A 57,671-nucleotide genomic window follows, 5' to 3' on the forward strand; every position below is an offset into this window, starting at 1 on the left:
TATAAAAGCAGCCACAAGTAGCTGACCTACATTGTGAAAAACAGATCCACAAACACTTATTGAAGGTATACTTAAGTGATTCTTAAGATACTTGTAAAGCAATACCATTACTATATTACTTAGCAATCCGCCTGCAATGCTAAACATAAAGGCTGACATGCTTCCACCAAAAATAGAACCTAATAAGGTTCTTAAAATCATTATTAAAAATGCTTCTTTCCACCCTAGTATTATTAATGCAACTAACGATATAGAATTAGCAAGCCCTAATTTTATTCCTGGAAATAGCACTGGAATCTGAGTCTCAATTAAATAAATAACTAATGCTATTGCAACTAACATACTGAGTAAAACCATTCTTTTAGTCTTTCCCATATTTTCACCTACATTTTTTTAATTTAAAAAGTCCCACCATCAATACCTTTATTTGCTTCGCCTTCAATACTAATCATAAGTTTATTAGGTAAACATACAATCATCCCACCTGGCTCTGATATACTTCCACTTTTAACACACTCTTTATGTGCACAATCAGAATCTTTTACCTTAACACCATCATGAGTAACTAGTATGGTATTATAATGGCCATCTTTTGTTTTTATAGTAAACTCTTGTGGCTCTTTTACCTTATTTAAATCAATAGTTCTAATCACTGTACCGGCGCTTTTAATAACTGCAATATTTTCTGACCCCTTGATTGCGATTTTGTATATTAAAGCTACACTAAAAGATATTACTACAATAATTAAAAGTATTATGAAAACTATTTTATCGCCCTTTTTCATAAATAAACTCCTTGTTCGTTAGGTTAAAACTATCTTTAAGGCCTGATGTAACATATATTTTTTTATCCGAGGTAACAAAAATAGCATCTACACCTTTAATAGACTCTATCAATTTAATCCCTTTTTCAAGTCCCATGATATAAGTACTTGTAGATAGTGCATCTCCATCAATTGATTTATCCGATACTATAGTTGTACTTATGATACCTTTATCTGCTGGATACCCAGTTTTAGGATCAAATATATGATGATACCGCACACCATCCTTTATAAAATATCTCTCATAATTGCCTGATGTAACCACGGATTTATCAGTAAAACTAACAGTTCCTAAGTATTCTCCACGCGTATCTAATGGATTTTGTATTCCTATATTCCAGCTAGTTCCGTCTGGTTTGCTTCCTACAGCATAAACATTACCACCTAAATTTATAAGCGCACTGCTAATCTTATTATCTATTAAAACCTTCTTTATTTCATCAGCCGTATATCCCTTTGCTATAGCGCCCAAATCTATAGCTTGGCTCGCTCGCCTTAACTTGATAGTTGAATTTTTTTCATCCAGAATAATATCATTATAATCAACTAGCTTTAATTTTTCATCAATTTCATTTTTTGTTGGAACTCTCTCCTTGTCAGTACCTATACCCCATAGCTTTACAATTGGTTCTATAGTTACATCAAGAGCACCTCCAGTTAATCTACCATATTTAACAGCTTCTTTTATTACGTAATATGTATCGGCGCTAAGTTTCTCACCTGAAATTCCAGATTTAGCATTTAATTTTGTAATTTCAGAAGTTTCAATATTAACAGACATTTTATCTTCTATATCATTTACCCTCTTTAATGCTTTCTCGGTTGCTTTTTCTGCGTTTCCACCATATACCTTTAATTGAACAATTGTGCCCATTAGGTAGGTCTCTTTTTCAACAGGTTTTGTATTACCTTTGCAAGATGTTAAAAGTATTGAAATAGACAATAATAACAGTATACGACATGTTTTACGTGAACCTTTTATGGTACATCACCACCCCTAGATTGTTTTTAAATACAATATATATTATAGCATATATGTATTTAAAATAACCTCCCTATATTACTTGAAATATCCATAAAAACACGTAAAAAGTTCTTTATGTCTTTGTAATTTTACAAACACTATTACAGATATAATAATATCAGACTTTTCAGAAAGCTACAATCATTTTTCAACTTTATCAATTTAAACTGCATTATAAAGAATAAAGGTATAGAATTAAAACTCTATACCCATTTTTGAATAATATTAAATTTATTTAATTCTAATAATCCCTTTGATCCCCATTTAAAATATTCTCTATTTCTACTGCTATTTCACGACCTTTTTTGTAAGAATTAAGCCTATCCTGTGGGATAGAGTCTTTATATCTGTCCTCACCTGAAAGAAAATCTACGATTCCTTTCTTTGCACTTGGCACATCTCCAACGTGGTCTATTCCATTAACTTCTCTTATTTTTGAATTGTCCATGAATATTCCTCCTTATATTTCTTAAAGATACCTAGTATTTTTTAATACTCCTGCATCTTTAATATTATAATTATAGACTTCCCAATTTATAATTTTTAATGTATTAATGCATTACTTGAGACTTATGGAAGTGTTATTTTGCTTAAGATTGGTTATCTAAAATAATATAAACTTATATATAATTCTATAAATTGCATATATGATAAACATATGTTATACTAATTTAAATTTTATAGTATAATATTTAAATAATTTCTAGGGGAGGGTACTTATGGAAGATAATCTTAAAGATACTTTAAGAAAAAATATGCTACATCAAAGAAAAAGTATGAAGATTCAAGATGTAAGTAATTTTAGCAATAAAATTATAGGCACAATTATGGAGTTACCTGAATTTATAAATTGCAAAAATATCATGTTATACCTAAGTTTCAATAAAGAAGTTGATACATATCCTCTTGCCAAGTGGTGTTTGGATAACGGTAAAACAGTAATTGCACCCTATTGCATACAATCTAAGCGAGAAATAATACCTTTTAAAATAAATAATCTTACTACTGATCTTTCTAAATCTAGTATTGGTGTTATGGAGCCAAAACATGACTCATTAGATAAAGTTAATATTGAGGATATAGATTTAATAATAGTTCCCGGCGTAGTATTTGATAAACATTGCAATAGGATAGGTTTTGGTGCTGGTTATTATGATAGATTTTTACCTAAAAAGACGAAACTTACTCCTACTATAGGCATGGCCTATGACTATCAAATAGTTGATAAAGTGCCCACTGATGAATATGATGTGCCATTGGATTTCATAATCACTGAAAAAAGAATAATATTTCCCGAATAGCTAGTTTTAAATTTCTTAAAATAATTATATTATACCGATGTTGGAGGTGATCACTTTGAAAAAAAGAATAGCTGCTTTCTTTGATATTGATGGTACTCTCTATAGAGATAGTTTAATTAGTGAGGTATTCAAAAAATTGATTAAAAGCGAAATAATAGAAAATGATAAATGGTACAAAGAAGTAAAACCCTATTATGTTAAATGGGATAAGCGAATAGGAAATTATGATAATTACCTGCTTAAAATGGCTGATATTTATACCGAGGCCATAATTGGACTTCATAAGTGTCAAATCGAGTTTATTGCTAAGCAAATTGTAAAGCAAAAAGGGGATAGGGTTTATACCTACACCCGTGATAGAATTAAATGGCATAAGAGCCAGGGTCATATCATTATCACTGTATCAGGCAGTCCAATAGAACTTGTACGCGAAATGTCTATAAAATACGGGTTTGATGATTATATAGGAACAAAGTATCAATTGAATAAAGATAATATTTACACTGGTGCTATTATTCCTATGTGGGATAGTGTTAGTAAGCATGCCGCCATAGAACATTTTGTTTGTAAATATAATATTGATTTGGATCAAAGTTATGCTTATGGAGATACTTCCGGAGATTACTCTATGTTAAAGTTAATTAGTAACCCTACAGTAATAAACCCTACTAAAGAACTACTCCTAAAAATTCTAGACGATGATGCATTAAAAGAAAAAATTAATATAATGCTAGAAAGAAAAGATGTGGTTTACAAGCTAAAACCAGAGCACATTGAAATATAATATTTTAATCTAAAAAATTAAAAACAGAATGGAAGTCCGCAACCTTCCATTCTGTTTATTATTTTTTGGTTGAAAATTTCTTTTTGGATACTATCGAATAAACAATCCATATGAGAAATAAACCTCCAATTGTTATATTTGTTATTACATTTTTTAATAAAGGTAACCCTTGTCCGAGGAAAGTACCAATTAGAATCATTCCTCCCATTGAAATTAAAACAAGCTTATTTAGTTTTATATATTCATCTAAATTTTCGCCCTTATATTTTTTCCCCTGCTTCTTATCAAAATTCAAACCAGAAACAACAGCCGATGCACCCATCATAATAAATATAATAGTAAATACACTATCGCCTATACCCATTTGGACTACCCCCATTCTACTTATCTTTAAGAATAGTATATCATAAGTATACAGGAAAGCGAAAAAAGTCTAGGGGTGCAGAACAGTTAATAATTGTTATGCACCCCTACTGAATACCCAAAGTAGTACTTAAAAATCAGCTGAATAGTAAGTATGGTATTTATCCGAAGTGACTCGCAATAAGAAACGTATAAACTATTAAATTTGATTTAGAATTTCTTAATCGAATTTCCAGTTTTAAGTTCATTTGCAATTCACGCAGGAGAATTTTTTTACTCTATTATTTTAAATTTCTTTTAATAAATTTGCCATTTCTATTGCAGTTACTGCAGCATCATACCCTTTATTACCTGCTTTTGTACCCGCTCTTTCAATAGCTTGCTCGATATTCTCAGTAGTAAGAATTCCAAAAATAATTGGAACTCCTGTTTCGAGTGATACAGATGCAATTCCCTTAGTTACCTCACCAGATACATATTCATAATGAGATGTAGCGCCTCTTATTACTGCTCCTAAACATATCACACCATCATACTTACCAGACTTAGCCATTTTTTTTGCAACTAGAGGTATTTCAAATGCACCAGGCACCCATGCAATTTCAACATTTTCTTCTGTAACTCCGTGACGTTTTAAACCATCTAGTGCTCCCGTTAATAATTTTCCACCTATAAATTCATTAAATCTTGCTACTATAATCCCAAATTTTAAACCTTCTGCTATTAATTTACCTTCATACGTTATCATTTCTATTCCTCCTATTAATTTAATATCATATTGTTTACTTGAATGTGCTTAACACTTATACTCGTTCAGGGTCAAGTAAATGTCCCATTTTTTCTCTTTTAGTTTGCAAATAAAACTTATCTTTTTCATTGTGATTCATAACTATTGGCACTCTATCAACTATGTCAATACCATAGCCTGAAATTCCTGTTATTTTTTTAGGATTGTTAGTCATGAGTCTTATTTTTGTAGCACCTAATAGTTCCAATATCTGAGCTCCAATGCCATAATCTCTCATGTCTACAGGGAAACCTAAAGCTACATTTGCTTCTGCGGTATCCATTCCTTTATCTTGAAGATTGTATGCCTTTAGCTTATTAATTAACCCTATTCCACGTCCTTCCTGCCTCATATAAAGCAATATTCCATTTTTCTCTTTTGCTATTGCTTTCATGGCCGCATCATATTGTTCTCCACAATCACATCTCATAGAGCCTAGTGCATCTCCAGTAAGACACTCAGAGTGCACCCTAACAAGTACAGATTCACTACTTCTTACATCACCTTTGACTAATGCTACATGATGCTCTCCATTTATCTTATTAACAAATCCATAGATAGTAAATTCACCATATCTAGTTGGCATTTGTGCCTCCGTAACCATTTCTACAAGGCATTCAGTTTTTCTCCTGTAAGCAATTAAATCTACTATGGTAATCATTTTTAAATCATGTTTTTTCACATAATCCATAAGCTCTGGCACCCTAGACATTGATCCATCTTCATTCATAATTTCACAAATCACACCTGCAGGATATAACCCTGCAAGTCTTGCTAAATCAACAGCAGCCTCTGTATGACCGCCCCTATTTAATACGCCACCCTCTCTTGCTGCTAGAGGAAATACATGGCCTGGTCTATTGAAATCTTTTGATGAAGCCTCCGAATCTATCACCTTTAATATAGTAGTTGCCCTCTCTGCAGCTGATATTCCTGTAGTGGTAGTTACAGCATCAATAGAAACAGAAAATGCTGTTCCATGCACATCAGTATTATTTACCACCATCTGATTTATATTTAACTTATCTAATCTATCTTTAACTATAGGCATGCATATAAGTCCACGTGCATACTTAGCCATAAAATTTATGTTTTCCTGAGTAGCTTTCTCAGCTGCTATAATTAAATCTCCTTCATTTTCCCTATCTTCATCATCTACCACAACAACCATTTTTCCATTTTTAATATCTTCTAAAGCTTCTTCAATAGTATTAAATTTATACATTTTTCCACCCCTTAATTATCACTTTGTGCTGTAATCATCACTTTTGGTGATGTAATATTATTTGCTGTGTCTACAACTGATTGCTTATACAAATCCATTTTTTTCGAGAAAATCCATACCAATAGATTTCTTTTTTTCTGGAGCTTCACCATGTTTAAGCAGTTTTTCAATATACTTCGCCATCATATCACTTTCAAGGTTAACCTCGTCACCTACCTTTTTATTAATTAAAGTAGTTTCCCCTTTTGTATGAGGTATAATTGATACTTTGAAAATGTTTTCATCAACATATGCTACAGTTAAACTAATACCGTCAATCGCTATTGATCCTTTATGTACAATATACTTTAATATATCCACTGTAGTTTCTACAGACACCCAGGTGGCATTTTCTTCGATGCACAAATCTACAATAGTTCCTATTCCGTCAATATGTCCACTTACTATATGCCCTCCTAACCTATCACTAGCCATTAATGCCCTTTCCAAATTTACATGAGAACCAGATTTCAATTCCCCTAAATTACTACTTCTTATAGTCTCCGCCATTACATCTACACTGAAGCTATTTTTATAAAATTCTGTTACAGTAAGGCACACTCCATTGGTGCTAATACTGTCACCAATCTTTATTCCACACATAACCTTTGCAGCTTTTATGGTAATTCTCGCAGACCTCGCACCTTTTTCTATAGACTTTATTTCTCCAATTTCCTCAATTAACCCTGTAAACATCTATTCACGTACCCTTCTATCATAATGTCCTCGTTAAATCTAGTTACTTCAGTATCCGTAAGCAATATAGCATCACTTACATGTTCTATTCCCTGTCCTCCTACTGGAGTCTTACCTGTTGTTCCGCCGAATATTTTCGGGGAAATAAAAGTAATAACCTTATCAACGATGCCTTCTTCTAATGCAGCATAATTTAGAGTACTGCCACCCTCAATCAAAATACTATCTATCCCCATATCACCTAGTACTCTCATTAAATAGTTTAAATTCACTCGGTTATTTTTACTTGGCGTTATAATAACTTGTGCGCCTTTTTGTTTAATAGCTTCAATTTTTGTCTCTTTCGCAAATTTTGTTGTAACGACAATAGTTTTTGTTTTTTCATCACATTTTAACACCTTTGCATCTATTGGTATTTTTGCTGTGCTATCTATAATTATCCTTATTGGGTTTTTGCTAATTATGCATTCTCTTCTTGTAGTAAGTTCTGGATCATCACTTAGGACAGTTCCAATTCCCACCATAATTCCAGTTACCATATGCCTTAATTCATGCACATACGCTCTAGATTTTTCATTACTTATCCACTTTGACTCACCAATAGAAGTTGCTATTTTTCCGTCTATTGTCATAGCAGTTTTCATGATGCAAAATGGCTTTTTATGAGTTATGTATTTTACAAATATTTCATTTGTTTTCTTTATTTCAGTTTCCATTATGCCCGTAGTTACTTCTATGCCACTACTTCTTAGAATTTCTATTCCCTTCCCTGCAACTAATGGGTTAGGGTCTATCATTCCAATTACCACTTTAGATATTTTATTTTGCACTATAGCATCAGCGCAAGGTGGCGTTTTACCATAGTGTGCGCAAGGCTCTAAAGTTACATACATTGTTGCACCTTCTACATTTTCTTTGGCATTTTTAAAAGCATTTACTTCTGCATGTGGTCCACCAAAATATTCATGATACCCCTCACCGATTATCCTATTATCTTTTACAATAACAGCGCCAACCAATGGATTAGGATTTACAAACCCCACCGCTTTTTTAGATAATTCAAGTGCTCTTCTCATATAATAATTATCCAATTTATCACCCCTAATTCTATAATTCTGGTGCCAATCTTCATAAATATTTCTCTCTTAGTATGCATAACTTTGATCAAATAAAATCATATATGTGGCTAAAATAATAAAAGCCCTGAAAACAAAGTTTTCAGGGCTCAATAAGCTAATTATATATCTAGTCAAATCATCACCTATCGGTGCTGTTAAATCATCACCTATCGGTGCTGTTCACTAAATATATTCACAATAAAATATAAAAGCAGTATTAACTATTTTTCATAGTTAATAAATGAAAATCTCCTATATTTATCATTATTCTCCTTCTCTCATCCAGACTTTACTGTCGGCTCTGGAATTAAACCAGATCTACCTTTCGGCTCGCGGGCTATACCGCCGGTTGGGAATTTAACCCTACCCTGAAGGATCTATTAAATTTTCAACTTAAGAATACCACTTTGTTATTTTAATGTCAAGCGAATCTTATAAATATAAACAATTAATCAAAATATTAGCTATAAACACTTTTAAATGATTTATTTGTTTTTTTTATTTCTTGTTTCATTATTTTTAATATTTACATCATTCGTATGCATATCTTTGTCATTATCAGTTCTCTTAATTCCTACTGAAGATAATTGCTCATTAGTAAGTTTCTGCTTTATACTCATTTAAAACACTCCCCTTTCTTCATTTATATTTTCCACTGGAAGAGAGATTTATACTACTATGATTTTCCCATCTATTCTAAAAAATTTATAAATTTTTATCTTGTAATAATTTTATATTTATATATAAGTTAATTAATCTTTAATTTACCGCTTTACATAACTAACGTAATAAAGTAATATTGTATTTATAGAATTCATAAAGGAGTGTTAATAATGAAAATTAAATTTAACTTACTAATTGTGGCAATACTTTCAACCGCTATTTTATCTGGCTGCGGAAACACCCCCACAGCTGATAATTCTTTAAAAGATATACAAGACAAAAAAGAACTAATAATTGGTCTTGATGATAACTTTCCACCAATGGGATTTAGAGATAAAAGTGGTGAAATTGTAGGCTTTGACATTGATATGGCAAAAGAAGTAGGCAAGCGAATGGGCGTAAAAGTAACCTTTAAACCAGTAGAATGGGACGGAATTATATTAAGTCTAAACAATAAAGATATTGATGCCATATGGAATGGATTAACAATAACAGATAAGAGAAAAGAACAAATTGCTTTTTCTAAAGTATACCTTCAAAATAAGCAAACAATTATTGTAAAAAACAAGTCAACTATTTCTAAAAAAAGTGATTTAACTGATAAAATTGTAGGTTTGCAAATGGGTAGCAGCAGTGAAGCTGCACTTGCTAAAGATTCACTACTTACTAACTCACTAAAGGAGGCCAAGAAATATTCAAACAATACAGAAGCGCTACTCGATTTAAACGCTGGTCGTATTGATGCTGTTATAGTGGATGAGGTAGTTGGAAGATACTATGCTAGTAAAAAACCTGGTGATTATAAAGTTATTAATGAAAATCTAGGAGTAGAAGATTATGGCGTAGGTATAAGAAAAACTGATACACGCCTTACTGCAGAAATAAATAAGCAACTAGATGAAATACAAAATGATGGAACTGCCAATACTATATCAAAGAAATGGTTCGGCAAAGATATAATCAAATAATAATTATGAATTTTTTCTGAAGGAGTGTTAGATTTGGCTAATTTTATAGACATTACAACTTATATTTTAAAAGGGAGCCTCTTTACAATTGAATTGTATTTTGCAACAATAATCTTTTGTTTGCCTCTTGGAATAATAGGCGCACTAATCAAAGTTTCAAATTTAAAAATACTTAGTAAGATTGTGGACCTCTATACTTGGTTATTTCGCGGAACACCCTTACTTCTCCAACTGTTTTTTACATATTTCGGGTTACCTATTATAGGCATTAAATTTTCTCCTTTTACTGCAGCCGTTCTTACCTTTTCTTTGAATTACGGAGCTTATTTTACAGAAATATTCAGATCCGGTATTCAATCTATAGATAAAGGCCAATACGAGGCCGCTAAAGTCTTAGGCATGAATTATAGACAAACTATGTCAAAAATAATACTACCCCAAGCCTTTAAACGGATAATTCCACCAACTTGTAATGAGGCGATTACTCTAATAAAAGATACCGCTTTAGTAGCTGCAATTGGATTACAAGATTTACTAAGAGCTGCTAGGGAAATTGTAACTAGAGATTTTACAATCGCTCCTTTTTTTATTGCCGCAATAATATATTTAATCTTTACTTCTCTTATTGTGTTGGCTTTTAAAAAGCTTGAAAAAAAATATTCAATTTACGAATAAAGAACAATGTGATAAATAAAGGATGGTGCTACTATGGATTTACTCAAGATATGTAAAATAAATAAAAGTTATGATAAAACCCAGGTTTTAAAGAATGTATCTTTAAGTTTGAAAAAAGGCGAGGTAATATCAATTATCGGTCCTTCTGGCTCTGGGAAAAGCACTCTGCTTAGGTGCATAAGTGGTCTTGAGCATATGGATAATGGACTCATTGAATTTAATGGCGTAACTATTGCAGAATCTAAAAAGAAAATTAATAATATTGAATCAATTAATGCTGCTAAAAAAATAGGTATGGTTTTTCAAAACTTCAATCTATTCCCTCATAAAACCGTTCTTGAGAATATAATTGAAGCTCCTATTATAGTAAATAATATAGATAAGAAAGATGCTATAGACATTGCAGAAAAATTACTTTTAAAAGTGGATTTAATAGATAAAATAAATTCTTATCCTTGTACTCTCTCTGGTGGACAAAAGCAAAGAATTGCAATTGCTAGATGTCTTGCAATGAATCCAGAATTAATTCTTTTTGATGAACCAACTTCTGCATTAGACCCTGAACTAGTCAGCGAAGTGTTGAAGGTCATTAAATCTCTTGCCATTGATAAAATATCACTCATAGTAGTTACCCATGAAATGCAATTTGCAAGAGAAATATCAGATAGAATTATTTTCATGGAAAATGGAGAAATACTATCGAACTCCACTCCTGAATTACTATTTTCTAATTCTAACCATGCCAGGGTAAAACAATTTTTAAACCTTGCATAGCTATGAAATCAAACCTTTATAAAAATTATAAAAAATTCAACTATAGGAATGACACTTTTTCCATGGCTTCTATGTCTTAATTCACAAATCAATTAATTATTAAATCACATTTTTCTAACATGTATTATATAATATTTAGAATTAATATATAAAAAGGAGCATTACTGATCACAATTTCAATTAAATCTAAATACAATAAATTTTTGGCATCTTGGGGAATAATAAATTTTTATGGCCCCCTAACTTCAAGAAAATCAACATTTAAGGAAATTAATAACCACAATAACAAACAAAAACACCCAATCAAAATATCCGATATAAGCATGATTAGAGGGTTTAATTAATATAAGATAGAAATGAAGATACTGATGTTATATGGAATGGATTAACAATAACAGATAATAGAAAATAAAAAAACAGGAATTATTATCTACGTGGTAACATGTGAGATAATAATTCCTATTTTCACTTATTTACTATACTAATTACTATTTAATAATTAAATTAAGAGCTTGGTCTAGATCGGCAATAATATCCTCAACATTTTCAAGACCTACTGCCAATCTTATTAAACCATCACTTATACCAGCTTCTAATCTTTCCTCTGGTGAATATGGTGAATGAGTCATTGAAGCAGGATGTTCAATTAAAGTTTCAGCATCTCCTAAACTAACAGCTATACTACAAAGCTTAGTGGAATTTATAACCTTTTTACCTTCTTCAATTCCACCCTTTATTACAAAAGCAATAATCCCGCCTGGAAGATCCATTTGTTTTTTTGCTAATTCATATTGAGGAAAACTTTTAAGTCCTGGGTAATATACGTTTTCTACTGCTGGATGGGCTTCTAAAAATTCAGCTACAGCCATTGCATTTTTGCAATGTCTTTCCATTCTTATTTCTAGTGTTTTCATTCCTCTTATAATCAAAAATGCATCAAAAGGACTTAAACTAGCTCCAGTCATATCCTTAACACCAAATAATCTAACTCCGTCAATAAATTCTTTAGATCCAACAGCAAAACCAGAAATTACGTCTCCATGCCCATTTATAAATTTAGTTCCAGAGTGTACTACAACGTCTGCACCTAGTTCTAATGGTCTTTGTATGTATGGAGTGCTAAATGTATTATCCACTATAACCATACAATTTTCTTGTGCGTGGGCAATCTTTGATATTTCCTCAATATCTGTTATAAGCAATGTTGGATTTGCAGGTGTTTCTAAGAAAATAACTTTTGTATTTTCTTTCATAGCATTTCTAACATTTTCTGGATTTGAAACATCAACAAAAGTAACTTCAACACCATATCTAGAAATACCATGAGCCAAAAATGCATGAGTACAGCCATAAAGCGTTTGTGCTGCAACTATATGATCTCCAGCCTTTAACGCTGTCCACATAGTTGAAGATATAGCTCCTATGCCTGATGCCATAGACATACAAGCTTCTCCACCTTCAAGCATGGCCAATTTTTCTTCTAAAACTGTATTAGTAGGGTTCCCAAGTCTTGTATAAATATAGCCATCTTCCGTTCCTGCAAATCTATTTCCACCTTGCTGTGCTGAATCAAAAACAAAAGTAGCTGTTTGATGTATTGGAGTAGCCAATGCACCATATTGATCTTTCTTATTGCCTCCATGTATAGCTTTAGTTGCAAATCCACTATTACGTAAATGTTCTCTATCCATTACAATTCCCCCCAAAGTAATTTTTTCTTGGTTTATAAATATATAAGCAACTATCCTGCTATTTATTACTAAAATATTCTTTTAATTATTATATTAAATTTTTACTATAGCCATCAAAAACATACCAACATAAACATAACTGAATTATACTAAAAAGCATAAATCCAACAGTTGCCAAGTACGTCTCTCCTAAAATTAATACTTGAGCAATAAGGCTCATAATTAATATCCCACCTATTACAGCAGACACAACCCATGACCTACTATTTCCTTTTCTAAAACTAAAGATTGCTGCTATAATATTTCCGAGTCCAAATACTAGGATTGCAATAATACCAGGAGTAACCCAGCTATCAAATGGAACTTTTGATAGCCATTCTTTTGGATACTCAATAAATATTCCATCACTTGAACTTACCATCATTACTCCAATGCAAATAGCGCCCACTGCTAACATCAAGTCGTAAACCCCTAATAAATTTTCTCTTATTTTTTTCAATTTACATTACCACCTTTTACTCTATAACCTTTCTAGCTCTATATTTAGAATAATTAAATTCATACCAGGAATCGCCTTCTAATAACTCTTTCTTCATATTGTTTATATAAGTATTTATCTCACTAGAAATGAAAGCGTTAGAATCATCTTTTAGTCTTAATATCTCTGGAATAGCATCATATGATAAAGTTTTTAGATATTGTACATCCATTTTCTGAGTTTTATAATATATGTCTATATTTTTTTCAGCAATTATTCTATCTACATTAATATAGTTCACTAATATAAACATACTCAAAACAATTACTATTAAAATCTTATTAAGTGGTATTCTTCTATTCCAAATGCCAATTACCGCTACTATAAATAACATAAATAACATCAGCATAAATATATGAACGAAAATCCTTAAATAGGTAAATCCATAAGTTTGCTCATATAAAGACATCTTATAATGAGCTGAAACTAGCATGTTTAATGTAAATGCTACAAGCACGGTTAAAAATACATCGGATATTATATTTATTGTCTTATTGTCCTTTTTAATAAATTTCATACTGCTTAGTAATATTGTAAAATTAATTATTGTAACAGCCACAAGCTCAAAGAACCCTTTTCTTGCATATTCTGAATAAGTAAATTCGTGAGGAAGAAAATTATCCCCTCCACCATAAAGATAAGAAAACTGTACTATTGAAAATAAAAGATATACTATATTTATCATAAAAATGATTGTTAAAACAGTAACTGGCTCCCATTGTATATCCTTATTTTTAGTTCTGCCCCCATCACAGCTATATTTAAAGCTCCATATATATGAAAATATAATTATGAAAGTTATGATAATAACTAATAAACTGCCTATGATTTTACCTACGTCTATATCCTTAATTCCAATTGAAAAATTGGTTACATAGTCCTTGAATACCATATCTGCTGATGTTAATAAAACTAAAATAACAATTAATAATGGGATAGAAATAATTACTCCTCTTAATATATTTTTCTTCGTAGAACTTATTTCTTTTTTATTTCTCGTAGTTATACTACATTTACTAAATGTAAAAGGCTTACAAGCATTCTCTACAATAGCTTTAATGCCTATGCTAATCACTTTCTTTATTACATCTGCACTATCCCATTTTATATTCTCATACCTAATTAATACTGTACTTACTCCAGCAAGTACCAATATCATAATCCCGTTAAACAAGTTCAAAACATTATTAGAGTGAATAGAATAATTTAATGCTATTAGCAATGTAGGAATAATGGTAATATATCCAATACTATTTTTAATCCTAATCTTTTCTCTTACACTCCATAAAAAAAATCCCATGAACATAATATAAAAAATAGGAATAGAAACACCAATTTGTTTACCATTAAAAAATCTTTCACAAATTATTGATAAAATAAGTGCAATGCCCATAGTATATATTTTTTCATGTATACCAATTTGGGAATCTATGTTTTTTATTTCCTTCATACGTTTTTTCTTTAATAGTTGCATATTATTATACTTATAATCTGGATAAGAAAACAACAAGTCTTCCACTGATTTTAACCAACTTTCACTATAATCTTGCTCTATACATTCTTCCAATAAAATTCTCAAATAATTTATATCACTTCTACGAAATTCTTCTTTTTCAGATAAAGAAATCCATTTTAGACCATCCATATCTAAATTACCTACAGATTTTTCAATTTTTTTTGTTGAAAAATCAAAATTATCACTTACACTTTCTATATTAACTAAATAAGTTTCTGTATATAAACAAGACTGTGTATTAAGTTTAAAAACAACTTTATAAGGCATATTTATTTCCTCTGTAATCACGCGTCCAATTGCATTATCAGCACTTTCCCATCCATTAATTTCTCCTTTTACAAAAAAATTAATATCTTCTTTATTTTCTTTATGACCATATGCCATAAGAACCCTATTATCTTTTATAATAATAGCTTGCACAAACCTCTTCTCCATTATAAGTACCCCCCGCAATTTTAATGTTCTATCCTGCATTCAAACATATTCCCTGATATGCATTTCAACTCTCTACAAATTCTATATTACTACTATACGAGTTATTTATCAATATATTTTTATTGTTTTTCAATAAAAATATATTGATTTGCGTTTATATTCAATTTTACAATTCTATAATTGTAAAATATGAACCTCAATTGCAAAGCGATATGCCACTTTGTAAATTGAAATGCAACGTTTGTAATTGACAATTGAATATTTGTAAATGAAATGCAACCTTTGTATCTGAAAAGCCAGTTTTGAAACCCAAAAGCCACATTTGTAATCCAAATGCAGTTTGATTTTTCGGTTTTTTGATGTATGATAATAGAAAATATGCATGCCGAATAGAGGTCAACTCACTCTCGATTTTTTTGTAATCGGAGAATCCACCCCTATTTTAGGATTGTATGGATAGCTGGCGGCACTGTTTTATATTTTTATTTTTTGAGAAGAATTGGTTTTAACATGATGTCGCTGGCTGCTACCGGTGTACACCCTAGGTTTTGTAAAATCTCTTCTCCATGGTAAAAGCTGAACGTTTCGTATGGGCTACGGTTGTTCAGTTTTTTTCTTTTATAGGAATCAATGTGATTCATCATTAGGCTGATATTTTCCTGTGTCAGATGATCGAAGCTGTTTCCCTTCGGAAGAATCCGCCTAATCATCTCATGGTTAACCTCAATGGCTCCCTTTTGATAGGGACTTCCAGCATCACAATAAAATACATTGGTACGATGTCCTGAGAATTTTTCAGTACCATATTCAATTGCCTTTGGATTCGAAAATTCGCTCCCGTTGTCTGTAAGAATTACAGGGAAAAGGGCTGTAAAAACCTCCTTCCCAAGGGTTTCATAAAGTGTTTCATAAATATCCGTTACTGATTTTGAAGTATTTGCATCTCTAAGAAATGCTAACATCAAGCTGGTATCTACAAAGTGAATCGTTAAAAGGCATTTGCCACCCTTACTTCCAATCACAGAATCCATCTGTACAACAGTGGTATCCTGATTTTTAGCAAGGAATGCCTGAAAGTCATTATAGTTGCGCCCAATGCGGCAGCCTTTATCTACCTTGAATTCCGGTTTTTTATACCTTTCGCGGAACTTGACTTTTCTCGGAAGATCAATATTTCGCACATCGAAAAGGCAGGCATCTATGTAGTTGTAAATAGTCTTTTCACTACACATAATTTCATCTTCATGCGTAACATATATCTGATGAACAGATTGACCGTTTTGAACTAGTGGAGAAATTATTTTATTGAGTCTGGCTACTTCATCTTCCGATACACACAATCCACTTCTGGACTGTGAAATGGCTTCGTGAGCTTTCATATGGGCATGCTCCGCATTGTATATATTTTTTAATAAAGAGCATTTTCCAAGCGTTTCACAACCATTACAGACATAGGGAACCCTAAAGCGGGCAGTACAGATTTCCAAAATGAAATCAGGACAGTTATCATTACAGGATTGACAAAGCTTACAGTAGATGGTTGTTTTTCTTGTGCAGTTTTTACCGCATACATCCTTATACCTGCAGTTAAAACGATTTTTACAGGCATTGTACGGATATCCCGAATAACCTGTTGCAACCTCTGAACTGTGCTTACGTATTTCTCTGGAGATGGTGGTTGGATTCTTTTCCAATCTTCGGCTGATTTCTTTAAAGGAAAGACTTTCTTTTAAGAATTTTTGTATCTCGAGCCTTTCTTCATAGGTGAAAAACGTTGACATATATCCTCCATTCTGCCGCCAACTCTTTTAGGATATGTAATTTTGAATGTTAGTAAAACAAAAGACTGACACATACCAATATTTTTGTATACCGAGATGCAACCTCTTGGCATATATATTTTATTTAAGAATTATACCTCAATTGTAAATAGAACAGGTTGCTTTTAGATTTACAATTGAGTTGTAAAATATGAATAATATCTTACTCCTGTGTTAACAAATAATATAAATGTAGCTTTTAATTGTAGATTTTGATATAATATTAGCTGATGCTTATGACTTAATTGGAATTTTATACATTAACTATCGAATGAATATTAATGTTCAATGTAATATAGAAAGGATGATTAAATTAACATGCTTTATTATTTAGCAACTTCTATGAATTTGGGATGGAATCAATTTTATATTGCTGTTTCAAAATCTTCTGACCCTGAATTACAGATTTTAATAACCCTATTGGTTTTTATTATATTATATCTTTGGAACAACAAATTGGAAGCCATTTGCTGTGTATTTAATATTGGAATTACTGGCTTTACCAATTTGATGCTTAAAAACACTGTACAACGATCTAGACCCCTGGGAGTAAGATTAGTTGAAGCTGATGGCTATAGTTTCCCTAGCGGCCATTCTTCGATTTCTACAGCTATTGGTATTGTTCTTATTTACTTTATACTTAAGCGAATGAAGAATAAAAAAATTGCCTATCTACTTAGCTGTTTTATATTCGCATATTTAATTCTTGTAGGAGTTAGTAGGGTTTATGTGGGTGTTCACTATCCAACAGATGTGCTTGGTGGATGGGTTATCGCTATACTATGGTCTTTCATTAGTCTTGCAGCTTATAGGTTTTGTATGAACAAAGGACTAAACGAGTATTTAGATAAACATTTCACTATTAAACTTAATATTTTTAAACATAAACCAAAATCTAAATAGTTTTACTATACTATAAAGCCCTAATTATTCATAATTGAATAATTAGGGCTTTACCTTTAAATATTTTTTTTATTATTCTTTACAACTTTACCATATTTTTTTATAAATAAAAATCTTCAAATTAGTATTCTCGCAGGCTCTAGTGCATGGATCTCATATGTGGTTTTATATTCAAGATTTATTGGTGAATGCTTAATCTATAATAAAACTATATTTTCCATTAATTTGAGCTTAATGATACTAGCCTTAATATTAATATATTATCTATTAATAAACACTAGAAAGCAATACAGTTCAGTATAAGCATAAAAAAACATTAGATAAGTATATTACTTATCTAATGTTTTTTGTGTTAAAATTTATTTTTAATTGAAGTTATAATATTATTTATCTAAACCCTTAGCTATAACCTCTTTAACCTCTGTTTTTATATGCTCTGCTCTTGTTCCAAATATTGCTTGAATGCTGTCACCAACTTCAAGAACTCCCGCAGCTCCTAATTTCTTAAGTTCTGCCTTATCAACATTTTTAGCATCTACAACACTTACACGTAAGCGAGTAATGCAAGCATCTAAATTTGTTATATTTTCTTTTCCACCTAATGCTTTTAATACTAATATTGCATGTTCTTGACCTTTAAGATTAGTTTTTGTAGTACTTGTGCCTTCTTCTTCATCTACTTCACGACCTGGAGTTTTAAGATTCCATTTTCTTATAACAAAACGGAATCCGAAGTAGTAAATCACTGCTAATGCTAATCCTACAGGAATTACTAACCACCAAGCTGTTCTATTTGGAATTACACCAAATAACAAGTAATCTATAAGTCCACCTGAAAATGTCATTCCTATTTTAACATTTAAAAGCTGCATTGTCATAAATGATAATCCTGCAAATACGCAGTGAATTCCGAACAATACTGGTGCTACGAATAAGAATGAAAATTCAATTGGTTCTGTAATACCTGTTAAGAAAGAAGTTAGAGCTGCTGACCCCATAATACCAGCTATTAACACCCTTTTTTCAGGTTTTGCTTCATGAATCATTGCAAGTGCTGCTGCTGGAAGCCCAAACATCATAAATGGGAATTTACCGGCCATAAAGGTTCCTGCTGTAAATGATACTCCATCTTTTAACTGAGCCATAAAAATAGCTTGATCTCCGTTAACTACTTGACCAGCTTTGTTTATATACTCACCAAATTGATACCAAAATGGATTATAGAAAATGTGATGTAATCCAAATGGAATTAATGATCTTTCTATTACTCCAAATACGAAGGCTGATACTGTTGGATTAGCCTCAATCATACTTTTTGAGAAGACATTTAAACCATGTTGAATTGGAGGCCATACAAAACTCATTGCAATACCTATTCCAATTGCAGCTACTGCTGTAGCTATAGGTACAAATCTCTTACCTGCAAAGAATCCGAGGTAAGAAGGTAACTCAATGTTGTAATATTTTTTATATAATTGTGCCGCTACAATACCTATTATAATACCGCCAAATACTCCTGTTGAAAGTGTTGGAATTCCTAATACGTTTGCAAACTCTGGATGTGCATGACCCACTGTTAAATCTAGAGTGACTCCTGAGACAATACCTAAAGTTTTATTCATTATTAAGAACCCAACTATTGCTGCAAGTCCTGCAACTCCTTCACCCTCGGCTAGACCTACCGCAACCCCTACTGCAAATAATAATGCAAGATTACCAAAAATAACATCGCCAGACTGTTCCATAATTTTAGCTACTAATTGGAACCAACCAGCATTAAATATCGGTGCATTTGCTAAAAATTGTTCACTTTGAAACATATTACCGAATCCAAGCAGTAACCCTGCAGCTGGTAATAGCGCTACTGGTAGCATTAAAGCTTTTCCTACCTTTTGTAAAACACCAAAAGCTTTTTTCATTTATATTCCCCTCTCTTTTGTGGCATGTATCAAAAACAAAAAACATGAGCAAAGTCATTATAATATTATAGCTTCACCTAAATGTAGCCATAATATTATAACAACTTTTGCTCATGCCTGATTGTATCAGTAACACGCAATTTTAATTATTAAATTAGTTTTCAGTGTAAACTTTTACACGATGATTCACACTCATTATCGTCTTATATATACATGATATCATGCATTATTAATTTTTTCAACATTTTTTTAACATTTTTAATAAAAATCAGCTTTTAATGTCCTCTGATCAAGTTATATTAATTTTCTATAAACTAAAAATAAGCTAACAAAGTGATAAATCATTTTGTTAGCTTATTTTTTGCAATTACATCTTTAGTTTTTTATATTACTTCTTATTTAACTGTGTTACCATTTTGATTCTTTTTCTGAGTTTTATCTTTAGTATCCTTAGAACCTGATTTTTTCTCTGTACCTTTTTTAGCTATGTTAATCACCCCTTCAATATGTGTTTATTATATTATTATTAACACTTTATTTAATTTAATACACATGATTGATTAACTAACATAAATATATTTATTTATAAATTTCCATATCCAAAATAGCCTTCTCAACTAGACTATCAATATCTAAAACTGATTCAGATTTAATTATCTCAATTAACCTTGGTTTTGTTTTTGGATGTTTAGGAACAAAAATTGTACAACAATCCTCATAAGGTAAAATAGAGGTTTCGTAAGTTTCTATTTTTCTTGACACATCTATAATATCTATTTTATCCATAGCGATCAGTGGTCTAAACACTGGTCTATCAGAAACATCATCACTTACTACAAGTCCCTCCATAGTTTGACTAGCTACCTGCCCTATGCTTTCTCCTGTAGTTACTGAATTTATGCCATATTTTTCGGCTAGAGCACACGCAAGCCTCATCATAAATCTTCTCATAATTATTGTTAATTCGTCTTCTCTACACTTTTCTATAATTTGCATCTGGATTTCAGTAAAAGGTACAACATACAAAGTCAATTTACCGGTGTATTCTTTTAAAATACTAGTTAATTGCTTTACCTTATCCTTTGCTCTTTCACTAGTATACGGATGGCTATGATAATAAACTGCATGAAGTTCTACCCCACGTCTTGCCATCATGTAGCCTGCAACAGGTGAGTCTATACCTCCTGATAACATAAGCATAGTACTACCATTCATTCCATAAGGTAATCCACCCACTGCCTTTATTCTTTTAGCATAAATGTATGCCATATTTCTTATTTCAACATTTATTGTACACTCTGGATTATGTACATCTACACTTACGTCTTCGTTATTTTGTAATATATAACCCCCTACTTTTCGACTTACGTCCATAGACCCTGGGCTAAATTTTTTGTTTGCTCTATTAGTTTCTACTTTAAAAGTTTTAGCGGCGCTTTCTATCATGTCTAAAAGTGCTTGCTTTTCAATACTCTCCATAGAAGCTTCAACCTGTGTAACTACGCAAACCTCCATTACTCCAAAAACATTTTTAACCTTCTCTATAATTCCCTCCATCATTTCTGAGTATATAAACCATCTTCCTTGATCTTCAACAAATTCGTAATTTAAGTCTCTTATAGCATTTTTTATATTGTCTTTAAGTTTTTTTTCGAATTTACCTCTGTTGAGCCCTTTTAAAAAGATTTCTGGTGCAAATTTTACTAAAATTAATTTTCTCATCTTTTGACACTCCTTCTGTAATGCATTATCTTTTGTTCATTTTTCTTAAAAACTTTAGTGATTTATTTAATTCGATTATAACATAGTCTATTTCATCCTTATTATTGCACTCTGAAAAACTAAACCGTATAGTTCCACCTTGCTCCTCTAAACTTCTTCCAAGTGCCTTTAATATTTCACTACTTTTATGATTTTTAGAAGAACATGCTGAACCTGTAGACACATATATCCCTTTTGCTTCTAATGCATGAAGTAATACTTCTCCTTTAATCCCTTTAAATGAAACACTTAATATATACGGTATAAAATGATCTTCTAGTTTGCTATTAATTATAACATCATCTAACTTAGACAGTTTTTCTATAAAATATTTCTTTACCTCTAAAACACTGTTAAAATTCTCATGTTGATTTTTGCAGCTAGTCTCTACTGCAGTTCCAAATCCCACAATTCCAGCAAGATTTTCTGTACCAGATCTTAAATTTCTTTCTTGTCCTCCCCCATTTATTAAGCTACCCGGTATAAGTCCTTTCCGTATATATGCAAATCCAATTCCGCGTGGTCCATGTATTTTATGTGCACTAGTCGATAGTAAATCAATATTACACTTTTGTACATCAATAGGAATCTTTCCGTAACTTTGTACTGCATCCACATGAAATTTAGCCCTACTACTTTTCTCTTTAATTCGTTTTCCTATAAGCTCAATATCCTGCACTACACCTACTTCGTTATTAACGTGCATTACGCTAACAATTTGAGTATTCTTATCTATACTGTCTATAAGATTTTCTATATCAATTCTACCACTTTCATCTACATCAATATAAGTAACCTTTATTCCTAAATCTTCTAACGCCTTAAATGTGTCTAATACACTTGGATGCTCTATTTTAGTAGTTATTATATTTGAAGATGTTTTAGCAAACCCCTTTATAAGAAAATTATTACTTTCACTTCCTCCTGATGTAAATATTATTTCCTCACTGCTAGCATTTATGCTACTCGCAATATTTACCCTTATCTCTCTAAGTTTTTGCTCTGCCTTAAACCCAAAACTATGTGCTGAAGATGGATTACCATAATAATTTCTCATAGTACTACATACATCCTCAATAACTGCTTCATAAGGCTTAGTAGTTGCACTGTTATCTAAATATATTTCCATGCTTTTATCTCTCTCCTCTAAATATCGTTAAAGAATCCACTAACTGTATATATTAATTCTTACTATTTCGCTCTGTTTTATTTAATTATAAATATGTTAATTATTAATGTCAATAAATAAAAAAATATCCTAGAAAGGGTGAACCTGATATGGAGCTGATGATTATAGAATGGATTAATAAAAAAATTGAATTATCACTTATTACGATATAATTTATAGGTTAATGATTACTTTTATGGTAAAATAAATTTATTGGAACATATAATTTATCAACTGACATTTGAGTAATTTCACAAAATTTAAATCGCTTAACCTTAGTATTACACATACAAATTGAAGGAGTGATAACCATGAAAATTACTGACAAAAAAAAGAGTATCCTTGCCGATATGTCTTTGCTTTTAGTTGCAATTTTTTGGGGCGGTGGTTTTATAGCTGTAAAAGGTGCTTTAGATAGTCTTACACCCTTTTATATTATGGCAATGCGTTTTAGTATTTCTGCGATTATTATGCTTTTAATTTTCAGAAAGAAGGTTAAACTTATTACTAAAAATGAACTTAAGGTTGGTACTTTGGTTGGACTTCTCTTGTTTTTAGGCTTTGCTGCTCAAACTATTGGTATGAAATATACAACTGCTGGTAAAAATGCTTTTTTAACTGGAACTAATGTAGTTATTGTGCCCTTCCTTTATTGGATAATTAGCAAAAAAAAGCCAGATACATATTCATTAATATCTGCATTTTTGTGCTTTGTTGGAATAGGAATGCTAACCTTAGATGGAGGTATACGTATTGGACTGGGTGATGGTTTAACTCTATTATGTGCAGTATTTTTTGCAGCTCATATAGTTTCTGTTGGATTTTTCACTGAAAAAGTTGATGCTATATCACTTGTAATAATACAGTTAGGTGCCGCTGCAGTATTTTCAATTATAGCCGCTTTAATTTATGAACCAATGCCACAATCATTAAATTCAGATACAATATTTGCAATTAGTTATTTAGCAATTTTTAGCACAATGATTGCATTTATTATACAAAATGTAGCTCAGAAATATACCACTTCTACTCATGCTGCTATTATCTTATGTTTAGAATCTGTTTTCGGTTCTATTTTATCTGTTGTAATGCTTAATGAGATATTTACATCAAAAATGATTTTAGGATGTTTAATTATATTTGTTGCAATTATAACAACAGAAACTAAATTAAATTTCTTAAAAATCAAGAAAATATCCGCTACTCCATAAAACAAATATAAAGAGCTCATGGGCAAAACCATTGCCCATGAGCTCTTTATATTTCAATAATATGATATTTAAATGCATTTATAAGAGTGGTGGTGTTATAAATCATTTTTCTATCACCTTTCCCATAGACCAAATGCTGATGAGCGTAAAAGAAATATTTCGGAGAGTATTTATTTAAAATATCGATAAATACTTCAAATCCCTGATGACAAAGATCCTTTCCATCCCCCATACCTTTTGCAGGTGAATGGGTGACTAATATATCAAACCCTTTATTCTTCCATAAACACAATTTTAATTTCGAAACTCTTTTTTGCATTTCCTTTTGAGAATATTGAAAAGGGCCTTTATTATAGTCAATAGATCCTCCAAGACCTAGTATTCTAATATTTTTATATACTATTATCTTATCATCAATAGGGATACATCCAGCTGGCGGTTTTTCTAAATATGATATATCATGATTACCGTTAACATAAAATACAGGTGCTTTAATCATATTCGCTAGATATTCTAAATAATCTGCCTTTAAATCTCCACATGAAATTACCATCTGAATTTCTTTAAACCTTTCACAATCAAAATGATCCCAAATGTAACTATCTTCTATATCTGAAACTAATAGAACTTTAACTTTAATCACCTACTTATCTTCTGATTATTCTACTCCTCCACCGGAAGTTTTCCTACAACATTGTCTACAAACCAGTCCATATATAACATATCCTCGTAGTTTCCTATATCACCATCATTTATCCTAAGTTGACCTTTTGTATCGTGCACCGGACCAGTAAAAGTGTGGAATCTGTTTTCAATAATTAATTCGCGCATTATAACTACTAATTTTTGAGTTTGAATTGGTACATTATGTTTTGAATATATAATATCCACAAGTCCCGAGTCCATCCCCCACCAAAAACTTACTCGTTTAGATTCAGTACTAAAAATACCTTTAAAACTACCATTTACTATATTTCTAAGTATTTTCTCATAAAACTGTCCCCAATCCCATGTAATTAAAGCATAGTTCACTTCCGGTATCCATTTACTCTCTTTTTCACTATACTTTAGTGAATATAGTCCAAAATCTCTTGACCCCTTACCTAAAGCTGTTAGGTCATTTTGCATTATGAGATCTGCACCGAGCCTTTGAAGCCCTTGAATTAATTCCTTTGAATGATTGATATCCCCTGTTTCATTAAGCCAAGAAATCATAACTTTCGCATTCGGATTTACAGTTTTAACGCCTAATGCAAAAGCATTAATCCCCGTTATAACTTCTGTTTCATTATAAATATCTATATATCCTATAATATTTGATTTTGTAATAGCCCCGGCAATAAGCCCTAGTAAAAACCTTGGTTCATGAGAACGCCCAAAATAAGTACTTACATTTCTAAAAGCCTTTACGGGAGAGCAGTTAAAAAATTTAATATTGTCATACTTTAAAGCCGCCCTCAACGTTATATTAAGATAAGATGGACATGTAGTAAATATAATGTCATAATCTTTTTCACATAACTCCCTTAATCTTTCATAACTATCACCCTCAGTTTGAAAATTATCTATAACAAAAGTTTCTATTTCACCTTCTAATTCATTTTGTGCATACAGTCTTCCTAGATTATGAACATAACTCCAACCTGATGTATCAATAGTCTTTTCAAAAATAAAACCTACTCTTAATTTTTTATGTGGGCCTACTAAATTTGTAAATGAAGTAATAACATTTTTCCTACGCACATCAAAAGGTTCCGTTTGGATTTCTACTGCATTGTTTCTTGAAAGTATTTTAAGTTCTCCTAAGAACTTACGAACCCTTGATTTTCTCTTTGTTTCTATGAATTCGTCTGAGATTCCATAAATTTTTATATATTTTAAAAACGCATCTCCAGTGGTAGTATTTAATTTATCTCCACCTAATTCGTAAAAGGTATTTCTAAAAGGTGAATAAACATTTTTTAAAAAATGCTCGTATTTATTTGAAAATAAGCTAAGCTTCGGATTATATCCATCCAAATACTTCAAAAGCTCGGTAAAGCTACCCTCCCTGGAAAACCAAATAGCATTTATCCCAGTCTCATTATTAAAGTTCAAAAATTCATAATATATTATGTTATTTAAATCATTCTCATCCTTTTTAGGAACTAGCCTAGTAACATCGCCCTCTATCGCATAGGCATCCACGTATTTTAATACACTTACACGCTTATTTCCCTCCATAACATAAAATTCATTCATATACTCATAAATTTTTACAGGGTCAATTATTCCATCTTTAATGTGATGAGCATAGACCGCTTGCCATTTCATAGAGAATTCGCTATCAATACTAGCTAGAGGAAGAAAGTTCGTTGCAAAATCCCTACTCCTTGTATAAAAATAGGATCCTATTATTTTTTTTAATGGAATGCTTTTTATTCCTAAAGGGACTTCCGCTACTATATCTATTTTTTTTAAAATACTATCTAAGGATAATATATGGCCAGAAGCCCCTCTTGATATGTCCATGTGATATTTAACTTTAGCCAATTTGCTAGCCTTTTTATATTCTTCAACAGATGAAAAACTGATCATACACTCACTCCTTAATTTTTCCAGCTATCCATACCATTACCACAACAGCCTATTATGGTAAATATTCTTTTATATATTATAATATACCAAAATGTATTTAACAACATTTTGATAGATACTGATATGTTTAATAGATTATTAATAAATAACTCTATTAAACATGTTATAATAATATTGTAAGATATCTAACAACCCAAAATATAAATCTTTAAAGGATGGTAAAGTATGAACATAGCATTTTTTCTTACACCTAAAAGTGAACTTGTTTATGAAAGACCAAGCTCTACAATGAGGCAAGCATTAGAACGGATGGAGTACCACAGATACACATCTGTGCCCTTAATAAATGAAACAGGTAATTATGTAGGTACTTTAACAGAAGGTGATTTATTATGGAAACTAAAGAATACTCCAAATTTAAGTTTTAATGATACAAATAAAATTTTAATTGAAGATATCCCAAGGCATATCTCTAACAAAGCAGTATTAATTAGTGCAGATATAGAGAGCTTAATATCACTAGCGAAGGATCAAAACTTTGTCCCCGTTGTAGATGATAATGGCGTTTTTATAGGAATAATTAAAAGAAGTGATATAATAACTTATTGTTATAATTTATTATACGAACATAATGAATTGAAAGCTTTAATTTAATTAAAGCATAAGCATACTAGAATAAATATATAATTTAAATAAAACACCTATACTAGCTTAATATCTAGTATAGGTGTTTTACTTTTATAAATTACTAGCAGCCTTTTTATCTAAAATTATTGTTACATCATTATGAAGCTGCAGAATTGAAGCAGGCATATTAGGATTTATTTTACCTTTAACAGCTCTTTCTATAGCTTCAGCCTTATTTAAGCCGTTAGCAAGTAAAATAATTTTTTTAGAATTCATTATTGTCTTTATTCCCATACTTATCGCTTTTACTGGTACATCCTTTCTTGATTTAAAAAACCTAGAATTAGCTTCTATTGTTTGTTCATTAAGATTAACTAAATGCGTTTCTGCCTCAAAGGTTACATCTGGTTCGTTGAATCCAATATGCCCATTTCCACCTATACCAAGGATCTGCATATCTATGCCGCCAACTTCTTTTATTTTATTTTCATAGCCTCTGCATGAAGCCTCAATATCCATTGCCATACCATCAGGCACGTTAATATTTTTTACGTTTACATTTATACTATTAAACAAATTATTAATCATATAATTATAGTAGCTTTGAGGATCTTCTCTATTAATTCCATAATATTCGTCCAGGTTAAAAGTTCTGACCTCATTAAAATCTACTTCTTTTTTGTTATACAACGCAATTAATTCCTTATACATGCCAAGTGGAGTATCTCCAGTAGCTAGGCCCAATACACTATCAGGCTTTAACATAACTTGGCTTGCAATCATCAAAGCAGCTTTTTTACTCATTTCTTCATAATTATCTAAAACTAATATTCTCATATTCGCACCACCTTATAATAATACTCAAAATTTTACTTTTGAGTTTCGTAAACTATTTTGCCTTCTACTATTGTTAAAAATACATCTATATCATCATCAAAAACAACTATATCTGCATCGAATCCAGCCTCTAACCTGCCCTTTTTATTATCCATATTAATAACCTTTGCCGGAACATGCGATGCCATTGCCACTACCTCATAGATTTCTAAATCACTATGATTTAACATGTTTTTAACAGCCTTATTTAAGGTTAAAACACTACCTGCGAGTGTTCCATCCTGAAGTCTTGCAGCTCCATTTTCAACTGTTACCTTCTGTCCACCAAGCTCATAATTGCCACTCTTCATACATCCAGCTCTCATAGAATCTGTTATAAGTACCATTTTATCTTTATGTTTGATATTTATGAGCATCTTAAAAATTGCTGGATGAACATGTATTAGATCCGCTATTAGCTCGCATGTTATATCATTTGTGAAAATTGCACCTACAATTCCTGGTTTTCTATGATTTAAGGGAGTCATAGCATTGAATGTATGAGTCGCATGTGTTATGCCATCCTCAATAGCACGTACAGCCTCTTCATAACTTGCATCTGAATGACCTACTGATAATGTAATTTTAGAATTACTTTTTACTTTTTTTATAAAACTATGATTTTCATCCTTTTCTGGCGCAAGGGTTATAATTTTAATAATATCTAAATAATCCTTTATAATATCATAATTGGGCTTTATAATATTATCCGCCTTCTGAGCCCCTTTGTACTTCTCATTTATGAAAGGTCCCTCCATATGTGCCCCTAGAATCTTTGCCCCTTCATTTTCTAATGACATTGCCTGTCTAATAGCATCTAACGCACTATATATACTAATTGAGTCCATAGTCATTGTAGTAGGTAGATAAGATGTTACTCCATTTTCAGCTATTGTAGTACTTATAACCCTCAATGCCGTAGCCGTTGCATCCATGGTATCATAGCCTCCGGAGCCGTGAATATGAATATCAATAAAGCCAGGTGATACATATTTACCCTTAGCATCTATCACTAGTATTTCTTCCTTATACTCTTTTTTATACTGAAGGAAGTTATCATTATTTATAATGTCTATAATTTTTGTATCGAAAATTATTACACTATCATAAATTATTCTATCTCTCATAATAAGTTTTCCATTAACTATAGCTTTAATATTAATCACCTCATCAAATATTTGAATATAATTATTATAATGTTGCTAATGCCTTAGCTACATTTCCCTTGGTCTTTTCCAAGGCTTCTTTTGCTTTTTTAAGGGTTACATCTTTTTTAATTTTAACAATACACACTTTAGGGTCATATTCGCAGATTTCTAGATTTTTATTCACTAGGGCATCATCCACACCTGTGGCAATCTTTACTATTTCGCGTACACGTTGTTGTAACTTTTTATTAATAGGTCGTACATTAACCATCAAGTTAGTATAAGTTTTGCCAAGTTTTATCATGGCCACAGTGCTTAACATATTTAAAACCATTTTTTGTGCAGTACCTGCTTTCATTCTAGTTGACCCTAGTATTACTTCTGATCCAACCTCTATAGCTATAGTAACTTCGCAAATATCTTTGATTTTGCCCTTTGAATTACATATAAGTGCTATAGTTTTGCAACCCATTTCTTTAGCGTATTCCATAGCGCGTACAACATAAGGGGTATTACCACTAGCTGTTACGCCGACTATTACATCTTTTTTATTTATATTTACCTTTTCTAAATCTAGAATTGCCAGTTCTGGATCATCCTCCGTATGTTCAAGCCATCCACTTATTGCCTCTTTTCCACCAGAAATAATTCCTTGAACCATAGAATCCGCGGTACCAAATGTAGGAGGACATTCTGATGCATCCATTACTCCTAATTTTCCACTTGTGCCACTACCAATATAAAAAAGCCTCCCACCATCTTCAAAGCTTTCAACTATTAGTTCCACAGCTTTCTCTATATTACTTAGCTCATTTTCAATAGCTATAGCTACTTTTTTATCCTCATCATTCACTTTCTTAAGAATTTCAAAGGTGTTCATTGTATCTAAATTAAATTTATTTTCATTATTTCCCTTCATAAAAAACCTCCTTATTTATCTATGGGGTATATGACAATTCTGGATTGTTTTCCTATTATTTTAAGTTTATTTGATATTTATACTTATCACTTCTATATATGGCTTTGGTATATTCAATTGGAGTTTCATTTTCTAAATAGGTGGTTCGCCTAAATATTAGTGCCAAAGCATCATTTTCTTGGTTAAGAAGGTTACTTTCATATTGATTTAACATTGTAGGTTCAATTGTTTGTTTCGCTTTATCCGGATGATGACCATACTTTTGACGAAAAATTTCATATAGTGATTTATCTTCAATAATTTCTTTAGTCATTCCATTAAATAAAAAATATGGAAGCCACGCTGTTTCAATTGCTACTGGTTGCTGATCACTAAATCTCAGTCTTTTAATTTCAATAATTTTATTTTCATCTTCAGGCATTTTCAGTTCAAGCTTGCATTTCTTTGTTGCGTCTATTACCTTAAAAGATAATATTTTAGTTTTTGATACCACTCCATTTTCTTGCATTTGCTCAGTAAATCCTTTGAGCCGTGATATTTCACTATTAACCTTTGCAGTAGACACAAAAGTCCCTTTTCCCTGTTCTCTATAAATTAACCCCTCATTTACTAAGGACATAATAGCCTTATTTACGGTCATTCTGCTGACCCCTTGAATTTCACACAGTTCTCTTTCTGTTGGAATTGATTCCCCTGGCTTTAAAACTTCATTTTCTATCATTTCCTGTAATATTTCTTTTATTTGATAATGAAGTGGTATAGGGTTATCCTTCGAAATTTTTCTCAAATTTTTCCCTCCTTGATTAATAATATTTTTTGGTAAATTAGTGCACATATGCAATTTATATGTTATTATATTGTTATGTTGTATATACCAATTATATTTCAAATTTGTTTTTTTTACAACCTATTTGAAACAACAAATTACAATTTAGTATTAATAGCTATCTGATTCGATTATAGAGTCCATAGAAAATAGTTTAGATTTATAATGCATATTCTCTTTTATTCCTCTATTGTAAACCTTTAACGATTTTTTTATCATGTATATCATGGTGTTAGATTTCTTAAATATTCTTAGTACTGAGTAATACTTAATAATATCTTTTCACCTATATTAATAAATATCACTGCATTTATCCCTATAATTTAATCATGTAACATGCCATGAAACCCACAGGGAGGATAAGAATTAATAATTTTTATCTAATCCAAAAACGAGGAGGTAATAAAATGTCTAAAAACAACAAATTTTCATCAAATCTTCAAAAACTTGGAAAAGCTATGATGACGCCAATTGCAGTTATGCCTGCAGCCGGATTACTATTAAGATTAGGGGCTCCAGATATATTTAATATTGCATGGATGTTCGCTGCCGGAAATGCTATTTTTGGCCATCTTCCTATGATTTTTGCAATTGGTATAGCTATAGGTCTTGCAGATGATAACAATGGAGTTGCAGGTCTTGCAGCTGCAGTTGGCTACTTTGTATTAACTGACGTTGCTGTCACTTTTAATTCTAAGATAGATATGGGTGTACTAGCAGGTATTATCGTTGGTATATTATCCGGTTACCTATACAACAAGTATAAGAGTATAAGGGTTCCAGATTTCTTAGGTTTCTTCGGTGGTAAACGTTTCGTTCCAATTATAACATCCTTTTACACTTTAATTATAGGTGTGGGCGCTGGTTATATCTGGCCTCATATTCAAGATATTATTAATAATGCAGGTAATTCTATTGCTCACTCTGGCTCTATAGGCGCCTTCTTATATGGAGTCCTAAATAGATTGCTTATTCCCTTTGGATTACACCATGTTATGAACACACTTATTTGGGTACAGTTTGGTACCTTTACGGATGCTGCTGGCAAGGTCGTTACAGGAGACCTTACTAGATTTTTTGCACAAGACCCAACTGCCGGGACATTTATGACAGGCTTTTTCCCAATTATGATGTTTGGTCTTCCTGCTGCATGTCTTGCAATGATAGCTACAGCTAAAAAAGAAAATAGAAAAGCTGTAACTGGAATGCTTCTTGGTATTGCTTTTACTGCTTTCCTAACTGGTATTACAGAACCAATTGAATTCTTATTCATGTTCATTGCACCAGCACTATATTTAATGCATGCTATATTAACGGGAGCAGCTTTTGCTTTAACTTCTGCTTTAGGCGTTAAATCTGGTTTCACTTTCTCTGCAGGTATACTTGACTATGTTCTAAGCTTTGGAATCGCGAGCAAGCCAATACTTTTAATAATAATAGGTTTAATATTCGGTGTTATTTATTTCTTTGTTTTCTACTTCTCTATTAAGAAGTTCGACTTAAAGACTCCAGGTAGAGGAGATGATGAAACCTCTCCTGCACTTGCTAAACTAAATACTTCTGAGTTAGGTCTTAGAGCTATTAGTATGTTAGAGGCTATTGGAGGCAAAGCAAATATAAAGACTATAGATGCTTGTATTACACGAGTAAGGTTATCTATTAAAGACAATGCTCTTATTGATGAACCTAGATTAAAGCAGCTTGGGGCTACTGCTGTTATGAAAATCGGAAACAATAACTACCAGATTATTGTTGGTACCATTGCTGATCCACTAGTAACTCAAATGAAAATTGCTATGACACGATAGTCCTTAATCACATAAAAAAGGTTAACAAGAACTTTTCGTTCTTGTTAACCTTTTACTATTTTTAGCTATTAACCTTCATTGCTCTCATTGAATTTAACACTGCAATTAAAGCGACTCCTACATCACCAAAAACAGCTTCCCACATAGTTGAAATTCCGAAAACTGCCAATGTTAAAATAACTGCTTTTACACTTAGTGCAAAGATAATATTTTGCATAACAATTGTTTTTGTTCTTTTAGCAATTTTTATAGCTTCAGCAATTTTTGATGGTTCATCTGTCATTATTACTATATCTGCCGCCTCTATTGCAGCATCAGAACCTACACCACCCATTGCAATCCCAATATCTGCTCTTGCGAGCACCGGCGCATCATTAATTCCATCTCCTACAAATACTATCTTCTCTTTAGGTGATTTTTCTTTTTGAAGCAATTCTAACTTTTCTACCTTCTCGTGTGGAAGAAGTTCTGAGTAAACTTCATCTACACCAAGTATTTTTCCAATACTCGTCGCTATATCTTTATTGTCACCAGTAAGCATTACTATTTTTTTAACACCCATAGATTTCAAATCGACTATTGCTTGAATAGAGTCTTCTTTTATCTCATCTGAAATTATAATACTACCTGCATATTTCTTGTCTATAGCTACATATATTATTGTGCCTACATTTCCAGCTTTATTATAGGAAATTTTCTCACTATCCATTAACTTTGAATTACCAGCTAACACATGTTTCCCTTTAACTTTAGCCCTAATACCTTTTCCAGCTATTTCTTCGACGCCTTCAATATCTTCACTACGTATATCTTTGCCATAAGCTTTTATTATAGATGTAGCAATAGGATGATTAGAATTGCTTTCTGCATGAGCTGCATACTCTAATAATTCATCCCTACTTATCTCACCTTCTGTATGCATCTGCGTAACCACAAATACTCCTTTAGTTAGTGTTCCTGTCTTATCAAAAATTACTACTTCAACGCTATTTAATGCCTCCAAGTAATTTCCACCTTTAACCAAAATACCATTTTTAGATGCACCACCTATTCCTCCAAAAAACCCAAGTGGAATAGATATTACGAGTGCACAAGGGCAAGATACTACTAAAAATACCAATGCTTTATATATCCATTGTGAGAAAGTAGCACCAGGTATTAAAAGGGGTGGAAGTATTGCTAGTGCTGTTGCACTTATAACTACAATCGGTGTGTAATATCTTGCAAATTTAGTTATAAAATTTTCAGTTGGTGCTTTTTTGCTGCTAGCATTTTGCACTAAATCCAAAATTTTTGCAAGGGTTGATTCTCCAAATTCTTTCGCAACCTCTATAGTTAATAATCCATTTTTATTTATGCACCCTGCCAAAATTTCATCGCCGCTTTTAACTTCTCTTGGAACTGATTCACCAGTTAATGCAGCTGTATCTACTAATGATTTTCCTTCTATAACAATACCATCTAATGGCACTTTTTCTCCGGGCTTTACTATTATAATATCCCCAATGTGTACTTCCTCTGGATCTACCTTTACAATTTCATCTTTAATTTTTTTATTTGCATAATCTGGCCTTATATCCATAAGCGCAGATATAGATTTTCTTGATTTATTTACAGCGATATCTTGGAAAAATTCTCCTACTTGATAAAAAAGCATAACCCCAACGCCTTCTGAAAATTGTCCAATAGAAAATGCTCCTACTGTAGCGAGTGCCATTAAGAAATTCTCATCAAATAATTGTCCTCTTAATATATTTTTCACTGCAACTATTAGGACGTCTCCACCAATTAATAAATAACTTATGAGGAATAACGCAAATTCAATTAAATAATCTAATTTAAACAAAACTGCTACGATGAAAATTACTACACCTACAGAGAAACGTATAATTTTATTTTTATTAGTTCCTTCTTCCCCGTGATCATGGTTATGATCATGGTTATGGCTATGACCCTTTTCCTCATGCTTAAATGTTTTTACTTGTTTTACTATAAATTTAACACCAGGTTCTATTCTTTTAACTATTTTTTTTGCATCATCTATAACACTTATTATTTTTTCTTCACTTTGAAATTGAATTACTAAGCTTTTAGTGACAAAATTTATATTTGCATCTAATACTCCATCTATCTTTTTACATTGAGCTTCAATTTTGTTTGCACAATTAGCACAACCTAGACCTTCTAAAATGAATTCTCTTTTTATTATAGTACTCATTTTCTCCCCCACTTTCAAAGTTTTTATTTGCTTTTATATTATAAATTTTTCTTTATGTAATAGAGTATTATCTAAGTTCCTTTATGTGTATAAGTCCTTGATCAAAAATTTGTTTAACATGCTGATCATCTAAAGAATAGTAGACAACCTTTCCCTCACGTCTATACTTAACAAGTCTAGCATTTTTAAGCACACGAAGTTGATGAGAAATAGCTGATTGAGTCATATTAAGAAGAGCAGCTATATCACAAACACACATTTCAGTTTCAAATAACACACAAAGAATTTTAATTCTCGTACCATCTCCAAAAACTTTGAAAAGCTCTGCTAAGTCATATAACGTTTCCTCACGTGGTATTGATTTTCTTACTTTTTCTACTACATCTTCATGTATATTAGAACATGTACAAACCTCTATGTTTTTTCCCATTTATTCCACCCCTTTCATATGAACACATGAATCATTGTTCATATGTTTATTATATGTTACCAATTAATACTTGTCAACATTCCTGGGAAATAATAGTTCATTAGTTTTATAAAATTTGTAATCAAAAAATTAAAACCCTAATCATGTATTTATTCATGATTGGAGTTTTAATTTATTAATTATTAATAGTGCTTATATTCTTAATAATATCAGTAATAATATCAATTCTTTTAAACGGTGTAATAAGATAATATCCATCTACATAAGGGTAGATTTCTTCCGCTATTTCAGTAGATATTTTAATTGCAAGAACCCTAGCTTCTTCTTTTGAAATGTCCTTATATAGTTCTATAATTTCCTCAGAAACGCTTATTCCAGAAATTTCATTGTTCATAAAGCAAGCATTCTTATAGCTTACAATCGGAATAATTCCACCTAATATCTTAGCAGGCAATTCACTACGTGCCCGTTTTAAATTTTCTACAGCCTGCTTTGTTAAAATTGGCTGTGTTAAAAACATAGTTACTCCACTTTCAATTTTCTTTTTTGCGTGTAATAGTTGGCTACTAAAATTAATAGCATTTACGTTTAAAGCACCACAAATATTAAAAGGTGATGAAAATGTTATATCATTTAGATTGGTTATATAGTTAGCAAGTATTGCAGAATTAAAACTAAACATCCCCTTAACCTCGTCACGCTGGGCTGAGGGTATAGGGTCACCTGTTACCACTAAAACGTTATTTACCCCCTCAATATTTAAGCCTAGAAGTAATGCCTTTGTAGCATTAATATTTCTATCGCGACATGTCATATGTGGAATTGTTGTGATGTCGAGTTCTCTTTTCAACTTACAAGCGAGTAGACTACTATCTACCCTTACTCTTGCAATAGGACAATCTGCAATGGTTATTGCATCAACTCCATTCTCTTTAAGACTCTTAGCACTATTCATAAAAAATTCAATTCCTGTATCAAGTGGTGGGTCTAATTCTACCGCAATAATTTTTTTCCCAATTCTGATTTTTTCCAGGAGAAGGTTTTTAACAATTAATTTCTCAATTTTAACTTTTCCAGTTTTACTCGGAACAATTTCGCGTGTTGATAAACCTTTTATTTTTGCAACAGTTTCCCTTATAAATTCTGGAGTTGTACCGCAACAACCACCAATAATAGCCACACCTTGCTTTGCTATTTCTAGCATTTGCACAGCAAAATATTCTTTAGTATTATTAAAAAACGTACGATTATTTATTATTGTTGGATACCCTGAGTTTGGCATAACAGAAATAGTTTTATTTTCTATATTAAGAGTTTTAATATATTGAAGTAAGTGATATGGCCCAGAAAAGCAGTTGAATCCACAGGCATCAATAGTTGGTATTTGCGAAACTTTCTCTATAAATTTTTCACCATTTATTCCAAGTCTTGTAAACCCTTCTGGTGAAACCGCAAGTTCCATCAAAATATATGTATTTGGATTTTTCTCCTTAATATACCTTGAAATCTCAGCAAGATATTCATCACTGCTAAAAGTTTCAAATATAAAATATGTTGCACCGAGATCTAAAAACAAATCTACTATTTCTTTGTATGCCTCCCATAAATCCATCATTTCTAAAAATGGTATTGGCCCAATATCGGCAAAAACTAAAACCTCAGTACCCTTTGTGGCTTCCCTTGCTATCTCATAACCTTTTACAATAACCTCTTTAACCGTATCAAAATTACTTTCAAGGCTAATTTTATTTGCTCCAAATGTATTGGTTTTAATTGCCTTGCAACCAGCATTTATATATTCCTTATGTATATTTAGTATGGTATTTTTATCATAAATATTTGCAAGTTCACATTTGGATAATGGATTTTCACAAACACTTGCGTAATATGTCCCCATTGCGCCATCAAAAATTAATGGTTTTTCTTTAATATTCATAAATTCCCCCACTGAAGTTTTCTCTTTGTTACAGTATAGAACTCTCACTTATATAAGTTGGAGACTTTCCTTCTGAAATGTCGTTAAAACCATTTGCGTGTTTCATCTAACATTTTAAAATTAGTTAAATCATAATGAAGTGGAGTTACAGTAACATACCCCTCTTTAAAATATATTGTGTCAGAATCATCCTCATGAATATCTATTACCTCACCCTTAATTTCATATTGAGTTTCATTATTTTCTCCAATAGTTTCTATATAACGGTTGTTATACAATCTACTTCCAATTTTACATACTTTAATTCCTTTTATTTCATTATCCCTTAGCATAGGAATATTCACATTTAATACAATATCATTCTTAATGTTATTCTCAATAGCCTTAAGCAATATCTTTCCAGCATATTTAGCTGCCATTTCATAATTTTCAATATTTCGCTTAATTTCCATAGAAACCGCCATAGCTGGTATTTTATAAATAGTCGCTTCTATAGCTGCAGAAACTGTACCGGAATATAAGACATCAGTACCTAAATTTAATCCTTTATTGATTCCGGATACTACCATATCTATTTTACAATCACTTTTACTATCAATGAGCTTATTAATTGCTATTTTTACACAATCTGCTGGTGTTCCATCTACGCTATAAGCTTTTGATTTTAACCCTTCAATTTTTGTTTCTCTAACAATAAGTGGCCTTGTAAGGGTTATGGAATGTCCGCAAGCGCTTTTTTCATTATATGGTGCTACAATAATTACTTCATGATTTTTTTCGAGTTCTTTAGCTAAAGCATATAACCCCTTTGCATTTATACCATCATCGTTTGTAAGCAATAATCTCATTTTCATCCCTCCCATTATTCACTATTTTAAAATTTCAAATAGTATATGTATATATATTATAGCAAAATATGGTTCAACAGGATACAAAACGTCCAAATATAATTCTAATTGCATAGCATTTAAATATTATTTGTAAGAAAGCTTTAAAATACAAAGATAGTCCAAGGGAGTAATTAAAATTACTCTCTTGAACTATCTTTATGTTTCTTCTATCTTTTTTTAGCAGGTACCATATGAATAGCTTCACCTTTTAACCCTAACACTGCTTCTTCAAAAGCTTCAGATAGTGTTGGATGAGCATGTATCATGCTAGCGATGTTTGAAACATTCATATTATTATTTATAGCCATAGCCCCTTCATGAATTAAATCCGATGCATGAGGTCCCATTATATGCACTCCAATGATTATATCCTCAAGCGTTGCTATAACCTTTACTAATCCTTCTCCTTCACCTAGTGCTAATGCCTTGCCATTAGCTCCAAATAAAAATTTACTTGTTTTATACTCCATTCCCTTTTTTTTGGCTTCGTTTTCTGTTATGCCTACGCAAGCTATCTCTGGAAATGCAAAAATACAACTTGGTATTATTTCACTAGAATAAGGAGCAATATAACCCATAATTCTCTCAACCACTTTTTTACCTTGATGCGTTGCTGCATGAGCAAGCATACTTATTCCATTCACATCACCAATAGCATAAATACCTGGAATGTTAGTTTCATAATTTTCATCTACCACAATAGCTCTTCTATTAAGCGATATACCCAAATTCTCAATATTAAGCCCTTCAGTCATAGGCGTTCTACCAACGGATACCAATACATTATCTGCCGTAAACACAATTTCTCCTTTTTTCCCATCGGCAGTTACAATTAGCTGTTCATTAGATTTTTCAATACTAATTACCTTTGTGTTGATACTCATATCTATACCTTTTCTTTTAAGTGAAACACTCAATCTCTTTGTTAAATCAGTATCCACTTGAGCAAGAATACTTGGCAAGAACTCTATAACAGTTACCTTTGATCCTAATGCATTAAATATACCTGCAAACTCCACACCTATAACACCGCCGCCTATAATTGCTAATTTATTAGGCACTTCTTTAAATTCTAATATATTTTCACTAGTAAATACTCCTGGTAGATCTATACCCGGTATATTAGGTATTAATGGAATAGACCCAGTTGCTATAATTATATTTTTCGTTATTATTTCTCTTAATTCTCCATTCTTAAGAGAGATAGAAACTGTATTTTTATCTTTCAAACAAGCTGTCCCTAAAATTACATCTATATTATTTGACTTTAATAATTGTTCTACCCCGTTCACTAGTTGATTAACTATTTTGTCTTTTCTATTTTGAATTTCTTCTACGCTAAAACTGTAACTATCTACCACGATTCCAAATTCATTAATATTCTTTAAAGTATTTAAAATTTCAGCATTTCTATATAGCGCCTTTGTAGGAATACATCCTCTATTTAAACATGTTCCACCAAGCTCACCTTTTTCTACAATACAAACCTTAGCACCCAGCTGAGCTGCACGAATAGCAGCAACATATCCCCCAGGGCCTCCCCCAATTATAACTATATCCTTCTCCATCACTGCTCCTCCTCCTATAAATCAGTATAACTTCGGAATATCTTAACGACATTTCAGAAGGAAAGTCTCCCACTTCTATAAGTGGGGTTACTTGCCCCAACAAATAGAAAACTTCAGCGGGAGTATAAATCTCCTTCTGAAGTCGTTAATACATCTTCTACGAAGATGTTACAGCTCCGCAGGAGATGATTTAACTATCCCGAAGTTATATTAATTAGTATATTTTAAAACTGGATATCTAGCAGCTCGAACTTCATCAAGCCTTCTAACAAGAGTATCATATGGAGCATCCTTTAGTAGCTGTGGATCTTCTATTGCTTCTTCTGAAATATTTATCATAGCTTCAATAAAATCATCCATAGCTTCAAGACTTTCCGTTTCCGTAGGTTCTATCATAATTGCATTTTCTACAATTGTTGGAAAATATATTGTAGGCGGATGATATCCATAATCTAGAAGTCTCTTGGCAATATCTAATGTAGTTACCTCACTTGGTCCCTGCTTTAAACCTCCTAAAACAAATTCATGCTTGCAAACTCTATCAATTGGTAAATAATAATAGTTCTTTAGTTTGCTTTTCATATAATTTGCATTAAGCACTGCCATTTCACTTGCCTTCTTTAGTCCCTCAGCGCCCATTGAAAGTATATAAGAATATGCTTTAACAAGTACTCCGAAGTTCCCATAGAAACTCTTTACCTTTCCAATAGATAGTGGTTTATCATAATTAAGAACAAATTTTTCTTCTATTTTTTCTATTATTGGGACAGGCAAATATTGTATAAGTTCTTTTTTAACTCCTACTGGTCCGCTTCCCGGTCCACCACCACCATGTGGGGTAGAAAATGTTTTATGAAGATTCATATGGACAACGTCAAATCCCATATCTCCTGGTCTTGCTATACCCATAATGGCATTTAAATTTGCTCCATCATAATATACGAGCCCACCAGCTTCATGTACTAGATTTGTTATTTCTTTAATATTCTCATCAAATAAACCTAAAGTGTTTGGATTTGTTAGCATTAATCCCGCTATTTCATCGTTTAATACAGATTTCAAACTATCTAAGTCTACACTACCTTTTTCATTAGATTTAACTTCTACAATTTCAAAGCCTGCCACACTTGCACTGGCTGGGTTAGTTCCGTGAGCTGAATCTGGAACTATAATCTTTTTTCTTTTAAAATCCCCTTTATTTTCATGGAAGGCTTTTATAATCATAAGTCCAGTAAGCTCTCCATGGGCCCCTGCTGCAGGTTGAAGTGAAACCTGATCCATTCCGGATATCTCAGCTAATTTTTCACTAAGTTCATACATTAATTGTAAGGAACCTTGTACCGTTTTTACACTTTGATATGGATGGATCTGAGTAAATGAGGTCATAGACGCCATATCTTCGTTAATTTTCGGATTATATTTCATAGTACACGAACCTAAAGGATAAAAGCCAGTATCTACCCCGTAATTCTTATTAGACAATAGAGTGAAATGTCTTATAACATCTACTTCACTTACTTCCGGAAGGGATATGTCTTTTTTGCTTAGCAAATGCTCAGGTATCATTTCGCTAATATCGATACTCTCTACATCACAACAAGGTAACGTATATCCTCGTCTTCCTTCTTTTGAGATTTCAAATATTAATTTATTATACTGTTTCATTTTATCCCCTCCATTGCAGTTATTAGCTCACAAATTTCTGGTTTTGTTCTTTTTTCTGTTACACAGAATAGTAGAGCATTTTTATGGTCAGGGTAATTTTTCTCTATATCATATCCACCAATTATATTATTTTCTAATAATTTATCGTTAATAATACTAGCCCTTTCCTGTCCCTGAATTACGAACTCCTTAAAGAAAGGTTTATTAAATACTGGCTCGTATTTTTCTAATTTAATTATTTCATTAAAAGCATAGTGCGCCTTTTGAGTGCTTTGATATGCCACTTCTTTTAATCCCTGTTTTCCCATAGTTGTAAGATAAATTGCAGCAGTTAATGCATTTAAAGCTTGATTTGAACATATATTAGAAGTCGCTTTTTCGCGTCTTATATGTTGTTCCCTAGCTTGAAGCGTTAATACAAAGGCTCTTTTTCCATCTACGTCGATGGTCTGACCTACAATCCTTCCTGGCATTTTTCTCATAAGTTTTTTCGTCGTTGCCATGAATCCCAAATAAGGTCCTCCAAAGTTCATTGCATTTCCAAGTGATTGGCCTTCCCCTACCACAATATCTGCTCCTATTTCTCCTGGAGTTTTTAATATGGCAAGAGATATAGGATCTACGCTCATTATTAGAATAGCTTTATTATCATGAGTAATTTTTTCAACCGACCTCATATCTTCAATTATTCCAAAGAAATTAGGGTTTTGAACTATAACTCCTGCCACACTGCTATCTACAAGTTCTTTTAATTTTAGAGTATCAGTAACTCCTTCCTTCTCATCTACTTCTATTAGTTCTAATCCCTTAAATTTTGCATAGGTATGAACGACTTTTCTAATTTCTGGATGTACTGTTTTAGATACAATTATAGATTTTCTTTTTGTATGCTCAGCAGCCATAAAAGCAGCTTCAGCGCAACTCGTAGCACCATCATACATAGATGCATTCGCAACATCTAGTCCGGTCAAACTGCATATTAATGTTTGATATTCAAAAATAGCCTGAAGAGTACCTTGGCTTATCTCTGGTTGATAAGGTGTATATGATGTATAAAATTCTGATCTTGAAACTATATGCTTTATTATAGAAGGTATATAATGATCGTAAACTCCAGCTCCTAAAAAACAAACTAACTCTTCAGCGCTTTTATTTTTATTACAAAGTGATTTTACGTGTTTTTGTACTTCCAGTTCTGACATGGGTGAATTTATATTTAGATCTCTATTTAATTTAAGGTCCTCTGGTATGTCTTTAAACAGTTCCTGTACAGACTCCGCACCCACACTTTTTAACATTACCTTTTCGTCTTCTAAAGTATTAGGTATATAAGGAAACATCTTATTTCTCCTTACTGCAATATTCATTATATTGCTCTTCGTTCATAAGTTCTTTTAATTCTTCCTTATTTGTAATTTCTATAAGAAACATCCAATTTTCATAGCAGTCTTCGTTTACTAATACTGGGTTATCTACTACATCATCATTTACCTCTAAAATCTTTCCACTAAATGGAATATACATGTCAGAAGCTGCTTTAACAGACTCAATGACCCCAAAAACATCCCCACTAGTAATTTCTGCATCTACCTCTGGTAGCTCAACAAAAACAATATCTCCTAAAGCATGTTGTGCATAATCAGAAATTCCAACGTATGCCTTATTACCTTTAATTTTTATCCATTCATGATCTTTACTATAAAATAATTCCTTTAATGTTTTCATTTAAAATCCCCCTAAATTTTATTTGTTATAATTTTTCTTATAAAATTTTTTACTTATTACCTCAGCTTTTAATGCTTTACCTCTAATCCCAATTTCAATTTCTGTACCTAATTCTGAGTATTTAGAATCTATTAAAGCAAGACCTATATTTTTCTTTAATGTAGGCGAGAAATATCCCGTTGTTACCACTCCGATTTTTTCTCCGAATGCAGTAACTTCATAACCATGTCTTGGAATTCCCCTATCCTTCATTTCAAACCCTACTGATTTCCTCTTAAGACCTTGTTCTTTTTGCTTTAAAAGAGCTTCTTTTCCTATAAATTCATTTTTTTTAAGCTTTACAAAAAATCCAAGTCCTGCTTCAAGCGGTGTAATATCTTGAGATAATTCGTTTCCATATAAAGGGAGGCAAGCTTCGAATCTTAAAGTGTCTCTGCAGCCGAGCCCTGTGGGCTTAAGTCCTTCTTCCTCACCTATATTAAATAGTTTATGCCATAATTTTTCTATTTCCTCTGGAGAAGTGTATATTTCAAACCCATCCTCACCTGTATATCCCGTTCTTGAAATAAGACATTTTACACCATCTACAAGAACATCTCGTTTACAATAGAAAAATTTAATTTCATCTAAATCTATATCAGCTATTTTTTGAAGTATCTTTTGTGCCTTTGGTCCTTGAATCGCAACCTCTGCTACCTCATTTGAAATATTAGTGAGTTCCATATCATAGGCGCCCTTATTGTCAATCATCCATTGAAAATCTTTCTCTATGTTCCCTGCATTTATAACAAGATAGAAATGTTCCTTACCAAATTTATATATTAAAAGATCATCAACTACTCCTCCGTTTTCATAGCACATAAAAGTATATAGTATTTGATTATCTTCAAGTACTGCTAAATCATTTGTAACTAAATTTTGTACAAATTCGAAAGCCTCAGCTCCTTTTACTTCCACTTCTCCCATGTGTGATACATCGAAAAGTCCAGCAGCGGACCTTACAGCTTCATGTTCAGAAATTATCCCTTCAAACTGTATTGGCATTTGCCACCCAGCAAAATCAACTATTTTCCCACCATATTCTTTATAAACACTATATAGCGGCGTTTTTTTTAAATTTTTCAACATAATTCCCCCCATTTTTGTAAAATATATGCATTGAAATATAAAAAAAAATGATTGTTTTTTTATTCTCCTTCATGTTTCATTATACTGCCTTTTGGTATATAATTCAATTAAATATATATATTGGTTTATAATTTCAAATCTAAAGTTAATGCAAGGAGGAAATATAATGATTTATATAAATAACACAAATACAAGTCCCTATTTTAACTTAGCAGCGGAAGAATATTTGCTAAAAAAATTTAAAGAAGACTGTTTTATGCTCTGGAGTGATGAGCCTTGTATCATCGTCGGAAAAAACCAAAATACCTTATCAGAAATTAACCTAGACTATATAAAAACAAATAATATTCCTGTGGTAAGGAGATTGTCTGGTGGAGGCACTGTTTTTCACGATTTAGGCAATTTGAATTTCACTTTTATCAAAAATAGTAGTGAAGAAAACTTTAATAATTTCAGAAAATTCACCTTGCCAATTTTAAATGTTTTAAACTTACTTAACATAAATGCAGAATTTAGTGGAAGAAATGATCTAACCATTGAAGGTAAAAAATTCTCAGGCAATGCACAATATAATTACAAAAACAGAGTTCTTCATCATGGCACCTTGCTTTTTTCATCAAATATTTCGGATTTATCAAAAGCATTACAAGCTAAACCTTTAAAATTTCAAGACAAAAGTATTAAATCCGTATTAAGCAGGGTAACTAATATAAGTTCGCACTTAACACGGTCTCTATCTATCATGGAATTTAAAGAGTTACTTATGAACTATATTATTACAAAAAATAATTCAGATTATTTGTATGAATTCACTCCATATGATTTAAATAGTATAAATAAGCTTGCCACTGAAAAATATTCTACTTGGGAATGGAATTTTGGCCATTCACCAAAATATAATTTCACAAATGAAAAGAAATTTTCATTTGGAACTGTTGAATGTAATATGGAAGTACAACATGGAATAATAAAAGATATTACGATATATGGTGATTTTTTTAGCAAACTTGATATCTCGGGCATAGATGCTGCCCTTATAGGCATAAATCATGTGGAATCTGATGTAAAAAAAGCGCTTTCAGCCTTTAATATATCTGATTATTTTTCAAATGCAAATATAGAAGATATTTTAAGTTGTATGTTTTAAAAAATTCTTCTTGACTATATTTGAATTTGCTAATAAAATATAAAGAAATAATAAAATTTACATTTGGGATTATAGTTATTTAAAATATTTTTATTGGAGCAACTTAGATTATTATCTAATGAAACTTTCAGATAAGAGGACATGTAGTAAAAATGCAGTGCTTTTGCCGCTTTTTTACTTCATGTCTTTATATATTTTAGCGACATTTCAGCTCCGCAGGAGATGATTTGACCCACTTAAATGAGTTTTCTATTATTTTAAGACTAACAAAAGAGAGGATGATTTATTCTGGAAGCATCAAAAGAATTAGATTCTATCAATAATTCACCAAAAACACTAAAGAAAGAAATCGGCTTACTAGAATCCATTACCCTAGTTATAGGTATGGTTATAGGTTCAGGAATTTTCTTTAAACCTTCTATTGTATTTAAAAACGCAGGATCTCCAACCATGGGAATACTTGCTTGGGTCGCCGGTGGCATTATAACTATGGCTTCTGGTCTTACTATAGCTGAAATAGCAGCAGCTATTCCAAAGACTGGTGGTATATTTATATATCTTAAAGAACTTTATGGAGAAAAATGGGCATTTCTATTTGGTTGGGTACAGACGGTTATTTATGTACCTGGTGCCGCCGCAGCACTCGCAATAGTTTTAGCAACTCAAGCTACTAATTTTGTACCTATGAGTCCAATCCATCAAAAACTATTTGCAATATTAATGATATTTGTTATCACCACTGCAAACGTGTTATCAACAAAACTTGCTAGTAAAATTCAGTTCATTGCAACTGTTGCAAAACTAATTCCAATTTTTATTATTATTGCTTTAGGCCTTATAAAAGGAACAGCTCACAGTTTTTCCTTGCCACTAGGGACTACTGCAGCCGGAGCTGGTTTTGGAGCTGCTATGCTTGGAACACTTTGGGCTTATGATGGCTGGGTAGGCGTAGGTAATATAGCAGGAGAACTTAAAAATCCTAAAAAAGACATACCAAAGTCCATAATTTTAGGACTAATCGTTATTATAACAGTGTATGTTTTATTTAATTTAGCAATTATAAACATAATTCCTATAACAGCTGTTATTAGTTCTAATAAAGTGGCTTCTGATGTTGCAACAGTTTTATTTGGAAAATTTGGTTCATTGTTTATAACTGCTGGCATATTAATTTCAATCTTTGGAACATTAAATGGTTACCTAATGACAGGAGTTAGAATACCTTTTGCCATGGCTCGAGATAAACTTTTACCTTTTGATAAGATCCTCGGAAAAGTTAATCAAAAATATCAAACTCCATTAAACGCTTTTATTTTCGAGGCAGTACTCGCCTCTTTATATGTATTTAGCGGTTCTTTTGATACCTTAACTGATCTTGTTATATTTGTTTTATGGATTTTCTTCACAATGGCAGTAGCTGGTATCTTTATATTAAGAACAAAACATAAAGATTTAGAGAGACCTTATAAAGTACCCTTCTACCCAATAGTTCCACTCATCGGAATTACTGGAGGTATATATATCCTAGTAAGTACACTTTTAACTGATACTTCAAAAGCACTTATAGGACTTGCAATAACCTTAATTGGATTACCTGTATATTGGTATATTACTAAAAAGAAACAAGACTAAAATAAAAAAGTATATATTACTATTAATGCATTCACTTCGCTAAGAACTACTAATTTTACTTTTAATTAATCTGCTACAAAACATAAACTCGCTGTGTCGCTCAAACATATGTTTTTCCTAACGCATCTTAATTAAAAATAAAATAAGAAGTTCTAAAGCTCGCTTCAATGCATTATATGTAACATATACTTTTTTTTGCGCATAAATCGGTAGAATTTCTAAATCAACTTCAAATGTTTCTGCACTTCTTATTTCATGTCATTTCCGGAAAAACTTCATACTATATCATATTTACACTAAGATGTATCTACTATGGATAGCAGATAAAAAACCACCAAATCGCAATAATTTCCACATTCATTTCATCTATATTTTACTCTTTTTTAATTTTTCACGGCAAGTAAAATATACATCACTTAAAACACCTGTTAAAATATTCCACACTAAAAACGTCATAATCGTTTCCATTACAATTGTACTAATTGATTCTCCCCCATCGAAATTTATACCTAAAACTGCCCTAATGGAAAAAATAACATTAATTATTGGCAATATTAAACCAAGCCACTTATTTTGTCGTTTTGATAAAAATATCTGTAGCATAATAATCCCTGTCAAAAATATTATACCTATTAAAATAGTGGTGAAAATTATTATTTAAATCACTCTCCTTACTATATCTCGTGCGGCATTTTAACATCATATCTTAATTTTATTCGTATAGTGTATAATGTATGTCACAATAATATTTAACATTAAATATTCAAATTTTTAATATTTATTTTTCCGCATTATTGTCATTATTAATTACATCTTGTCTGTTAAAAATCATATGACTAACCTTCGAAGTCTTCAAAAATAGAGCATCAATCGTAGATATACAATTGATGCTCTATTTTAGAATGTTGCGACGCAACTTATATATATATTATTCTTTATATTCTAATAAATCACCAGGTTGGCATTGCAATTCACGAGAAATAGCTTCAAGTGTATAAAATCCAAATTTACGATAATTGTAATATTATATTCCTTTAGACAGTCGAGTCGTTTTCTTCTTTTATTTCAATTGCTTTTTTGAATATTTCTGCTAAAGCTAAAGCCATACAAGCTAACACAATATACATAAAAAAACTGCCTTTAAGTGACCCATATCTTGTAGCAAATATTTCTATACCAGCTTGTCTTTTGTAGTTCATGATTGCATCAAAAATAGCTATAGAAAACATATAATATCCAATTATTTTAAATCTCCTGACGTTGCCAAGACAAAATGGTGTTAATTTAATACTACAGACAATTTTGCGTAGATTGTAAAGCATTAAAATGTAAATTAAATAAACTATAAAACTAATACCAATATTTATAGTAAATACAGCCTTTCCATAAAGTAGTACATGTAATACACCCATTACTAATAAAAGCCCTGACACATGCCGATATTTTTGTATACCGAGATGCAACCTCTTGGCATATATATTTTATTTAAGAATTATACCTCAATTGTAAATAGAACAGGTTGCTTTTAGATTTACAATTGAGTCAAGGAGTACATTTGATGCGCTATTTATGAATATTTTGTACCAATCAAATATTTTTTTTAGAATTGTTGTCTTTATTTTTCTGTGATTTATAGTTTGAAATACTACTACAAAAAATGATAATAACAGAAATTAATATAGTAACCTCAGTCCAACTTGGCATTCCTTTAATTCTTGCATATACAAAGGTTATTAAAGCAATAATAATTGTAAATGCAGAAATAATTAGTCCTACTTTTGAACTTTTCGTATTATCTTTCATTTTAATCCCCCATTGTACACAAAATATAAATAATCCTCATTACACAGTTTAATACAACTGTGCATTAAATATTAATATATTAAATTTTATAGTCATTATCTCTTTTATATCAGAGGTATGCTTAAAATAGGAATTTAAAAGTAAGTATGATCTTTCTCCGGAAGTGACTCCAAATAAGAAACGTAAAAACTATTGAAATTTCATTTAGAAATTCTTGTTTTGCGATGTAAAATTCTCGTGAGCCTCACAGGAAGTGAGGCTAGCGAACCTGAGGCAGGACGCCGAATGTGAGTGCCCGAGAATTTTACATGAGCAAAACATTAGAATTACTTAATCAATTTCCAGTTTTAAGTTCTTATTTGAAGGCACGCAGGAGAAACTTCATACTTTTTTTATATCTCTTTTTCGAGCATTTCTAATAATTCATCAAATCTTCTTATAGTATCCTCTAAAGGTTTTGGTGATGACATATCTACCCCTGCTTTTTTAAGTATATTTATTGGATAGTCACTTCCACCGCTCTTTAAGAATCCTTTATATCTTTCTACAGCGCTTTCGCCCTCTTCAACTATCATTTTACTGAAAGAATTAGCTGCTGCAAAACCTGTAGTATATTGATATACATAGAAGTCGCTGTAAAAGTGAGGAATTCTTGCCCATTCCATATCAATACCCTCATCTACCACCATTTCAGCTCCAAAATATTTTCGGTTTAAATCATGATAAATTTTACATAAGTCCTCTGGAGATAATGGGTTACCCTGCTCAATATTTTCATGGGTTGTTTTTTCAAACTCTGCAAACATACATTGTCTAAATACTGTAGTTCTTATTCCTTCCAATTGCTGATTTATTAAGAATAGTCTTTTCTTCTTATCTGTCTCATTTTTAATTAAATAATCTATTAGTAAACATTCATTAGTTGTAGATGCTACTTCCGCACAGAATAACTCATACTCTGAATATATATACGGTTGATTCTTCCTTGAATAATAAGAATGAATAGAGTGCCCCATTTCATGAGCAAGCGTAGATACATCATTTAATTGGTGATTATAATTCAAGAGTACGTATGGCATACTGTCATAGCATCCCGAAGAATATGCCCCAGAACGTTTACCCTTATTTTCAAATACATCTACCCAGCCTTCACTAATTCCTTCTTTAAATATATTTAAATATTCTTGACCCAAAGGTTTTATACCATCTAATGCTAACTTAACAGCATCTTCATACTCAATACTATCTTGCACCGCATCAACTATTGGCACATATAAATCATACATATGAATTTCATCAAGTCCTAAAAGTTTCTTTTTAAGTCTTACATATTTATGGAGGGAGTCTAGATTGTTGTTTATAGTATCCACCACATTATGATAAACCTCTACTGGAATATTATTAGGCTTTAATGAGCTTTCTAATGCTGATGCATAATTTCTTGTTTTTGCATTAAATACAAAGTTTTTTATTGATGATGTTAAAGATGTTGTTAACGTATTTCTAAACCCCTTATATGTTCCAAATAATGTTTCAAAGGCATCTTTTCTTACCCTTCTATCCTTCGATTTTATAAAAATACTGTAGTTTCCTTCTGTTAATTCAATTTCATTACCTTTTTCATCTTTTATACTTGGAAACGTCATATCTGCATTTGTAAGCATTTCAAATATATTTCCCGGGGCATTTAAGCAGTCGCTTACAGATGCTAATAGCTTTTCTCCCTCTACACTTAATGTATGAGGCTTTTGACTTAAAATATCTAGTAAGTAGAATTCATATATTTTAAGTTTTGGAATCTTACAAATTGCCTCATCTATAAAGCCCTCTTTTAATGATAATAGTTCAGGGACAAAAAATGCAGTGGCACTCGAAACTTCTGCGGCATATGAATCAATCTTATTTTTAAGTACTTGAAACTCTGCCTTAGCTGTATCCTCATCCCCTCTTAAATGTGCATATACAAGCAATTTTTCTAGAAGTCTTTGAATCTCTACATTGCTTTCTAAAAATGATAATAACTCCTCAGCAGTTCCCAGTTTCCCTGAAAATCTTTGCATTTCTGGTGCTTTAGATCTTAGTATTTCAAAATCTTCTTCCCACGCCGCAGAACTCTTATACATCTTTTGGACGTTCCACTTGTACATGCTGTCAATTTCATCTCTTGTTTTAAGTTTTTTAACTTCACTCACTAAAATCCCCTTCTTTCATATCATTAAATTACATTTTATAAATATATTACCATACGCTTCTAAAAAAATCTATTAAAAGTAGATATTAAATTTAGATATCAATGGAACCTAAAAAAGATGACTCCTGTTTACAATACAGAAATCATCTTCTTAATTCAGCATAGACTTTTTTAAAAATCTATGCTTCTTGTAGCTCTATTAAGTAAAACTATTATTAATTATTTTTACTTACAATTTTATTCAAATTTAAAGTTTTTGAATTTATCTCCTAATATATCAGCTAAAGTTAATCCAGCTTCTTCTTCTTGCTTATATTGTGAAAAATCTTCATTTCCTCTTGCTGCTTCTCTAATACTTAGGCTTATTCTTCTATCTTTTTCGTTTATTTCACCGATTTTAACTTTTACAACTTCTCCAACTTTTAATACGTCAGAAACTTTTGCTATACGTTCTTCTGATATTTCTGATAAATGAACTAGTCCTTCTACTCCTGATTCAAGTTGTACAAAAGCACCGAAATCCATTAATTTTACAACAGTTCCTTCTACTATAGCACCAGGCTTGTAGTTGCTTACTATATTCTTCCATGGGTTTCCTGCTTCTGATTTAAGTCCTAAAGATATTCTTCCTTTTTCTTTATCAAAATCTAAAATAGTAACTTCAACTTCATCTCCAACTGACACTACCTCTGCTGGATCTTGAACTCTTTTCCATGATAATTGTGAAACGTGAATAAGACCATCAATGCCGCCTAAATCTACAAAAGCACCAAATTTAGCAAGTCTAGTTATAACACCTTTTCTCTTATCGCCCTTTTTGAGTTCATTCCAAATTATATCTTTTTTACCTTCATTCTCTTCTTTTTCTATTACTCTTCTTGATAGAACTATGTTTTTATTTTCTTTATCAAGTTCTATTATTTTAACTTCTAAAGTTTTGCCTTTAAAGTCTTCTAGGTTTTCTATATATGAATCTGAGATTTGTGACGCAGGTATAAATGCTCTAACTCCATCAATATAAGCCGTAGCTCCGCCTTTTACTATGTCACTAACTGTTACTTCTAACGTTTTATTCTCATCTACGATTTCCTGTAATTTTTCCCAAACTTTAACGCTATCTTCACTTTTTTTAGCTAAAAGCACGTCATCAGTATTATCCATCGCATCTTTCATTGTAATTTCTTCACTACTATCTACTGTCATATCTTTCATTATAACTTCTTCTTTATTATCTGTTGTCATATAAATACACTCCTCTTATTGCATAATTGTTACTAAAAATATCTTCTTTATTATATCATACTTCACCTATACATAACGTCATACCATCTAATTTCATCTTATTTTTTATAATCCTTGCACCACTAAGTTCTACACAAGGCTCACAAACAGCTCTAACTCCAATAGTTTTTTCAACGAAATCACTACCGTAAAATTTATGTTGTACTTGCTTTATATCTTCTGCCGTAAATATTTTAAGTTGGCATTTAAAATAATCTACTAGCGCATTTATTGCAACCTCATCTTTTTTTATCAAAATCGTCGTTATAGACTTTATAGACCTAATATCTATATTATATTCTTTAAGAACCCTTAATACAGTTTGTTTCATTTTCTGGGTTGAAAAATCTTTTCTACATCCTATCCCTAGTACGATATTTCTTCTTATTAATTTAAGCGTAGGCACTATATGTCCCTTTAAATGATTATCAGTACTCTCTGAGCTGCAAATGTATAGTAACCCACTAATGTCCTCTAAATTACTACTATATCCAACGGGCGTTTGTACTATCCCTCTTTCATCAAAAAATCCAATTTTTCTTCCCTCTACTAAAAGAGCCGCTATTTCTTTTGCTTTTTTCAAATCTTCAATTATAAATCCATTATCTTTTGCTATCATATCTGGAGCATAAATACCTAAATTATCTGTAGCAGTAGTTATTATCGCTTGTGATTCGAGAAGCTTACTAACCTTTAATGTAAGCTCATTTGCGCCTCCTAAATGACCGCTTAAAAGACTTATAACATAATTACAAGAATTATCTATAACTAATACTGCAGGGTCCACATCCTTACTTTTTATGTATGGCGCTATAGCTCTAACTGCAATACCTGTAGAACTTATAAATATTACACCTCTATAGTTTTCCATTACATTTCTACTAACTTCCTTAAAACTAAAATCACTTTGCTTTTTCTTTGAATACAAATCAATGTTAAGGCTTGAAGCTAAAATATTAGCTATTTGATCTCCCTTTTCTGTAAATGTAATAACTGCATATTTCATTTTGTCACCATTCCTATTATATATCATACTATTATTATACACAAAACATAAAATAATTGGGGACAGTTAACAACTATTTGCATTTGAATAATTATTAAATGTCCCCTATTATGTATCATGTAAAAAAATTCGAGAAATTAACTATCTTTCTTCTCTAAAATAGGGGTTTCCGAGTCCAGCCGGTGGTGAGTTTTTACTAGATTTTTTCATTGATACTATTACTAAAATAATTATTGTAACTAAATATGGTAGCAAATCAATAAGATATTGAGATACTGAAAAATTAGGTAATCCTTGAAGTCTAAAACCTACTATGTCAAGCCCTCCAAAAAGGTATGCTCCTATAATCGCTCTATGAGGTCTCCAAGTTGCAAAAATTACTAAGGCCACTGCTATCCATCCTCTGCCAGATGTTACATTCTCCTGCCATGCTGGAACATAAACAAGAGATAGATATGCTCCTCCAAGACCACAAAGAGCTCCGCCTACTAATGTATTCACATATTTATACAAATTAACGTTTATACTAGCTGCATCGGCAGCTGCAGGATTTTCGCCAACTGCCATGGTGTTTAAGCCCTTAGTAGTTTTATATAAATATATAAACAAAAGCAAAGTTATAATATATCCCAAATATACAAACACATCTTGATTAAAAAATATATCTCCTATAAAAGGTATATCTCCAATTAATGGAATTCTTTTAGGTACGAAAAATGATTTAACCTTATCTGGGGTAACTTGCCCAATCAATTTTTTACCTATCATACTTGAGAACCCTGTTCCAAATATAGTTAGCGTAAGACCACATACAACTTGATTTGCCCGAAGTGTTATAGTTAAAAACGCATAAATTAACGCTCCAAAGGCTCCTGAAATCGCTGCAGCTATCATTGCTATAACAGGATTTCCCGTACTTAAGCCTGCCATAAATCCAATGACAGACCCCATAAGCATCATGCCTTCTACACCTAAATTAAGGTTGCCTACCTTTTCAGTTAATAATTCACCTAATGTGGCAAAAAGTAGAGGTGTACCTGCTACAACCGCAGCGGCTAAAAATGTTGTTATACTATTCATTTCTATTTTCCTCCTTTAGTATGCCTTGATAGTTAAAATTTATTTTATATTTAATGAAGAATTCACTGCCTAATACAAAAAACAGTATAATTGCTTGTATTAATTGTGCAGCCGCTTCAGGTATTCCAAATGCTGTTTGAATAAATGACGCTCCTTGTAATAGAGCCGCAAATAGTATAGATACTATTACTATAATGGGTGCACTTAATCCTGAAAGCCAAGCTATAATTATAGCTGTAAATCCTGCCCCACCTGCAGCTTGTGCAGACAGTGTCCTACTTACAGCTGATACTTGAATTACACCTGCAATTCCACATAGTGCTCCACTTAAAAATATAGCTATGTACATGGTTTTTCTAATTTTAATGCCTGCATACAATGCTGTTTTTTCACTTTCTCCAAGCACCGAAATTTCATAACCTTTCTTAGTATATTTCATGAAAATATACACTATAATCACAAGTATAATTGCGATTATCCATCCCATATGTATACCAAAAACATCTGGAAGCGTTGCATTTGGCGATAAGTTAGGTATTTTAGGGAAACCCATTGCTCTCTTATCCTTCCAAGGTCCATATTGTAGGTATGTAATAAACTTTAAGGCTATGTAATTTAGCATTAATGTTACAATCGTTTCATTAGTATTCCATTTCCCCTTAAGTAAGGCTGCAATTAATGCCCATAACCCTCCGCCTAAAATACCTGCACAAAACATTATTAATAACAATGGTAATTTATCCATATAGGGAAATTTCAATGCAAAAAAAGTAGCAGCAAAGGCTCCCATTACTATTTGTCCTTCTCCACCAATATTCCAAAATTGCATCTTGAAGGCTATCGATATTCCAAGAGAAGCTACAATCAGTAGTATTGCTTTAATAAGTGTTTGCTTAATACTATAACCCGAGCCAAAGCTTCCCTTTATAAGAGACGCATATACGTCTATTGGATTAAGTTTAATTACTAACAAAAACATACCTAGTACCAATAATGATAGGAGGATTGCAATGCTTCTAATTTTAAAATTATCAGTTTTGCGAGTTTCAGCTCTTTTAACAATCTTCATCATCTAATTCTCCTCCATCTGGGCAGTATTTCCCACCATCATCATACCAATTTCTTCTCTTGAAGCTTTTTTCGCATCAACAATGCCAGTAACCTCACCATCACAAAGCACCATAATCCTATCGCACAACTTAATTAACACATCCAAATCTTCTCCAATGAATAATACTGCCGTTCCTTTTTCCTTCTCTTGACTTATTAGGTCGTAAATCGTATAACATGTATTAATATCCAAGCCCCTTACCGCATATGCCATAACAAGAATCTTCGGATACATACTTAATTCTCTTCCAACTAATATTTTTTGAATATTCCCACCTGATAAATATTTTATGGGATGATGTATGTCCGGTGTCTTAATTTCAAATTTCTCAACCATTTTTTTTGCTTTAATTACGACTGGTTTTCTATCTATAAATATCCCCTTTTGCGTGTGGTAATCCTTTAGCAAAAGGTTATCCACCATTCCCATAGAAGCAACAAGTCCCATTCCTAATCTATCTTCTGGTATAAAGCTCATACTTATGCCTTTATTAATAATATCTCTAGGAGATTTCCCTACTAGATTCTCCCCCTCAAGAACTATTTCACCACTTGCTACCTTCTCAATTCCTGCAATGGCCTCACATAATTCCCTTTGGCCACTTCCAGCAATTCCAGCCACGCCAAGAATTTCAGAACTTCTTAGGCTGAAACTAATATTTTTAATTATCTCTGCCTTTTCAGCATTTAACACTTTCAAGTCCTTTACCTTAAGCATTATATCTCCTGGCTCTTTATTTACCTTATTTATAGATAAATCCGCTTTGCGACCCATCATAAGTTCTGTTAATTGCTTTGGAGTGGTATTTTCTTTTTCAACTGTTTTTATAGCTTCACCTTTTCTTAATACAGTAATTTTGTCACAGATCTCCATTACTTCATCCATTTTATGACTTATAAATATAATTGCACAGCCTTGTTCTTTCATCTTTCTCATTATTTTAAATAATTTTTCAGTTTCACCTTGAGTAAATACCGTAGTAGGTTCATCTAATACCAAGACATCAGCACCTCTATAAAGTACTTTAAGTATTTCAAGATTTTGCCTCTCTCCTACTGCCATATCACAAACATATTTGTTTACATCCATCTCTAAATGAAATTTTACACATATATCATTAATCTTTTTAATTTCTAACTTGTCATTAAAAAATAAGCCTCTATTTTGACCCAGTAATATATTTTGCTTCGCAGTCATTTCCTCAACTAATTTAAAATGCTGATAAATCATTCCTATACCAGCTTTAATAGCATCCTTTGGAGAAGTAAAATTCATATTTTTCCCATGAATAAAAATAGAGCCACTATCAGGAGTATATACCCCTGATAGCATATTCATGAGAGTGCTTTTACCTGCCCCATTTTCACCTAGTAGCGCATGAATTTCCCCACCATGCACCGTTAAATTCATATTCTTATTAGCTATTACCTTTCCGAAGGTCTTACTAATATTCTCTATAGATACATAAGGGATTTCATTCATATTAAATCATCTCCTCCATATTTTAAAATCATATATTATTTCTCTATTTTTCCTTCTACGCCTTTAACAAACCAATTAAATTGTAGTAATTCCTCATCTGTCATGACTTTACCTTTTTCAATTTTAGTAGTTCCCGTTTGGTCCTTTAAAGGTCCTACAAATATTTTGTTTTCACCTGAAAGAATCTCTGTTTTAGCCTTTTCTACAGCCTCTTTTGCTCCAGTTGGTGCATTTTCTGTGAGCGGCGCAAGACTCACTACTCCAGATTCTAAACCTTTCCAATAACTTCCTGATTTCCACGTACCGGCTTTAATAGCTTTTATTTGCTCAACATAATATGGTGTCCAATTCCAAACTGGCGATGTCATATATGCTTTAGGTGCTTTAGCTTTCA

53 protein-coding genes, 1 pseudogene and 1 riboswitch (2 of these 55 cut by a window edge) are annotated in these 57,671 nt (G+C 31.7%); of the genes and pseudogenes, 11 read left to right on the forward strand and 43 right to left on the reverse strand.

Annotated elements, in window-relative coordinates; genetic code table 11:
- From ACWJKS_RS14305 to ACWJKS_RS14320, 4 genes are all read right to left on the reverse strand, one after another.
- Positions 1-375 carry the 5' portion of a Gx transporter family protein gene (locus ACWJKS_RS14305; protein ID WP_462959823.1) on the reverse strand. It extends 129 nt beyond the left edge of the window, so 375 of the gene's 504 nt are visible here — the first part of the coding sequence; it begins with the start codon at positions 373-375; its stop codon lies beyond the left edge, outside the window.
- A gap of 23 nt (positions 376-398) precedes the next feature.
- A complete protein-coding gene (locus ACWJKS_RS14310) occupies positions 399-785 on the reverse strand; it encodes a NusG domain II-containing protein (protein ID WP_165411695.1) in 387 nt (128 codons plus the stop codon).
- Complete coding sequence (locus tag ACWJKS_RS14315) at positions 769-1,698, reverse strand: FAD:protein FMN transferase (protein WP_216301989.1); 930 nt, start codon at positions 1,696-1,698, stop codon at positions 769-771. Before ACWJKS_RS14315 ends, ACWJKS_RS14310 begins: the two co-directional genes overlap by 17 nt.
- Positions 1,699-2,089: 391 nt before the next feature.
- Positions 2,090-2,296: a hypothetical protein gene (locus ACWJKS_RS14320; protein WP_165411693.1), complete on the reverse strand. Its 207-nt coding sequence runs from the start codon at positions 2,294-2,296 to the stop codon at positions 2,090-2,092.
- Between the two features lie 271 nt (positions 2,297-2,567).
- On the opposite strand from ACWJKS_RS14320, the gene ACWJKS_RS14325 reads away from it, so the two are divergent.
- Together ACWJKS_RS14325 and ACWJKS_RS14330 are read left to right on the forward strand one after the other, a co-directional pair.
- Positions 2,568-3,149, forward strand: a complete 582-nt coding sequence (locus ACWJKS_RS14325) for a 5-formyltetrahydrofolate cyclo-ligase (RefSeq protein WP_462959824.1) — start codon at positions 2,568-2,570, stop codon at positions 3,147-3,149.
- A 37-nt stretch (positions 3,150-3,186) separates the two neighbouring features.
- Positions 3,187-3,933 (forward strand): HAD-IB family hydrolase, encoded by a 747-nt coding sequence (locus tag ACWJKS_RS14330; RefSeq protein ID WP_216301987.1) that lies wholly within the window; start codon positions 3,187-3,189, stop codon positions 3,931-3,933.
- Positions 3,934-3,991: 58 nt separating this feature from the next.
- Here the strand turns inward: ACWJKS_RS14330 and ACWJKS_RS14335 are convergent, their stop codons facing one another.
- The 6 genes from ACWJKS_RS14335 to ACWJKS_RS14360 all read right to left on the reverse strand — a co-directional run bounded on the left by ACWJKS_RS14335 (position 3,992) and on the right by ACWJKS_RS14360 (position 8,781).
- On the reverse strand, positions 3,992-4,297 hold the full coding sequence (locus ACWJKS_RS14335) for a hypothetical protein (RefSeq protein WP_462959825.1): 306 nt from the start codon (positions 4,295-4,297) through the stop codon (positions 3,992-3,994).
- A 285-nt stretch (positions 4,298-4,582) separates the two neighbouring features.
- Entirely contained in the window at positions 4,583-5,044 is a 462-nt protein-coding gene (gene ribH, locus ACWJKS_RS14340; RefSeq protein WP_216301985.1) for a 6,7-dimethyl-8-ribityllumazine synthase, read from the reverse strand.
- Between the two features lie 55 nt (positions 5,045-5,099).
- Positions 5,100-6,308, reverse strand: a complete 1,209-nt coding sequence (locus tag ACWJKS_RS14345) for a bifunctional 3,4-dihydroxy-2-butanone-4-phosphate synthase/GTP cyclohydrolase II (RefSeq protein WP_462959826.1) — start codon at positions 6,306-6,308, stop codon at positions 5,100-5,102.
- 84 nt (positions 6,309-6,392) lie between these two features.
- Complete coding sequence (locus ACWJKS_RS14350) at positions 6,393-7,043, reverse strand: riboflavin synthase (protein WP_462959827.1); 651 nt, start codon at positions 7,041-7,043, stop codon at positions 6,393-6,395.
- Positions 7,028-8,134, reverse strand: a complete 1,107-nt coding sequence (gene ribD / locus ACWJKS_RS14355; RefSeq protein WP_216301982.1) for a bifunctional diaminohydroxyphosphoribosylaminopyrimidine deaminase/5-amino-6-(5-phosphoribosylamino)uracil reductase RibD — start codon at positions 8,132-8,134, stop codon at positions 7,028-7,030. Before ribD ends, ACWJKS_RS14350 begins: the two co-directional genes overlap by 16 nt.
- A gap of 293 nt (positions 8,135-8,427) precedes the next feature.
- Positions 8,428-8,541, reverse strand: a riboswitch (FMN riboswitch).
- A 105-nt stretch (positions 8,542-8,646) separates the two neighbouring features.
- A complete protein-coding gene (locus tag ACWJKS_RS14360) occupies positions 8,647-8,781 on the reverse strand; it encodes a hypothetical protein (protein WP_258280636.1) in 135 nt (44 codons plus the stop codon).
- A 213-nt stretch (positions 8,782-8,994) separates the two neighbouring features.
- Here ACWJKS_RS14360 and ACWJKS_RS14365 point away from each other — a divergent pair, with 213 nt between their 5' ends.
- The 3 genes from ACWJKS_RS14365 to ACWJKS_RS14375 are packed head-to-tail and all read left to right on the forward strand — an operon-like array spanning position 8,995 to position 11,241.
- Complete coding sequence (locus tag ACWJKS_RS14365) at positions 8,995-9,792, forward strand: amino acid ABC transporter substrate-binding protein (protein WP_462959828.1); 798 nt, start codon at positions 8,995-8,997, stop codon at positions 9,790-9,792.
- 33 nt (positions 9,793-9,825) lie between these two features.
- Positions 9,826-10,467 carry an amino acid ABC transporter permease gene (locus ACWJKS_RS14370; protein WP_462953642.1) on the forward strand — a complete coding sequence of 214 codons (642 nt, stop codon included), beginning with the start codon at positions 9,826-9,828 and terminating at the stop codon, positions 10,465-10,467.
- Between the two features lie 33 nt (positions 10,468-10,500).
- Positions 10,501-11,241 (forward strand): amino acid ABC transporter ATP-binding protein, encoded by a 741-nt coding sequence (locus ACWJKS_RS14375; protein WP_462959829.1) that lies wholly within the window; start codon positions 10,501-10,503, stop codon positions 11,239-11,241.
- A gap of 488 nt (positions 11,242-11,729) precedes the next feature.
- On the opposite strand, the gene megL is transcribed toward ACWJKS_RS14375, so the two are convergent.
- The 4 genes from megL to ACWJKS_RS14395 form a co-directional block, all read right to left on the reverse strand.
- Positions 11,730-12,932, reverse strand: a complete 1,203-nt coding sequence (gene megL / locus ACWJKS_RS14380; RefSeq protein WP_216301978.1) for a methionine gamma-lyase — start codon at positions 12,930-12,932, stop codon at positions 11,730-11,732.
- Between the two features lie 88 nt (positions 12,933-13,020).
- On the reverse strand, positions 13,021-13,431 hold the full coding sequence (locus ACWJKS_RS14385) for a hypothetical protein (RefSeq protein WP_462959830.1): 411 nt from the start codon (positions 13,429-13,431) through the stop codon (positions 13,021-13,023).
- 16 nt (positions 13,432-13,447) lie between these two features.
- Positions 13,448-15,421, reverse strand: coding sequence for a DUF4153 domain-containing protein (locus ACWJKS_RS14390; RefSeq protein WP_462959831.1), 1,974 nt, complete (start codon positions 15,419-15,421; stop codon positions 13,448-13,450).
- Between the two features lie 482 nt (positions 15,422-15,903).
- On the reverse strand, positions 15,904-17,202 hold the full coding sequence (locus tag ACWJKS_RS14395) for an IS30 family transposase (RefSeq protein ID WP_462959832.1): 1,299 nt from the start codon (positions 17,200-17,202) through the stop codon (positions 15,904-15,906).
- 357 nt (positions 17,203-17,559) lie between these two features.
- Here ACWJKS_RS14395 and ACWJKS_RS14400 point away from each other — a divergent pair, with 357 nt between their 5' ends.
- The gene (locus ACWJKS_RS14400) at positions 17,560-18,144 is read left to right on the forward strand and encodes a phosphatase PAP2 family protein (RefSeq protein ID WP_216301974.1); all 585 of its coding nucleotides are present in this window, start codon (positions 17,560-17,562) and stop codon (positions 18,142-18,144) included.
- A 383-nt stretch (positions 18,145-18,527) separates the two neighbouring features.
- Here ACWJKS_RS14400 and ptsG read toward each other — a convergent pair whose 3' ends face one another.
- The 3 genes from ptsG to ACWJKS_RS14415 form a co-directional block, all read right to left on the reverse strand.
- The gene (gene ptsG, locus ACWJKS_RS14405; RefSeq protein WP_216301973.1) at positions 18,528-20,063 is read right to left on the reverse strand and encodes a glucose-specific PTS transporter subunit IIBC; all 1,536 of its coding nucleotides are present in this window, start codon (positions 20,061-20,063) and stop codon (positions 18,528-18,530) included.
- Between the two features lie 579 nt (positions 20,064-20,642).
- Positions 20,643-21,785, reverse strand: coding sequence for a tRNA uracil 4-sulfurtransferase ThiI (gene thiI, locus ACWJKS_RS14410; RefSeq protein WP_216301972.1), 1,143 nt, complete (start codon positions 21,783-21,785; stop codon positions 20,643-20,645).
- A gap of 25 nt (positions 21,786-21,810) precedes the next feature.
- Positions 21,811-22,953: a cysteine desulfurase family protein gene (locus ACWJKS_RS14415; RefSeq protein WP_462959833.1), complete on the reverse strand. Its 1,143-nt coding sequence runs from the start codon at positions 22,951-22,953 to the stop codon at positions 21,811-21,813.
- 350 nt (positions 22,954-23,303) lie between these two features.
- Between ACWJKS_RS14415 and ACWJKS_RS14420 the strand changes: the two genes are divergently transcribed.
- Positions 23,304-24,203 carry a DMT family transporter gene (locus ACWJKS_RS14420; protein WP_220319624.1) on the forward strand — a complete coding sequence of 300 codons (900 nt, stop codon included), beginning with the start codon at positions 23,304-23,306 and terminating at the stop codon, positions 24,201-24,203.
- A gap of 46 nt (positions 24,204-24,249) precedes the next feature.
- On the opposite strand, the gene ACWJKS_RS14425 is transcribed toward ACWJKS_RS14420, so the two are convergent.
- Both ACWJKS_RS14425 and ACWJKS_RS14430 read right to left on the reverse strand, forming a co-directional pair.
- Positions 24,250-24,846 carry a metallophosphoesterase family protein gene (locus ACWJKS_RS14425; protein ID WP_258280634.1) on the reverse strand — a complete coding sequence of 199 codons (597 nt, stop codon included), beginning with the start codon at positions 24,844-24,846 and terminating at the stop codon, positions 24,250-24,252.
- A 20-nt stretch (positions 24,847-24,866) separates the two neighbouring features.
- Complete coding sequence (locus tag ACWJKS_RS14430; protein WP_216301969.1) at positions 24,867-26,780, reverse strand: BMP family ABC transporter substrate-binding protein; 1,914 nt, start codon at positions 26,778-26,780, stop codon at positions 24,867-24,869.
- 225 nt (positions 26,781-27,005) lie between these two features.
- On the opposite strand from ACWJKS_RS14430, the gene ACWJKS_RS14435 reads away from it, so the two are divergent.
- Positions 27,006-27,434 carry a CBS domain-containing protein gene (locus ACWJKS_RS14435; RefSeq protein WP_462959834.1) on the forward strand — a complete coding sequence of 143 codons (429 nt, stop codon included), beginning with the start codon at positions 27,006-27,008 and terminating at the stop codon, positions 27,432-27,434.
- An 84-nt stretch (positions 27,435-27,518) separates the two neighbouring features.
- On the opposite strand, the gene nagB is transcribed toward ACWJKS_RS14435, so the two are convergent.
- The 4 genes from nagB to ACWJKS_RS14455 are packed head-to-tail and all read right to left on the reverse strand — an operon-like array spanning position 27,519 to position 31,137.
- Positions 27,519-28,244, reverse strand: a complete 726-nt coding sequence (gene nagB / locus ACWJKS_RS14440) for a glucosamine-6-phosphate deaminase (RefSeq protein ID WP_220286052.1) — start codon at positions 28,242-28,244, stop codon at positions 27,519-27,521.
- Positions 28,245-28,276: 32 nt separating this feature from the next.
- Positions 28,277-29,440: an N-acetylglucosamine-6-phosphate deacetylase gene (nagA, locus tag ACWJKS_RS14445; protein WP_220319663.1), complete on the reverse strand. Its 1,164-nt coding sequence runs from the start codon at positions 29,438-29,440 to the stop codon at positions 28,277-28,279.
- 34 nt (positions 29,441-29,474) lie between these two features.
- Positions 29,475-30,350 (reverse strand): N-acetylmuramic acid 6-phosphate etherase, encoded by an 876-nt coding sequence (gene murQ, locus ACWJKS_RS14450; RefSeq protein WP_462959835.1) that lies wholly within the window; start codon positions 30,348-30,350, stop codon positions 29,475-29,477.
- 55 nt (positions 30,351-30,405) lie between these two features.
- A complete protein-coding gene (locus tag ACWJKS_RS14455; protein ID WP_165411670.1) occupies positions 30,406-31,137 on the reverse strand; it encodes a GntR family transcriptional regulator in 732 nt (243 codons plus the stop codon).
- A gap of 446 nt (positions 31,138-31,583) precedes the next feature.
- Here ACWJKS_RS14455 and nagE point away from each other — a divergent pair, with 446 nt between their 5' ends.
- Complete coding sequence (gene nagE, locus ACWJKS_RS14460; RefSeq protein ID WP_462953638.1) at positions 31,584-32,984, forward strand: N-acetylglucosamine-specific PTS transporter subunit IIBC; 1,401 nt, start codon at positions 31,584-31,586, stop codon at positions 32,982-32,984.
- 61 nt (positions 32,985-33,045) lie between these two features.
- Here nagE and ACWJKS_RS14465 read toward each other — a convergent pair whose 3' ends face one another.
- The 9 genes from ACWJKS_RS14465 to gcvT form a co-directional block, all read right to left on the reverse strand.
- The gene (locus ACWJKS_RS14465; protein ID WP_462959836.1) at positions 33,046-35,202 is read right to left on the reverse strand and encodes a heavy metal translocating P-type ATPase; all 2,157 of its coding nucleotides are present in this window, start codon (positions 35,200-35,202) and stop codon (positions 33,046-33,048) included.
- 67 nt (positions 35,203-35,269) lie between these two features.
- The gene (locus tag ACWJKS_RS14470) at positions 35,270-35,632 is read right to left on the reverse strand and encodes an ArsR/SmtB family transcription factor (RefSeq protein WP_165411667.1); all 363 of its coding nucleotides are present in this window, start codon (positions 35,630-35,632) and stop codon (positions 35,270-35,272) included.
- Positions 35,633-35,807: 175 nt separating this feature from the next.
- The gene (locus ACWJKS_RS14475) at positions 35,808-37,568 is read right to left on the reverse strand and encodes a bifunctional homocysteine S-methyltransferase/methylenetetrahydrofolate reductase (RefSeq protein ID WP_216301964.1); all 1,761 of its coding nucleotides are present in this window, start codon (positions 37,566-37,568) and stop codon (positions 35,808-35,810) included.
- Positions 37,569-37,651: 83 nt separating this feature from the next.
- Entirely contained in the window at positions 37,652-38,416 is a 765-nt protein-coding gene (gene surE, locus ACWJKS_RS14480) for a 5'/3'-nucleotidase SurE (protein WP_216301963.1), read from the reverse strand.
- Positions 38,417-38,625: 209 nt separating this feature from the next.
- Positions 38,626-40,026 carry a dihydrolipoyl dehydrogenase gene (lpdA, locus tag ACWJKS_RS14485; RefSeq protein ID WP_216301962.1) on the reverse strand — a complete coding sequence of 467 codons (1,401 nt, stop codon included), beginning with the start codon at positions 40,024-40,026 and terminating at the stop codon, positions 38,626-38,628.
- A gap of 210 nt (positions 40,027-40,236) precedes the next feature.
- A complete protein-coding gene (gene gcvPB / locus ACWJKS_RS14490; protein WP_462959837.1) occupies positions 40,237-41,691 on the reverse strand; it encodes an aminomethyl-transferring glycine dehydrogenase subunit GcvPB in 1,455 nt (484 codons plus the stop codon).
- Positions 41,688-43,031 (reverse strand): aminomethyl-transferring glycine dehydrogenase subunit GcvPA, encoded by a 1,344-nt coding sequence (gcvPA, locus tag ACWJKS_RS14495; RefSeq protein ID WP_216301960.1) that lies wholly within the window; start codon positions 43,029-43,031, stop codon positions 41,688-41,690. The genes gcvPB and gcvPA overlap by 4 nt, the downstream gene beginning before the upstream one ends.
- Position 43,032: 1 nt before the next feature.
- On the reverse strand, positions 43,033-43,416 hold the full coding sequence (gene gcvH, locus ACWJKS_RS14500) for a glycine cleavage system protein GcvH (RefSeq protein WP_216301959.1): 384 nt from the start codon (positions 43,414-43,416) through the stop codon (positions 43,033-43,035).
- A gap of 18 nt (positions 43,417-43,434) precedes the next feature.
- Entirely contained in the window at positions 43,435-44,541 is a 1,107-nt protein-coding gene (gene gcvT, locus ACWJKS_RS14505) for a glycine cleavage system aminomethyltransferase GcvT (protein ID WP_216301958.1), read from the reverse strand.
- Positions 44,542-44,710: 169 nt separating this feature from the next.
- On the opposite strand from gcvT, the gene ACWJKS_RS14510 reads away from it, so the two are divergent.
- Both ACWJKS_RS14510 and ACWJKS_RS14515 read left to right on the forward strand, forming a co-directional pair.
- Complete coding sequence (locus ACWJKS_RS14510) at positions 44,711-45,691, forward strand: lipoate--protein ligase (RefSeq protein WP_462959838.1); 981 nt, start codon at positions 44,711-44,713, stop codon at positions 45,689-45,691.
- A 288-nt stretch (positions 45,692-45,979) separates the two neighbouring features.
- The gene (locus ACWJKS_RS14515) at positions 45,980-47,323 is read left to right on the forward strand and encodes an APC family permease (RefSeq protein WP_462961082.1); all 1,344 of its coding nucleotides are present in this window, start codon (positions 45,980-45,982) and stop codon (positions 47,321-47,323) included.
- A 366-nt stretch (positions 47,324-47,689) separates the two neighbouring features.
- Here ACWJKS_RS14515 and ACWJKS_RS14520 read toward each other — a convergent pair whose 3' ends face one another.
- From ACWJKS_RS14520 to ACWJKS_RS14570, 11 genes and pseudogenes are all read right to left on the reverse strand, one after another.
- Positions 47,690-47,926, reverse strand: coding sequence for a hypothetical protein (locus ACWJKS_RS14520; RefSeq protein ID WP_216301956.1), 237 nt, complete (start codon positions 47,924-47,926; stop codon positions 47,690-47,692).
- 325 nt (positions 47,927-48,251) lie between these two features.
- Positions 48,252-48,320, reverse strand: a pseudogene (locus tag ACWJKS_RS14525) (helix-turn-helix domain-containing protein); the annotation flags it as partial.
- A gap of 37 nt (positions 48,321-48,357) precedes the next feature.
- Complete coding sequence (locus ACWJKS_RS14530) at positions 48,358-48,735, reverse strand: DUF2975 domain-containing protein (protein ID WP_462959839.1); 378 nt, start codon at positions 48,733-48,735, stop codon at positions 48,358-48,360.
- A gap of 175 nt (positions 48,736-48,910) precedes the next feature.
- Entirely contained in the window at positions 48,911-49,126 is a 216-nt protein-coding gene (locus ACWJKS_RS14535; protein ID WP_462959840.1) for a hypothetical protein, read from the reverse strand.
- A gap of 392 nt (positions 49,127-49,518) precedes the next feature.
- Positions 49,519-51,318, reverse strand: a complete 1,800-nt coding sequence (gene pepF, locus ACWJKS_RS14540) for an oligoendopeptidase F (protein WP_220286059.1) — start codon at positions 51,316-51,318, stop codon at positions 49,519-49,521.
- Positions 51,319-51,554: 236 nt separating this feature from the next.
- Positions 51,555-52,559 carry a 30S ribosomal protein S1 gene (gene rpsA / locus ACWJKS_RS14545; protein ID WP_216301952.1) on the reverse strand — a complete coding sequence of 335 codons (1,005 nt, stop codon included), beginning with the start codon at positions 52,557-52,559 and terminating at the stop codon, positions 51,555-51,557.
- Positions 52,560-52,614: 55 nt separating this feature from the next.
- A complete protein-coding gene (gene cbiG / locus ACWJKS_RS14550; RefSeq protein ID WP_462959841.1) occupies positions 52,615-53,604 on the reverse strand; it encodes a cobalt-precorrin 5A hydrolase in 990 nt (329 codons plus the stop codon).
- 141 nt (positions 53,605-53,745) lie between these two features.
- Positions 53,746-54,684 (reverse strand): ABC transporter permease, encoded by a 939-nt coding sequence (locus ACWJKS_RS14555; protein ID WP_216301951.1) that lies wholly within the window; start codon positions 54,682-54,684, stop codon positions 53,746-53,748.
- The gene (locus ACWJKS_RS14560; protein ID WP_462959842.1) at positions 54,677-55,756 is read right to left on the reverse strand and encodes an ABC transporter permease; all 1,080 of its coding nucleotides are present in this window, start codon (positions 55,754-55,756) and stop codon (positions 54,677-54,679) included. The genes ACWJKS_RS14555 and ACWJKS_RS14560 overlap by 8 nt, the downstream gene beginning before the upstream one ends.
- Positions 55,757-57,277, reverse strand: coding sequence for an ABC transporter ATP-binding protein (locus ACWJKS_RS14565; RefSeq protein WP_462959843.1), 1,521 nt, complete (start codon positions 57,275-57,277; stop codon positions 55,757-55,759).
- A 35-nt stretch (positions 57,278-57,312) separates the two neighbouring features.
- A protein-coding gene (locus tag ACWJKS_RS14570) for a BMP family ABC transporter substrate-binding protein (RefSeq protein ID WP_165411647.1) crosses the window boundary here: on the reverse strand, positions 57,313-57,671 show its end. Its footprint extends 748 nt past the window's final position; only the last 359 of its 1,107 coding nucleotides appear in the window; its start codon lies off the right edge, out of view; the stop codon is at positions 57,313-57,315.

Source organism: Clostridium sp. CM038, from assembly GCF_055081105.1.

Bases quoted from the DNA above. Each gene is read 5' to 3' on its own strand.
- ACWJKS_RS14310 (WP_165411695.1), bottom strand. From the start codon at position 785: ATGAAAAAGGGCGATAAAATAGTTTTCATAATACTTTTAATTATTGTA.
- ACWJKS_RS14315 (WP_216301989.1), bottom strand. From the start codon at position 1,698: ATGGGCACAATTGTTCAATTAAAGGTATATGGTGGAAACGCAGAAAAA.
- ACWJKS_RS14320 (WP_165411693.1), bottom strand. From the start codon at position 2,296: ATGGACAATTCAAAAATAAGAGAAGTTAATGGAATAGACCACGTTGGA.
- ACWJKS_RS14325 (WP_462959824.1), top strand. From the start codon at position 2,568: ATGGAAGATAATCTTAAAGATACTTTAAGAAAAAATATGCTACATCAA.
- ACWJKS_RS14330 (WP_216301987.1), top strand. From the start codon at position 3,187: ATGTTGGAGGTGATCACTTTGAAAAAAAGAATAGCTGCTTTCTTTGAT.
- ACWJKS_RS14335 (WP_462959825.1), bottom strand. From the start codon at position 4,297: ATGGGTATAGGCGATAGTGTATTTACTATTATATTTATTATGATGGGT.
- ribH (WP_216301985.1), bottom strand. From the start codon at position 5,044: ATGATAACGTATGAAGGTAAATTAATAGCAGAAGGTTTAAAATTTGGG.
- ACWJKS_RS14345 (WP_462959826.1), bottom strand. From the start codon at position 6,308: ATGTATAAATTTAATACTATTGAAGAAGCTTTAGAAGATATTAAAAAT.
- ACWJKS_RS14350 (WP_462959827.1), bottom strand. From the start codon at position 7,043: ATGTTTACAGGGTTAATTGAGGAAATTGGAGAAATAAAGTCTATAGAA.
- ACWJKS_RS14360 (WP_258280636.1), bottom strand. From the start codon at position 8,781: ATGAGTATAAAGCAGAAACTTACTAATGAGCAATTATCTTCAGTAGGA.
- ACWJKS_RS14365 (WP_462959828.1), top strand. From the start codon at position 8,995: ATGAAAATTAAATTTAACTTACTAATTGTGGCAATACTTTCAACCGCT.
- ACWJKS_RS14375 (WP_462959829.1), top strand. From the start codon at position 10,501: ATGGATTTACTCAAGATATGTAAAATAAATAAAAGTTATGATAAAACC.
- megL (WP_216301978.1), bottom strand. From the start codon at position 12,932: ATGGATAGAGAACATTTACGTAATAGTGGATTTGCAACTAAAGCTATA.
- ACWJKS_RS14390 (WP_462959831.1), bottom strand. From the start codon at position 15,421: ATGGAGAAGAGGTTTGTGCAAGCTATTATTATAAAAGATAATAGGGTT.
- ACWJKS_RS14395 (WP_462959832.1), bottom strand. From the start codon at position 17,202: ATGTCAACGTTTTTCACCTATGAAGAAAGGCTCGAGATACAAAAATTC.
- ACWJKS_RS14400 (WP_216301974.1), top strand. From the start codon at position 17,560: ATGCTTTATTATTTAGCAACTTCTATGAATTTGGGATGGAATCAATTT.
- ptsG (WP_216301973.1), bottom strand. From the start codon at position 20,063: ATGAAAAAAGCTTTTGGTGTTTTACAAAAGGTAGGAAAAGCTTTAATG.
- thiI (WP_216301972.1), bottom strand. From the start codon at position 21,785: ATGAGAAAATTAATTTTAGTAAAATTTGCACCAGAAATCTTTTTAAAA.
- ACWJKS_RS14415 (WP_462959833.1), bottom strand. From the start codon at position 22,953: ATGGAAATATATTTAGATAACAGTGCAACTACTAAGCCTTATGAAGCA.
- ACWJKS_RS14420 (WP_220319624.1), top strand. From the start codon at position 23,304: ATGAAAATTACTGACAAAAAAAAGAGTATCCTTGCCGATATGTCTTTG.
- ACWJKS_RS14430 (WP_216301969.1), bottom strand. From the start codon at position 26,780: ATGATCAGTTTTTCATCTGTTGAAGAATATAAAAAGGCTAGCAAATTG.
- ACWJKS_RS14435 (WP_462959834.1), top strand. From the start codon at position 27,006: ATGAACATAGCATTTTTTCTTACACCTAAAAGTGAACTTGTTTATGAA.
- nagB (WP_220286052.1), bottom strand. From the start codon at position 28,244: ATGAGAATATTAGTTTTAGATAATTATGAAGAAATGAGTAAAAAAGCT.
- murQ (WP_462959835.1), bottom strand. From the start codon at position 30,350: ATGAAGGGAAATAATGAAAATAAATTTAATTTAGATACAATGAACACC.
- nagE (WP_462953638.1), top strand. From the start codon at position 31,584: ATGTCTAAAAACAACAAATTTTCATCAAATCTTCAAAAACTTGGAAAA.
- ACWJKS_RS14465 (WP_462959836.1), bottom strand. From the start codon at position 35,202: ATGAGTACTATAATAAAAAGAGAATTCATTTTAGAAGGTCTAGGTTGT.
- ACWJKS_RS14470 (WP_165411667.1), bottom strand. From the start codon at position 35,632: ATGGGAAAAAACATAGAGGTTTGTACATGTTCTAATATACATGAAGAT.
- ACWJKS_RS14475 (WP_216301964.1), bottom strand. From the start codon at position 37,568: ATGAATATTAAAGAAAAACCATTAATTTTTGATGGCGCAATGGGGACA.
- surE (WP_216301963.1), bottom strand. From the start codon at position 38,416: ATGAGATTATTGCTTACAAACGATGATGGTATAAATGCAAAGGGGTTA.
- lpdA (WP_216301962.1), bottom strand. From the start codon at position 40,026: ATGGAGAAGGATATAGTTATAATTGGGGGAGGCCCTGGGGGATATGTT.
- gcvPB (WP_462959837.1), bottom strand. From the start codon at position 41,691: ATGAAACAGTATAATAAATTAATATTTGAAATCTCAAAAGAAGGAAGA.
- gcvPA (WP_216301960.1), bottom strand. From the start codon at position 43,031: ATGTTTCCTTATATACCTAATACTTTAGAAGACGAAAAGGTAATGTTA.
- gcvH (WP_216301959.1), bottom strand. From the start codon at position 43,416: ATGAAAACATTAAAGGAATTATTTTATAGTAAAGATCATGAATGGATA.
- ACWJKS_RS14510 (WP_462959838.1), top strand. From the start codon at position 44,711: ATGATTTATATAAATAACACAAATACAAGTCCCTATTTTAACTTAGCA.
- ACWJKS_RS14520 (WP_216301956.1), bottom strand. From the start codon at position 47,926: ATGCTACAGATATTTTTATCAAAACGACAAAATAAGTGGCTTGGTTTA.
- ACWJKS_RS14530 (WP_462959839.1), bottom strand. From the start codon at position 48,735: ATGGGTGTATTACATGTACTACTTTATGGAAAGGCTGTATTTACTATA.
- ACWJKS_RS14535 (WP_462959840.1), bottom strand. From the start codon at position 49,126: ATGAAAGATAATACGAAAAGTTCAAAAGTAGGACTAATTATTTCTGCA.
- rpsA (WP_216301952.1), bottom strand. From the start codon at position 52,559: ATGACAACAGATAATAAAGAAGAAGTTATAATGAAAGATATGACAGTA.
- cbiG (WP_462959841.1), bottom strand. From the start codon at position 53,604: ATGAAATATGCAGTTATTACATTTACAGAAAAGGGAGATCAAATAGCT.
- ACWJKS_RS14555 (WP_216301951.1), bottom strand. From the start codon at position 54,684: ATGAATAGTATAACAACATTTTTAGCCGCTGCGGTTGTAGCAGGTACA.
- ACWJKS_RS14560 (WP_462959842.1), bottom strand. From the start codon at position 55,756: ATGATGAAGATTGTTAAAAGAGCTGAAACTCGCAAAACTGATAATTTT.
- ACWJKS_RS14565 (WP_462959843.1), bottom strand. From the start codon at position 57,277: ATGAATGAAATCCCTTATGTATCTATAGAGAATATTAGTAAGACCTTC.